The organism is Streptomyces sp. NPDC056738, assembly GCF_042790435.1.
Lineage (GTDB): Bacteria > Actinomycetota > Actinomycetes > Streptomycetales > Streptomycetaceae > Streptomyces.
Genome location: NZ_JBHTZF010000003.1, coordinates 663,816 through 721,486 on the forward strand (window position 1 = coordinate 663,816; position 57,671 = coordinate 721,486).

At 70.4% G+C, this 57,671-nt stretch carries 44 protein-coding genes and 3 tRNA genes (1 of these 47 only partly in view); 11 read left to right on the forward strand and 36 right to left on the reverse strand.

The annotated features are described in order from the left end of the window. The 3 genes from ACFRIC_RS10535 to proB form a co-directional block, all read right to left on the reverse strand. Positions 1-523: the 5' end (the start) of a glutamate-5-semialdehyde dehydrogenase gene (locus ACFRIC_RS10535; protein WP_382782456.1), read on the reverse strand. Its footprint begins 764 nt before the window's first position; 523 of the gene's 1,287 nt are visible here — the first part of the coding sequence; it begins with the start codon at positions 521-523; its stop codon lies off the left edge, out of view. Between the two features lie 61 nt (positions 524-584). Further along, positions 585-1,043, reverse strand: a complete 459-nt coding sequence (locus ACFRIC_RS10540; protein WP_382782776.1) for a hypothetical protein — start codon at positions 1,041-1,043, stop codon at positions 585-587. A 263-nt stretch (positions 1,044-1,306) separates the two neighbouring features. Continuing rightward, on the reverse strand, positions 1,307-2,413 hold the full coding sequence (proB, locus tag ACFRIC_RS10545) for a glutamate 5-kinase (RefSeq protein ID WP_382782459.1): 1,107 nt from the start codon (positions 2,411-2,413) through the stop codon (positions 1,307-1,309). A gap of 256 nt (positions 2,414-2,669) precedes the next feature. Here proB and ACFRIC_RS10550 point away from each other — a divergent pair, with 256 nt between their 5' ends. Next, positions 2,670-4,070 (forward strand): polysaccharide pyruvyl transferase family protein, encoded by a 1,401-nt coding sequence (locus tag ACFRIC_RS10550; RefSeq protein WP_382782462.1) that lies wholly within the window; start codon positions 2,670-2,672, stop codon positions 4,068-4,070. 176 nt (positions 4,071-4,246) lie between these two features. On the opposite strand, the gene ACFRIC_RS10555 is transcribed toward ACFRIC_RS10550, so the two are convergent. From ACFRIC_RS10555 to ACFRIC_RS10605, 11 genes are all read right to left on the reverse strand, one after another. After that, positions 4,247-5,464: a glycosyltransferase family 2 protein gene (locus tag ACFRIC_RS10555; protein ID WP_382782465.1), complete on the reverse strand. Its 1,218-nt coding sequence runs from the start codon at positions 5,462-5,464 to the stop codon at positions 4,247-4,249. 223 nt (positions 5,465-5,687) lie between these two features. Next, positions 5,688-7,793: a hypothetical protein gene (locus ACFRIC_RS10560; RefSeq protein ID WP_382782468.1), complete on the reverse strand. Its 2,106-nt coding sequence runs from the start codon at positions 7,791-7,793 to the stop codon at positions 5,688-5,690. A 170-nt stretch (positions 7,794-7,963) separates the two neighbouring features. Beyond that, a complete protein-coding gene (locus tag ACFRIC_RS10565) occupies positions 7,964-9,463 on the reverse strand; it encodes a D-ribitol-5-phosphate cytidylyltransferase (RefSeq protein WP_382782470.1) in 1,500 nt (499 codons plus the stop codon). 379 nt (positions 9,464-9,842) lie between these two features. Next, on the reverse strand, positions 9,843-11,393 hold the full coding sequence (locus ACFRIC_RS10570; RefSeq protein ID WP_382782473.1) for an alkaline phosphatase D family protein: 1,551 nt from the start codon (positions 11,391-11,393) through the stop codon (positions 9,843-9,845). A gap of 196 nt (positions 11,394-11,589) precedes the next feature. Then, a complete protein-coding gene (locus ACFRIC_RS10575; protein ID WP_382782476.1) occupies positions 11,590-13,101 on the reverse strand; it encodes an integrin alpha in 1,512 nt (503 codons plus the stop codon). Positions 13,102-13,322: 221 nt separating this feature from the next. After that, positions 13,323-14,759: a GTPase ObgE gene (gene obgE / locus ACFRIC_RS10580; RefSeq protein ID WP_382782479.1), complete on the reverse strand. Its 1,437-nt coding sequence runs from the start codon at positions 14,757-14,759 to the stop codon at positions 13,323-13,325. 226 nt (positions 14,760-14,985) lie between these two features. Next, the gene (gene rpmA, locus ACFRIC_RS10585; protein ID WP_037618784.1) at positions 14,986-15,240 is read right to left on the reverse strand and encodes a 50S ribosomal protein L27; all 255 of its coding nucleotides are present in this window, start codon (positions 15,238-15,240) and stop codon (positions 14,986-14,988) included. 16 nt (positions 15,241-15,256) lie between these two features. Beyond that, a complete protein-coding gene (gene rplU, locus ACFRIC_RS10590) occupies positions 15,257-15,577 on the reverse strand; it encodes a 50S ribosomal protein L21 (protein WP_030601628.1) in 321 nt (106 codons plus the stop codon). A gap of 256 nt (positions 15,578-15,833) precedes the next feature. Further along, positions 15,834-19,913 carry a ribonuclease E/G gene (locus ACFRIC_RS10595; RefSeq protein ID WP_382782484.1) on the reverse strand — a complete coding sequence of 1,360 codons (4,080 nt, stop codon included), beginning with the start codon at positions 19,911-19,913 and terminating at the stop codon, positions 15,834-15,836. 262 nt (positions 19,914-20,175) lie between these two features. Continuing rightward, positions 20,176-20,964, reverse strand: a complete 789-nt coding sequence (locus ACFRIC_RS10600; protein ID WP_382782487.1) for a TIGR03936 family radical SAM-associated protein — start codon at positions 20,962-20,964, stop codon at positions 20,176-20,178. Between the two features lie 48 nt (positions 20,965-21,012). Further along, on the reverse strand, positions 21,013-22,290 hold the full coding sequence (locus tag ACFRIC_RS10605; protein ID WP_382782490.1) for a hypothetical protein: 1,278 nt from the start codon (positions 22,288-22,290) through the stop codon (positions 21,013-21,015). A 341-nt stretch (positions 22,291-22,631) separates the two neighbouring features. Here ACFRIC_RS10605 and ACFRIC_RS10610 point away from each other — a divergent pair, with 341 nt between their 5' ends. After that, positions 22,632-23,393, forward strand: coding sequence for a hypothetical protein (locus ACFRIC_RS10610; RefSeq protein WP_382782493.1), 762 nt, complete (start codon positions 22,632-22,634; stop codon positions 23,391-23,393). Positions 23,394-23,563: 170 nt separating this feature from the next. Here ACFRIC_RS10610 and ACFRIC_RS10615 read toward each other — a convergent pair. Beyond that, positions 23,564-23,704 (reverse strand) — tRNA-Cys (locus ACFRIC_RS10615). Next, positions 23,690-25,174, reverse strand: coding sequence for an APC family permease (locus ACFRIC_RS10620; RefSeq protein WP_382782496.1), 1,485 nt, complete (start codon positions 25,172-25,174; stop codon positions 23,690-23,692). Before ACFRIC_RS10620 ends, ACFRIC_RS10615 begins: the two co-directional genes overlap by 15 nt. 103 nt (positions 25,175-25,277) lie before the next feature. Here ACFRIC_RS10620 and ACFRIC_RS10625 point away from each other — a divergent pair, with 103 nt between their 5' ends. Beyond that, on the forward strand, positions 25,278-25,451 hold the full coding sequence (locus ACFRIC_RS10625; protein ID WP_382782498.1) for a hypothetical protein: 174 nt from the start codon (positions 25,278-25,280) through the stop codon (positions 25,449-25,451). Between the two features lie 298 nt (positions 25,452-25,749). On the opposite strand, the gene ACFRIC_RS10630 is transcribed toward ACFRIC_RS10625, so the two are convergent. Next, positions 25,750-26,109 (reverse strand): DUF1330 domain-containing protein, encoded by a 360-nt coding sequence (locus ACFRIC_RS10630; RefSeq protein ID WP_382782501.1) that lies wholly within the window; start codon positions 26,107-26,109, stop codon positions 25,750-25,752. Between the two features lie 258 nt (positions 26,110-26,367). Here ACFRIC_RS10630 and ACFRIC_RS10635 point away from each other — a divergent pair, with 258 nt between their 5' ends. From ACFRIC_RS10635 to ACFRIC_RS10655, 5 genes are all read left to right on the forward strand, one after another. Next, complete coding sequence (locus ACFRIC_RS10635) at positions 26,368-26,838, forward strand: VOC family protein (protein WP_382782504.1); 471 nt, start codon at positions 26,368-26,370, stop codon at positions 26,836-26,838. 144 nt (positions 26,839-26,982) lie between these two features. Then, positions 26,983-27,357: a VOC family protein gene (locus tag ACFRIC_RS10640; protein ID WP_382782508.1), complete on the forward strand. Its 375-nt coding sequence runs from the start codon at positions 26,983-26,985 to the stop codon at positions 27,355-27,357. A 178-nt stretch (positions 27,358-27,535) separates the two neighbouring features. Beyond that, entirely contained in the window at positions 27,536-29,842 is a 2,307-nt protein-coding gene (locus tag ACFRIC_RS10645) for an MMPL family transporter (RefSeq protein ID WP_382782511.1), read from the forward strand. Positions 29,843-30,025: 183 nt separating this feature from the next. Next, entirely contained in the window at positions 30,026-31,207 is a 1,182-nt protein-coding gene (locus tag ACFRIC_RS10650; protein ID WP_382782514.1) for a sensor histidine kinase, read from the forward strand. Positions 31,208-31,308: 101 nt separating this feature from the next. Continuing rightward, positions 31,309-31,992 carry a response regulator gene (locus ACFRIC_RS10655; RefSeq protein WP_382782517.1) on the forward strand — a complete coding sequence of 228 codons (684 nt, stop codon included), beginning with the start codon at positions 31,309-31,311 and terminating at the stop codon, positions 31,990-31,992. A 34-nt stretch (positions 31,993-32,026) separates the two neighbouring features. On the opposite strand, the gene ACFRIC_RS10660 is transcribed toward ACFRIC_RS10655, so the two are convergent. After that, the gene (locus ACFRIC_RS10660; protein ID WP_382782520.1) at positions 32,027-32,530 is read right to left on the reverse strand and encodes a hypothetical protein; all 504 of its coding nucleotides are present in this window, start codon (positions 32,528-32,530) and stop codon (positions 32,027-32,029) included. An 80-nt stretch (positions 32,531-32,610) separates the two neighbouring features. Here ACFRIC_RS10660 and ACFRIC_RS10665 point away from each other — a divergent pair, with 80 nt between their 5' ends. Next, a complete protein-coding gene (locus ACFRIC_RS10665; RefSeq protein WP_382782523.1) occupies positions 32,611-32,898 on the forward strand; it encodes a hypothetical protein in 288 nt (95 codons plus the stop codon). A gap of 77 nt (positions 32,899-32,975) precedes the next feature. Here the strand turns inward: ACFRIC_RS10665 and ACFRIC_RS10670 are convergent, their stop codons facing one another. The 12 genes from ACFRIC_RS10670 to ACFRIC_RS10725 all read right to left on the reverse strand — a co-directional run bounded on the left by ACFRIC_RS10670 (position 32,976) and on the right by ACFRIC_RS10725 (position 50,206). Beyond that, the gene (locus ACFRIC_RS10670) at positions 32,976-33,716 is read right to left on the reverse strand and encodes a hypothetical protein (RefSeq protein ID WP_382782526.1); all 741 of its coding nucleotides are present in this window, start codon (positions 33,714-33,716) and stop codon (positions 32,976-32,978) included. Positions 33,717-33,896: 180 nt separating this feature from the next. Then, entirely contained in the window at positions 33,897-35,867 is a 1,971-nt protein-coding gene (locus ACFRIC_RS10675) for a TIGR03960 family B12-binding radical SAM protein (RefSeq protein WP_382782529.1), read from the reverse strand. A 144-nt stretch (positions 35,868-36,011) separates the two neighbouring features. Continuing rightward, the gene (locus ACFRIC_RS10680; protein ID WP_382782532.1) at positions 36,012-37,523 is read right to left on the reverse strand and encodes a CHAD domain-containing protein; all 1,512 of its coding nucleotides are present in this window, start codon (positions 37,521-37,523) and stop codon (positions 36,012-36,014) included. 304 nt (positions 37,524-37,827) lie between these two features. Beyond that, positions 37,828-39,024, reverse strand: a complete 1,197-nt coding sequence (gene rodA / locus ACFRIC_RS10685) for a rod shape-determining protein RodA (protein WP_382782535.1) — start codon at positions 39,022-39,024, stop codon at positions 37,828-37,830. Positions 39,025-39,058: 34 nt separating this feature from the next. Next, a complete protein-coding gene (gene mrdA / locus ACFRIC_RS10690) occupies positions 39,059-41,317 on the reverse strand; it encodes a penicillin-binding protein 2 (protein ID WP_382782538.1) in 2,259 nt (752 codons plus the stop codon). A gap of 137 nt (positions 41,318-41,454) precedes the next feature. Beyond that, the gene (mreD, locus tag ACFRIC_RS10695) at positions 41,455-42,126 is read right to left on the reverse strand and encodes a rod shape-determining protein MreD (protein ID WP_382782540.1); all 672 of its coding nucleotides are present in this window, start codon (positions 42,124-42,126) and stop codon (positions 41,455-41,457) included. Between the two features lie 19 nt (positions 42,127-42,145). Then, a complete protein-coding gene (gene mreC, locus ACFRIC_RS10700; protein ID WP_382782543.1) occupies positions 42,146-43,084 on the reverse strand; it encodes a rod shape-determining protein MreC in 939 nt (312 codons plus the stop codon). A gap of 219 nt (positions 43,085-43,303) precedes the next feature. Next, a complete protein-coding gene (locus tag ACFRIC_RS10705; protein WP_037618813.1) occupies positions 43,304-44,323 on the reverse strand; it encodes a rod shape-determining protein in 1,020 nt (339 codons plus the stop codon). A gap of 441 nt (positions 44,324-44,764) precedes the next feature. Continuing rightward, a complete protein-coding gene (gene ndk, locus ACFRIC_RS10710; RefSeq protein WP_045557536.1) occupies positions 44,765-45,178 on the reverse strand; it encodes a nucleoside-diphosphate kinase in 414 nt (137 codons plus the stop codon). A gap of 222 nt (positions 45,179-45,400) precedes the next feature. After that, a complete protein-coding gene (locus ACFRIC_RS10715; protein WP_382782547.1) occupies positions 45,401-45,760 on the reverse strand; it encodes a DUF4233 domain-containing protein in 360 nt (119 codons plus the stop codon). 5 nt (positions 45,761-45,765) lie between these two features. Next, complete coding sequence (locus ACFRIC_RS10720; protein ID WP_382782550.1) at positions 45,766-47,304, reverse strand: bifunctional folylpolyglutamate synthase/dihydrofolate synthase; 1,539 nt, start codon at positions 47,302-47,304, stop codon at positions 45,766-45,768. 277 nt (positions 47,305-47,581) lie between these two features. Beyond that, the gene (locus ACFRIC_RS10725) at positions 47,582-50,206 is read right to left on the reverse strand and encodes a valine--tRNA ligase (RefSeq protein WP_382782553.1); all 2,625 of its coding nucleotides are present in this window, start codon (positions 50,204-50,206) and stop codon (positions 47,582-47,584) included. Positions 50,207-50,343: 137 nt separating this feature from the next. Between ACFRIC_RS10725 and ACFRIC_RS10730 the strand changes: the two genes are divergently transcribed. Continuing rightward, the gene (locus ACFRIC_RS10730; RefSeq protein WP_382782556.1) at positions 50,344-51,309 is read left to right on the forward strand and encodes a hypothetical protein; all 966 of its coding nucleotides are present in this window, start codon (positions 50,344-50,346) and stop codon (positions 51,307-51,309) included. A 192-nt stretch (positions 51,310-51,501) separates the two neighbouring features. On the opposite strand, the gene clpX is transcribed toward ACFRIC_RS10730, so the two are convergent. The 5 genes from clpX to ACFRIC_RS10755 all read right to left on the reverse strand — a co-directional run bounded on the left by clpX (position 51,502) and on the right by ACFRIC_RS10755 (position 56,481). Further along, positions 51,502-52,788, reverse strand: coding sequence for an ATP-dependent Clp protease ATP-binding subunit ClpX (gene clpX, locus ACFRIC_RS10735; protein ID WP_151471405.1), 1,287 nt, complete (start codon positions 52,786-52,788; stop codon positions 51,502-51,504). A gap of 160 nt (positions 52,789-52,948) precedes the next feature. Then, on the reverse strand, positions 52,949-53,629 hold the full coding sequence (locus tag ACFRIC_RS10740) for an ATP-dependent Clp protease proteolytic subunit (protein WP_382782559.1): 681 nt from the start codon (positions 53,627-53,629) through the stop codon (positions 52,949-52,951). A gap of 118 nt (positions 53,630-53,747) precedes the next feature. Next, positions 53,748-54,353 (reverse strand): ATP-dependent Clp protease proteolytic subunit, encoded by a 606-nt coding sequence (locus tag ACFRIC_RS10745; protein ID WP_037618823.1) that lies wholly within the window; start codon positions 54,351-54,353, stop codon positions 53,748-53,750. 477 nt (positions 54,354-54,830) lie between these two features. Beyond that, entirely contained in the window at positions 54,831-56,204 is a 1,374-nt protein-coding gene (gene tig / locus ACFRIC_RS10750) for a trigger factor (RefSeq protein ID WP_382782562.1), read from the reverse strand. Between the two features lie 200 nt (positions 56,205-56,404). Beyond that, a tRNA-Pro gene (locus ACFRIC_RS10755) sits at positions 56,405-56,481 on the reverse strand. A 151-nt stretch (positions 56,482-56,632) separates the two neighbouring features. Here ACFRIC_RS10755 and ACFRIC_RS10760 point away from each other — a divergent pair. Further along, positions 56,633-56,706: transfer RNA gene (locus ACFRIC_RS10760), tRNA-Gly, on the forward strand. 214 nt (positions 56,707-56,920) lie between these two features. On the opposite strand, the gene ACFRIC_RS10765 is transcribed toward ACFRIC_RS10760, so the two are convergent. Then, the gene (locus ACFRIC_RS10765; protein WP_103551386.1) at positions 56,921-57,115 is read right to left on the reverse strand and encodes a hypothetical protein; all 195 of its coding nucleotides are present in this window, start codon (positions 57,113-57,115) and stop codon (positions 56,921-56,923) included. Positions 57,116-57,671: the final 556 nt, after the last annotated feature.

Genomic DNA, 57,671 nt, shown 5'->3' on the forward strand with positions numbered 1-57,671 from the left:
CCACGGCGTCGCGCAGGACCCGTACGAGGGCCGTGTTCGACTCGTAGGCGGAGGACGAGCCGCGCAGCAGGACCGCGTTGCCGGACTTCAGGCACAGGGCGGCCGCGTCGACGGTCACGTTCGGGCGGGCCTCGTAGATGATGCCGACCACGCCGAGGGGGACGCGGACCTGGCGCAGGTCGATGCCGTTCGGGAGGGTCGAGCCGCGGACGACCTCGCCCACCGGGTCGGGCAGCGCCACGACGTCGCGGACGTCGGAGGCGATCGCGCGCACCCGCTCGGGGGTCAGCGTGAGCCGGTCGATGATGCTCTCGCTGGTCCCGGCCTCGCGGGCCTTGGCGATGTCCTTGGCGTTGGCGGCGACGATCTCGCTCGTACGGACTTCCAGCGCGTCCGCGATCGCGAGCAGCGCGTCGTCCTTCTCGGCCCGCGGCAGAGGCGCCAGGTCGGCGGCGGCGGACTTCGCGCGATAGGCGGCCTGGGCCACCGGGGACATGGAGTCGTACGGCGAGAGCGTGGTCATGGAGGAAGGGTAGTGCGCCCGGTGGGCCGGTCCGGCGGTCGTCCCACTCGGCGAGACGGCCTCAAAAGGGATGAACCCCGACAGGGGTCGCGGGCAGCGGTCCGTATCCCTCGGCGATCCGCTGGTGGTAGGTCTCGCGGTCGATGACCTCCAGGCCGACGATCTCCCAGGGCGGGAGTTTGGCGGTCTGGCGGTGCTCGCCCCACAGGCGCAGCGCGACGGCCGCCGCGTCGTGCAGGTCGCGGGCCTCCTCCCAGTAGCGGATCTCCGCGTGGTCGCCCGCGTACCGGCTGGTCAGGAGGAAGGGGTGGTCGTGGGCGAGCTGTTCCAGACCGCGCCGCACCTCGCCCAGCGGGGCCTCGCCGCCCGACACGCTCAGCGTGACGTGCCAGAGCCGGGGCTGGTCGGCGGGCTGCTCGCCGCCGTAGGTGTCGCCGGCGGCGACGCTGGTCAGGGCCCGCTCCTCGCCCACCGCGCGGGAGGCGGGACCACCGCGGGACGCCGCCACCCCAGGGCGCACTCGTCTCACGAACGGCCTCCTTCACCCGATGGTCGTACCGAATCCCGGACTCTCCCTGCCACAAAGTTGAGCAGGTGAGAAGCCGCCGTGTGGCGGTTTTACGGAACGTCCACCGCTGGGGGCGGGGGATTCGGCCATTTACGGATGTAGTGGACAGGCGTTCCGGCGGGGGCCCCTGGGACACCGGTACGGGCGCCGGGCGGACGGGGCCGCCGCGGCATCCGCCGGCCGGGACGCGCGTCTCACGAGCGCCCGGTCCGGGCCTACGGGTTCAGCAGGACGAGGTCGTCGCGGTGCACGACCTCGCGCTCGTAGGCGGGGCCCAGCTCGCGCGCCAGCTCCCGGGTGGAGCGGCCGATGAGCTGGGGGATCTCCTTGGCGTCGAAGTTCACCAGTCCCCGGGCGACGGCCCGGCCCGTGCCGTCGCGCAGCTCGACCGGGTCGCCCGCGGTGAACTCGCCCTCGACGCCCGCGATGCCCGCGGGCAGCAGCGAGGTGCGCCGCTCGACGACCGCGCGGACGGCGCCGTCGTCCAGGACGAGCGCGCCCTGCGGCGTGGAGGCGTGCTGGAGCCACAGCAGCCGGTCGGCCGACCGCTTGCCGGTGGCGTGGAAGAAGGTGCCGGTGTCCCGGCCCGCGAAGGCGTCGGCCGCGTGGACGGCGCTGGTGAGCACCACCGGGATGCCGGCCGCGGCGGCGATCCTGGCGGCCTCGACCTTGGTGACCATGCCGCCGGTGCCGACGCCCGCCTTGCCGGCGCTGCCGATCTCGACGTGGGCGAGGTCCCCGGGCTCGCGCACCTGGGCGATCCGCGAGGTGCCGGGCTTGCCGGGGTCCCCGTCGTAGACGCCGTCCACGTCGGAGAGCAGGATCAGGAGGTCGGCGCGTACGAGGTGGGCGACGAGGGCGGCGAGGCGGTCGTTGTCGCCGAAGCGGATCTCGTCCGTGGCCACCGTGTCGTTCTCGTTGACGACCGGAAGGGCACCCATCGCGAGGAGCTTGTCCAGGGTGCGCGAGGCGTTGCGGTGGTGGGCGCGCCTGCTGGTGTCGTCGGAGGTGAGGAGCACCTGTCCGACGCGGATGCCGTAGCGGGCGAAGGACGCGGTGTAGCGGGCCATCAGAAGGCCCTGGCCGACACTGGCGGCCGCCTGCTGGCGGGCGAGGTCCTTGGGGCGGCGGCGCAGTCCGAGCGGCGCGAGGCCCGCGGCGATGGCGCCGGAGGAGACGAGGACGATCTCCTTCTCGCCTCCGTCCCGCGCCTTGGCGAGGACGTCCACCAGGGCGTCGACCCGGTCCGCGTCGAGGCCGCCGGAGGCGGTGGTGAGGGAGGAGGAGCCCACCTTGACGATGATCCTGTGAGCCTGCGCCACAGCGTCCCTGTCGGCGTGCGTCTCGGTCTGCCTTGCCGCTGCCACCTGCGGTGTGTCCCCTCGCGTCGGTCCCGGTGCCCCGCCCCGCAATCTACGCGAAGAGGGTGCCCTCCGGCCCGTCGGTCCAGCAGGCGGACGGCGCCGCGTAGTTGCGTGATCACCAGCCGCGCATGCACGAAAGGTTGTACGGGTTCCTCATGGTAATTAAAGGCAACGCAAAGTTAAGTTGAACGCCGTGCCATCTACCGTTCCCCCCGTGAAGCGCATACTCCTGAGATCGGGCAAGAGCCCCTACGACGTCGTCCCCGTGGAACAGGCTCTCCATCAGGACGTGTTCGCCACCAACTCGGGCAACCTCATCTTCAGCGACGCCACGCACAAGATCCTCGAGACCCCACGTACCGAGGTCGTGTCCAACGGCATCCGCACCGACGTGGCCGCCGCGGGCCGCATCAACGACGAGTTCGACGCGTTCGTCGTCCCGCTGGCCAACGCGTTCCGGCCCTCCTTCGAGTCACAGCTCAGACGACTGACGCGCCTCATCGGCAAGTTGAGGATCCCGGTGATCGTCCCGGGCATCGGCGCGCAGACCGGGCTGAGTTACAACCCGGCGCGGCTCAAGCCGATCGAGCCCGCCGTGCGGGAGTTCGTCTCCGCGGTGCTGGAGCGCAGCGCGTCCATCGGGGTGCGCGGCGAGTTCACCGAGAAGTACCTGCGGGACATGGGCTTCAAGGACGTCGAGGTCATCGGCTGTCCGTCCCTGTTCATGTACGGCGAGCGGCTCGACGTGCGCAAGCGCGCCGACGCGCTCGGGCCCGAGTCCCGGATCGCGGTCAACGGTTCGCACAGCGCGATGCGCACACAGGGCCTCGACCCGATCGTCCGCAAGGCCCACGCCCGGTATCCGCATCTGCGGTTCATCGGCCAGAACCTCAGCGACGCGCGGCAGTTGCACTGGCGCGACCTGTCGGACCCGAACGGCGCCGTGACCGCGATGCCCACGCATCCGGACCACCCGATGTTCCGCGAGGACAAGGTCCGCGTCTACGTCGACCCCGTCACCTGGATCGACGATCTGCGTGACTTCGACTTCTCGTTCGGCTCCCGCATCCACGGGAACATCGCCGCGCTGCTCGCCGGCACGCCCGCGACGGTGCTGTGCGGCGACTCCCGCACGCTGGAGCTGTGCCGCTACTTCGAGATCCCGCACCGGCCGATCGGCAAGCAGGCCGCGGGCCTCGATCCGGCCGAGCTGTACGCGGAGGCCGACTTCGGCCCGTTCACGCGCGGGCACCGGGAACGCTTCGAGCGTTTCACCGGGTTCCTCACCCGCAACGGCCTGGAGAACACCTTCACGCACGGCGACGGCGGCGCGGCCCACGAGGAGCGCATCCGCTCCCTGGCCTTCCCGCCCGGCATCCGGCCCTGGAACGACGCCGACATCGCCTCGCTCACCACGCGCTTCGGCTTCCTCCAGAGCCGGATCACCGAACTGTCCACGGAGAACGTCCAGTTGAAGCGCGAGCTGGGCCGCAAGCCCAGGGTGGTGAAGCTCACCCAGGGGCCGGTGGGGACGTCCGGACGCTCGGTCTACCGGCTGGCGCGGCGTGCGGTGGGCCGACCCCTGCGCAAGGCGCTTCAGGCGGGCCGCCAGTAAGGCGGCCGAGCCGTCACCGGCAGCCTGGCCCGGACGGTCGGCGCGGGACGGGCACTCCCTGGGGGCGGTTTCCCACGCCCCCGGAAGCCGCCTCCTGACGGCTCCCGGCGCGGTTCCCGACCGCTCCTGGCGGCGGTTTCCTGACGGACGCCGCCAGGAGCCCCCCGGGGCGCTTGTCAGCGCCGGGGGCCGAGGATCCGCCGGGCCAGTCGGCGCAGGCGCCGGAGGGGCACGGGACGGGGCTTGAAGCCCTCGATGGTGACCGTCTCGCGGGTGGTCGGGACGTAGTAGCTGTCCGGGAGGCCCGCGGCGGCGTCACGGAAGTGCGGGTAGGCGAGGTAGACCTTGCGGCCGCGCGACTCCAGCACTATCCCCGGGGCCTTCTTCGACTTGACGAACTCCACCACGTCCAGGAGGAGATCACCCCGGCCGCGGGCCACCAGGTGCAGCCGCAGCCGCTCGTGGACCTTGAGGCGGCGGGCGACGCCCTCGTGCCAGTAGGCGTCCATCAGCGGCTTGGCCAGTTCGAGCTTGTGGCCGCGCACCTTCTCGCTCTGCTTCAGTAATCCCGGGCCGAACTGCGGGAGCAGGGTGATCAGGAACGGCCGGACCATCAGATCGTCGCGGCGCGGCCCGGCCGGCACGTGCTCCGCGATGAGGTTCATCAGGGCGCGGGCGGAGTCGAAGCGCAGGCTGTAACCGCCGCTCTTGGTCACGTGCTTGCCGTCGTCGCGGCCGACCAGGTGGTAGCAGTCGTAGTCGGCGATCACGGAGATGCCGTCGGCGCGGAGGTATGCCTCCATCGTGAACAGCGCGTCCTCGCCGGTCTTCAGGGACTCGTCGAAGACCATCCCGTGCCGCGTGAGCAGGTCGCGGCGGAAGAGCTTCTGCGCGCTGAGGGTGAACTTGACGTTCGAGGAGAAGACGTCGGTACGGGGCAGGGTCTTGCCCCACATCGACTTCGGGGCCGATCTGTTGACCCCGACGATCTTGCCCAGCACGACGTCCGTGCCCTGGGCGTCGGCCATGGAGACCATGCGTTCCAGGGCCTCGGGGCCGAAGTAGTCGTCGGCGTCGAGGAAGAAGACGTAGCGTCCCCGCGCCTTGCCGAGACCGACGTTGCGCGGGCCGCTGGGGCCGCCCGAGTTGGCCTGCCGGATCACGGTCACGGACAGGGCCGAACGCTCGGCGAACCGTTCCAGGTACTCCCCCGTGCCGTCCGTGGATCCGTCGTCGACGGCCACGATCTCGATGCGCTCCGGGCCGAGCGTCTGCTCCTCCACGGATTCCAGGCATTTGACCAGGTACGGCATTGCTTCGTACGCCCCGATGACGATGGTCACGTCGGGTTGCGTCACGTTTCCCCCTTGTTTCAGGAAATGCCGCAAGCACATTTCCCTCTTATCACCTCAATCGCTACCTAGAAGACGACTGGAAGTACGGTCCGGTTGCCCGGAACGACTCATTTAGTGACCCAGGTCACAGGAAACGGCGGGTGGCTGGACCATGAAGGCTGGCGGAACGACGTAAGAGGAGCGATGAAAGGCGTAAGAAACGGGCATGGCCCCGGGGAGAAACTCCCCGGGGCCATGCCCGTCGCGTGTGTCGCGGACCGGATCAGCCGGTGACAGCGGCTCCGTCCGTCTCGTCGGCCACCCGCTGGGCGGGGACCACGTCGGCGAGGTCGACGTCCACGACATCGGCCGCCGTCACGCTCTGCTGGCCGAGGTTGCGCCGCTCGGCCTCGAGCGCCAGCGCCCGCACCGCGGCGTTGAACTGGTCGATGGAGGCCGGCTCGTCCGGGCCCAGCAGGTAGCGCTTGAGCTCCTTGCGGTCCTCGGCCTGCGCGTCCGCGGCCGGGTCGGCCACGGCCGCGAGCAGCTCGTCCAGTCCGGCCGCCGAGTTGGTCAGGATCACGGCGGCCCGTACCGCGGTGTTCTGGCGCTTGAACTCCTCGACGCCGAGCTCCGCGGAGTCGGTGACGGCGTACGGCTTGCCGCTCGCGATGAAGTCGGAGACGACACTGGAGATGTCCGAGACCATCGCGTCGGAGACGTTGAAGCAGTCGTACAGGCGCGGCTCGGCGCCCGTGATGACGCGGTGCTCGGCGGAGCCGAAGGAACGCCAGTAGGCGTCGTTCCACTCGGCCCGCAGCCGGGCGATCTCGGCGTGCCGGGCCGCGTCGACCATGCCGTCGCGGGTGGCCTCGGCCTCGTCGCCCTTCTCGCCGCCGGTGCCGGACAGCTCGGCGATGCGGGCCTCGATGCGGGTCAGGTCGGCCTTGGCCTGCGCCTGGGCGGCCGCGTCGACGGCGAAGCGGGCGTCGCCCGCGCGCTCCGCGCCGGCCTTCTCGACCAGGGCGGTGATCCGCTTGTGCGCGGCGCCGGCCTCGGCGCTGACGGTGCCCGTGAAGGGGTGCGGCTTGTACAGGACGCGGACCGGCGGGTCGGCCGTGACCAGCTTCCTCACGATGTTCTCACCGGCGAGCACGATCGAGGTGTTGCCGGGGTTGCCGTCCCAGCCTTCCCAGGTCGGCGCGTACAGGACCGTCGGGACACGGCCCTCGGGGACGCCCTGCCAGGTCTGGATCGGGGCGAGCTGCGGTCGGCCGACCTCGACGATGTCGTCGTCGCGGACGCCGACGTCGGCTATGGCGTAACGGTCGCGGCCCGCGCGGCCCGCGGTCCACACCTCGTCGTAGGCCTTGCTGAACGGGTTGACGCTGGCGAGCTTGTCGCTGTCGCCGTGGCCGATGAAGACGTGCTGGATGGTGGGCACGCGCAGCATGTGGATGTTCTTGCCGACGTTCGCCGCGTAGAGCGCGACGCGCACGGTCGACAGGTCCATGTTCATCAGGTGCACCCCTCCGGGCACGCAGATGACCGGCACCGTGGTGGGCGCCATGCGCTCCAGGATCGCCCGCTCGCGGAGGATGATCAGCGGCCGGCTGTCGAGCTGCTCCATCGTCTCCAGCCACATGTTGACCTGGTACGCGGAGTCCTTGGAACCCGAGAAGTAGAGCACCGTCTCCGGGCGGTAGTCGGCCAGCCAGCCGTCGACGGCCGCCAGGACCTTGTCGGCGTTCGGCGGGATCCTGCGACCGCGCACGAACGGGACCAGCGCCGCCACGTAACCGAAGGCCAGCAGCACGCTCACGGCTACGCCCGCGAAGCCGTACACGTTGTCGTCGGTCGCCCCGGTGACCAGGAGGCCGGCGACGGCCACGAGGTCGAGGTGGAGCATCTTCTCCGTGGACCGGTGCAGCAGTCCGCGCGGCGGCGCGTCCGGGATGCGCACGCGCGCGCTCAGGTCGACGTTGCGCGTGGCGACGGGCATCTTGCGGCGCAGCCGTATCAGCGTGATCAGCGCGCCGTGCGGTGCCTGGAAGCCGTAGAAGGCCAGGAAGCACGCGATGGCCGCGTAGAACACCATGCTGTTCGACAGGTCGAGCCGCGCCAGGAGCAGGACGAGCAGCAACTGCCGGATCAGGAACCGGATGGACAGACCGGCTCGCACCTTGCTGAGGCGGTTGACCAGATAGCTGCCGCGCCGGTGCAGATAGTGGTCCGCCAGATACGTCACGGCGGCCGCGGCCGCGAAGGCGCCGACGCTCGGCAGGAGCGCGGCGAGCATCAGAGCGGGGAAGCCCAGCATCATGAGGGCCGCCGCCGCCAGCTCGGCCGCGCTGCCCACCCGGGCAACGCGAATAGCGGTGGAAATCACGGAGAAACCTGCTCTTGAGGGGTGAGTGCCGGTTTTGATACCAAAATTACTTTTGATACCGAAAAGGAACCAAAAAGCGAAAAGAGAACTCTACGGACTCAGGCCCTTGTGAATGCGCGGCAAACACGCGGACACAAAGGCCTGAATTCCGAAAGACTATTCGTTTTTGATTATGCCACGCCGTCCTGGCGGTCCAGGACCGCGGCCAGGGCCGCCTCGAAGCCGGAGGCGCGGCCCGCGCCCGCCGTCGGGTCCTGCTGGCGCACGTCGATGACGTGACCGGTGAGTTCGGAGAGCAGGACGTCCAGCGAGGTGTGCGCGACGGCCTCGGAGGAGAGCAGCGAACCCGCGGGCTCCTGGCCGAAGGCCTTCGTGCGCATGGGGGTCGCGGTGCGCTCGGGGTTGATGCAGTTGACGCGGATCCCGTCGCCGGCCCACTCGTCGGACAGCGCCTGGGTGAGGTTCACCATCGCAGCCTTGGTCGAGGAGTACAGGCTGTACTCGGCGCGGCCGCGGGTGTAGCTGCTGGAGGTGTAGAGCAGGAGCTGGCCCTTGCTCTCGGCCAGGTACTTGTACGAGGAGCGGGCTATCTGCACCGGCGCGAGGTAGTTGACCTTCAGCGCTTCCTCGATGGTCGCGTTGTCCGTCTCGGCCAGCTTGCCGATGCGCAGCACGCCCGCGGTGTTGATGACGTAGTCGATGCGCCCGGTCTCCGCGTAGGCCGTGGAGAGCGCGTCGTCGACCTCCTCGGGGTTCTCGACGTGCGTGCCGGTGGTGGAGCGGCCGAGCGCGTACGTCTTGGCGCCGTAGCCCGCGGCCAGCTCGGCTATGTCCTTGCCGATGCCGTACGAGCCGCCGAAGACGACGAGGGTCTTGCCGGTGAGCAGCTCACGGTAGGCGGCCTCGTCGGCCTGCTCCGGCGCGGTGGTCGAGGCGAGCTGGAAGAGCTTGTCGGCGATGAAGACGTCGACGGGCTGGGTGACCTTCATGTTGTACTCGTCGCCCGCGACGACGTGGATCGGCACGTCCGGCAGGTACTTGAGCACGACCGAGCAGTCGTCCGTGGCCTGGAAGTTGGGGTCACCGGCCGCGACCTGGTAGGCGCGGCGGATCGTGGACAGCTTGAACGCCTGGGGCGTCTGGCCGCGGCGCAGCCGCGAGCGGTCCGGGATCTCGGTGATGAACTCGCCGTCCTCGCCGTGGGTGCGGGTCACGATGATCGTGTCCGCGGACGGGATGGCGACGTCGACGGCCTGGTAGCGCTCCAGGGCCGTGACGCAGTCGTCTATGACGCGCTCGGACAGCAGCGGGCGCACGGCGTCGTGGAACAGGACGTTGGCGTCCTCGCCCTCGGCCAGACCCTCGCCGAGTGCGGCGATGGCACGCTCGGTCGTCTCGTTCCGCGTCGAACCGCCCTCGATGACGCGGGTCACCTTGGTGAAGCCCGCCTTCGCGACGATCTTCTCGACGTCCGGCACATAGCCCGGGGCCATGAGCACGATGATGTCGTCGATCGAGTCGGCCTGTTCGAAGGTGGTCAGCGTGTGCTCGATGACCGCCTTGCCGGCGATCTTCAGCAGTTGCTTCGGAATCGACAGACCCACGCGCTGACCGGTCCCGCCGGCCAGGATCACTGCGGTCGTACGGGGCTTGGCAATGTGCTCAGACACAGGTGACCTACCTTGGGGCGACAGGGAACCCGGGAATGGTCCCACCTACGGTTACTGCCATGCAAGGTGAGCGCCGTCTACTGCATATGTGCGCGCAACCGGCCATTCACCTTGCACACAGGCTACTTCGGGGACACCTGGTCGAATTGTCCGGATTTGCTGTGAGTAACTCCACACGTCCCACGCGGGATCCTCACGCTCTTCTCAGGCGCCTGAGCGCCCGGTGCCCCCGTACTCGGACGGCTTCCCCGAAAGCGTGCGCCGAACCGGGCGCGAACCGGGCGGATCCCGGCGGCGCGCTCCCGTATGACGGAGGACGCCCTGGGACTCCGGTGAGTCCCAGGGCGTCCTCCGTCGTTCGGGCCGCGCGCCCGGTCCGTCACACGAGCCGTACGCCCGGCTTCCCCGCGTCGACCCGCAGCCGGGCCAGGGTGCCGGAGGCCGCTTCGGGCTTCAGCACGGTCTCCGCGACGCGCACCTGGGCGTCGATGCCGTCCCGCCGGATGTCGAAGAGGTGGTAGCCGCGGTGGGCGTCGACGAGCTTCCAGTGCGGGTTGTCCGCCATGCGCGGGTCCCACTCCTTGTGGAAGGCGGCCTGGTCCTGGTCGCCGCCGCTGGCGATGGACGTACCGACGAACTCGGCGCCCACGACCGCGGATCCGGGGTCGGCGAAGTCCGCCTTGAGGTCGCTGATCATCGTGAGGTGGCGGTCGCCGGTGAGGACGACGGGGTTGCGGATGTCCGCGAACTCCCCCATGAGGGCGTTGCGTTCGGCCTGGTAGCCGTCCCAGGCGTCGTAGTACCAGAGCTTGCCCTCGCCGACCTGGAGGTCGGTCTCGGCCATCATGATCTGCGAGGCGACGAGGTTCCAGCGGGCGGTCGAGTGACGCATCCCGCGCAGCAGCCACTCCTTCTGCGTGGCTCCGAGCATGGTGAGCGCGGGATCCTTCGCGCCTTCCTGGCTCGTGGCCTGGTCGCTGCGGAACTGCCGGGTGTCGAGGACGTTCAGCCGGGCGAGGCGGCCGAAGTCGAGCCGCCGGTACATCCGGATGTGCGGCCCGTCCGGAATCGCGGTGGCCCGGACCGGCATGTGCTCGTAGTACGCCTGGTAGGCGGCGGTCAGCCGGGCCACGAACGCGTCGTGCGTCTGCTTGTCCGGGTCCTGCGGGATCTCGCCGGCGAAGTCGTTGTCGACCTCGTGGTCGTCGAAGGTGACCACCCAGGGGGCGTTCGCGTGCATCGCCGCGAGGTGCGGGTCGCTGCGGTACTGGGCGTACCGGTTGCGGTACTGGACGAGGGTGTACGGCTCCCCGGTGCCCTCGTGGCGGCGTACGGCCGTCGCCGACGGCGAGGACTCGTAGATGTAGTCGCCGACGAACAGGACGACGTCGGGGTCCTGGTCGAGCATGTCGGCGTACGGGGTGAAGTAGCCGTTCTGCCAGTTCTGGCAGGAGGCGAGGGCGACGCGCAGCGAGCCGCTCGCGCGGGAGGGGGGCGGCGCGGTGCGGGTGCGGCCCGTCGGGGAGACCTGGCCGTCCGTACGGAAGCGGTACCAGTACGCGCGGTCCGGGCGCAGCCCGCGCACGTCGGCGTGCACGCTGTGGCCGTACTCGGGACGCGCGTACGCGGTGCCGCGGCGCACCGGCTTGCCGAAGCGGGCGTCCTCGGCGACCTCCCACTCGACCGGCACCACGCGGTCGGGCATGCCGCCGCCGTTCAGCGGGTCGGGGGCGAGCCGGGTCCACAGCACGACCCCGTCGGGCAACGGGTCGCCGGAGGCCACGCCAAGGCTGAACACGCCGTCGGGCAGGGGGGTTTCGGCCGCTCGGGCGGTGCCGGGCAGCCAGAGCTGGGCGGAGGCGGCGGCGCCCAGTACGGCGGCGGAGGCGGTGAGAAAGTGGCGACGATCGCGTGAGACTGCTCCGGGCATCGGCGAACTCCCTTGCGTCGGTTGCCTCTTGGACACCGGGAAGCCCACACGGCACAGCGGCCCACCTCTTGAACAGAGCGCATCGTATGCGTGACGAACACACGAGCAACGAACGACCCGCCGCGACAGGGGATTTCGGTGGCCGCCGGGTGCCTCCGGTTGCCTCCGGGGCATCCGGGGCACCCGGCGGGCGGAGTCAGTCGCCGAGGGACCGGCCGAAGCCGGAGCCGGTCGCGGCCAGGCCCAGGGTGGCCCCGCCGAAGGAGGCCGAACCGCTCGCCGTGACGCCGCCGGAGCCGGCGGAGAAGGTCCACACGGCGCCGTTGCCCGCGTTCTCGTCCGGGTCGCCGACGATCAGGCCGTCCTTCTTGTCGCCGTCGCCGTCGACCAGGGCGGTCTCGGCGCCGAAGCGGTCCAGCCGCTCGGCCGTGCCGGGCACACCGGAGGTGCTCTGGGTGAACGACCTGGCGCCGGTGCCCGTCAGCCCCGAGGCGCCGCCCCTGAGCACGAGCACGCCGCCGGCGTCGGTGACGCTGCCGACGTCCTCGCCGGGCAGCCCGGTCGCCACGTCGAGGTAGCCGTCGCCGTCGGTGTCTCCGACGGACAGGCCGGTGCCCATGCCGTCGCCGTTCTCGTCGGTTCCGGGCACACCCGGGGTGTCCTGGCTGATCCACACGGGCTTGCGGGTGGCCGAGGCTCCTCCGGGGCCGCCGTAGACGACGCCCACCGCGCCGCCCTTGGCGGGCGATCCGGCGCCGTCCGACGCTGAGCGGCCGACGATCACCTCGCCGTAGCCGTCCCGGTTCACGTCACCGATCGCGATGTCCTCGCCCGCGACGGCACGGCCCCGGGCGTCCCGCAGGAGGCCCTTGTCGGTGAAGCCGTCCTTGCCGCCGACGAGGAGTCTCGTGGTGCGCGCGCCCGCGTCCCCGGTGGTCACCGCGAGGTCGGCCACCCCGTCCCCGGTCACGTCACCGGCCGCCATCACCGGCTTGTACAGGGACGTCCGCGGGTCGACGGTGAAGTGGTCCTTGCCCGCGTTGCCGCCGCCGCGGTTGAACGGGCCGTGCCACACCGTCCCGTCCTCCTCCGGCTGGACGTCCGGGTCGTCGGAGAGCCACTGCTCGGCACCCGCCGTCACCAGATCCGGGTGCTTGTCGCCGTCCACGTCACCGACGGTGAACTCTCCCCGCCACTCGTAGTACGGGCTCCATGCGATCCGGGTGGGAGTCGCCGACAGTCCTTTGGGGCCACCCCAGTTGACGACCACGGCGTAACCGCTGTCGACGTCCATCACCGACACCGCGACGGACGAGAGCAGATCCGCGTATCCGTCGCCGTCGAGGTCGGCACTCCGCAGACCTGTGCCGTAGCCGGACTCGGGGGTGTCGCCGCCGCCGTGTCCGGGCGCGGTCAGCACCTGCTTGCGCGCGGTGGACAGTCCGCCGGAGGCGCCGTACAGGACGCTGACGGCCCCGGCGCCCTGCAGACCGCTCTCCTTGGTGCCCGGCGCCCCGATCGCCAGGTCGGCGTAGCCGTCGCCGTTGAAGTCGTCGTGCAGCCGCTTGGCGCTCGGCGTGGTGGAGCCGGCCGTCGGCACGGGCACGGCGTTGACGGCGGGCACGGCCAGCGCGCCCGCGGCCAGGGCGACACCGGCGCCGATGAGGAAGGGCCGACGGCGAACGAGGAAGGAACGGCGACGCGGCATGTGGTTCCTGACCTGGGGGGACCTGGGGCGGCGTCCGCATCCGGGGCGGAACGCACTACGGGCGTGGAGAGGAAGATCCTCTCCACGCCCGTTACGACTGACGGCCCGGCCGATTGGTTGTCCTGGCCATGCCCTGGGTTTCCCTCGCGTTCACCCGGGGCGGCCGCGGAGCCGGTCGAGACCCGGAACGGCCCCGCCGCGGCCTCCGAGCCGGTCGAGACCTAGAACGGCTCGAAGTCGTCGTACTCCTTCTCCGACTCGTCCCGCTCCGCCTGGCGGTCCCGGCGGCGCTGGGCGGCGGGGCGCGGGGCCTCGAAGCGGTGGTCCTCACCGCGGCGGCCCAGCATCTCGGCGCCGGCCATGACGGTGGGCTCCCAGTCGAAGACGACCGCGTTCTCCTCGGGGCCGATCGCGACGCCGTCGCCGGAGCGGGCGCCCGCCTTCATCAGCTTCTCCTCGACACCGAGGCGCGCGAGCCGGTCGGCGAGGTAGCCGACGGCCTCGTCGTTGTTGAAGTCGGTCTGGCGCACCCAGCGCTCGGGCTTCTCGCCGCGCACGCGGTAGAGGCCGTCCTCCTCCTGCACCACGGTGAAGCCGGCGTCGTCGACCGCCTTCGGGCGGATGACGATCCGGGTCGCCTCCTCCTTGGGCTTCGCGGCCCGGGACTGCGCGACCAGCTCGGCGAGCGCGAAGGACAGCTCCTTCAGGCCCATGTGGGCGACCGCGGACACCTCGAAGACGCGGTAGCCGCGCGACTCCAGGTCGGGGCGGACCATCTCCGCGAGGTCCTTGCCGTCCGGCACGTCGATCTTGTTGAGGACGACCATGCGCGGACGGTTGTCCAGACCGCCGTACTGCTTGAGCTCCTCCTCGATGATGTCGAGGTCGGAGATCGGGTCGCGCTCGGACTCCAGGGTGGCGGTGTCCAGGACGTGCACGAGCACGCTGCACCGCTCCACGTGGCGCAGGAACTCCAGGCCGAGGCCCTTGCCCTGGCTCGCACCGGGGATGAGGCCGGGCACGTCGGCGATGGTGTAGACGGTCTCGCCCGCGGTCACCACGCCCAGGTTCGGGACGAGGGTCGTGAAGGGGTAGTCCGCGATCTTCGGCTTGGCGGCGGACAGGACCGAGATGAGCGAGGACTTGCCGGCGCTCGGGTAGCCGACGAGAGCCACGTCGGCGACGGTCTTCAGCTCCAGGACGATGTCCTGCATGCCTCCGGGCACGCCGAGCAGCGCGAAGCCCGGCGCCTTGCGGCGGGCCGAGGCCAGCGCCGCGTTGCCGAGGCCGCCGCGGCCGCCCTCGGCGGCGACGTACGAGGTGCCCTGGCCGACGAGGTCCGCGAGGACGTTGCCCGCCTTGTCGAGCACGACCGTGCCGTCCGGCACGGGCAGGACCAGGTCCTGGCCGTCCTTGCCGGAGCGGTTGCCGCCCTCGCCGGGCTTGCCGCTGGTGGCCTTGCGGTGCGGTGAGTGGTGATAGTCGAGCAGCGTGGTGACGGACTGGTCGACGACCAGGATCACGTCACCGCCACGGCCACCGTTGCCGCCGTCCGGGCCGCCGAGCGGCTTGAACTTCTCCCGGTGTACGGAGGCACAGCCGTGACCTCCGCTACCCGCGGCGACGTGCAGCTCGACGCGGTCCACGAAGGTGGTCATGTGGGGTGCCTCCAGCACTTCGGTTACATCGGTTACTTCAGTGCGTACGTACTTCGGATACTTCAGTACGTACGGGAATGTCTCTTGCGTAACACGCGAAAGGCGGACCCGCTTCCCGTGGGGGAAGTGAGGTCCGCCTCGCGAAGAACTTCGGTTCTACGGAGCCTGGGCCCCGAGGCCTTCGATCCGGTCCGCGTGGAACCGGATCAGCCTCGACGGGAGTGGATCAGGCGACCGGAACGATGTTCACGACCTTGCGGCCGCGGTGCGTGCCGAACTCGACCGCACCGGCGGCCAGCGCGAACAGCGTGTCGTCCTTGCCACGGCCGACGCTGACGCCGGGGTGGAAGTGGGTGCCACGCTGGCGGACCAGGATCTCACCGGCGTTGACGGTCTGACCGCCGAAGCGCTTCACACCGAGCCGCTGAGCGTTGGAGTCGCGACCGTTCCGAGTGGACGATGCGCCCTTCTTGTGTGCCATGTCTCAGTCCCTACCCTTACTTCGCAGCCGCGGGGATCTCAGTGACCTTGATCGCCGTGTACTGCTGGCGGTGGCCCTGACGACGGCGGTAGCCGGTCTTGTTCTTGTAGCGAAGGATGTCGATCTTGACGCCCTTGTGGTGGTCCACGACCTCGGCCTGGACCTTGATGCCGGCAAGGACCCAGGGGTCGCTCGTCACGGCTTCGCCGTCGACAACGAGCAGGGTCGAGAGCTCGACCGTGTCGCCAACCTTGGCGGTGGAAATCTTGTCAACCTCAACGATGTCGCCGACAGCAACCTTGTGCTGGCGACCACCGCTGCGCACGATGGCGTACACGCGGATCTCTCTTTCGCTCGGAACGGAACCCCGCAGTCCAGCCGACCGGGAATGAACACGGAAGGCCTCTCCCGGTCACCGGGGTGTCCGAGAGGAAGAGGTTTACGGGGTGCGGCGCGTCAGGGGACACGCCGACGGTCAAGGTTACGGGGCCACGACCGAAAGGGTCAAACCAGGCCGGGCCCCGCGAGTGTGCCACCGGTCACGCGCGATCCCCGGCCCGCGTGTCGAGCGGGCCGGGGATCGTGCGGGAGCCTCAGCTCTCGTCGGTGGAGGCCGTGACGGTGGAGAGCGTCTGCTCGGCCGCCGCGGTCTTCTTCGCCGTGGACTTGGCGGCCGTCTTCTTCGTGGTCGCCTTCTTGGCCGTGGTCTTCTTCGCGGCCGTCTTCTTGGCGGCGACGGTCTTCTTGGTGGCGGCCTTCTTCGCCGTCACCTTCTTGGCCGTCTTGCGGGCCGCGGCCTTCTTGGCGGCCGGCGCCTCGGCGTCGGCCTCGGCGGCCTCCGGCCCGGCGGACTCGGACTCGGCGACCGGCTCCGCGGCGGCCGACGGGACGACCACGACGGCCGCCTCCTCGGACGCGGTGGGCGCGGTGGCCTTGCGCACGGCACGACGGCGCGGACGGGCCGGCGCGGCGCTCGCGGCGGGGGCCTCGGCCACCGGCTCGGGCGCCGTCTCCGTCTCGTCGGCACTCTGCGCGGGGGCCTCGGCGACGGGCGCGGCGACCGGCTCCGTGACCGTCACGACGGCCTCCTCGGCCGACTTGGGCGAACCGGCCGGCGCCGACACCTTGCGGGTCGCACGACGGCGCGTACGGCCCTGGGGAGCGGCCTCGGCCTCCGCCACGGGGGCCTCGACGGTCTCGACGGTCTCGGCCGGAGCCTCGGCGACCGGCTGCTCGGCGGCGGGCGCCTCGACGACCGGGTCCTCCGCCGCGAACGGCTCGGCCTCGGCGGCCTCACGGGACCGCGCGGCGGCACGCTCGGCCCGCTCCTCGCGCCTCGTGCGGGGAGCGCGCTCCTCGGTGCGCGGCGCACCGGCCGGAGCGGACGCGCGGCGGGAGGCACGGCGACGCGAACGGCCACGGGTGACCGCGGCCTCCGCCTCGGCGGCGCTGCCGTAGAACTCCTCGTCCGGCTGGAACTCGGTGTCGGCCACGGCGACCGGCGCGGCGACCTCGGCGGCCACCTCGGCCTCCGTCTCGGCCTCGGGCTCCTCGGCCGTCTCGTGGGTGAGCTCGTGGTCGTGGTCGTGCTCGTGGGTCTGCTCGGCACCGCCGCGGCCGCGCTTCTTGCGCTTGCCGCCACCGCCGATGGACGTCGGCTGCTCCATGTGCACGATGACACCGCGGCCGTTGCAGTGGACACAGGTCTCGGAGAAGGACTCCAGCAGACCCTGGCCGACCCGCTTGCGGGTCATCTGCACGAGGCCCAGCGAGGTCACCTCGGCCACCTGGTGCTTCGTACGGTCGCGGCCCAGGCATTCGAGCAGGCGCCGCAGCACCAGGTCGCGGTTGGACTCCAGGACCATGTCGATGAAGTCGATGACGACGATGCCGCCCAGGTCGCGCAGCCGGAGCTGACGCACGATCTCCTCGGCCGCCTCCAGGTTGTTCCTGGTGACGGTCTCCTCGAGGTTGCCGCCCTGGCCGGTGAACTTTCCGGTGTTGACGTCGACCACGATCATGGCCTCGGTCTTGTCGATCACCAGCGAGCCGCCGCTGGGCAGCCAGACCTTGCGGTCCAGCGCCTTCATGAGCTGCTCGTCGATCCGGTACGTCGCGAAGACGTCGACCTCGGAGGTCCACTTCGACAGCCGGTCGGTCAGGTCGGGCGCCACGTGCGAGACGTAGCCGTGGATGGTCTCCCACGCCTCGTCGCCGCTGACGATGACCTTGGAGAAGTCCTCGTTGAAGATGTCGCGGACGACACGGACGGTCATGTCCGGCTCGCCGTAGAGCAGGGTCGGGGCGTTGCCGCTCTTCGCCTTCTTCTGGATGTCCTCCCACTGCGCCTGCAGACGCTCGACGTCACGGCGCAGCTCGTCCTCGCTCGCGCCCTCGGCGGCGGTGCGCACGATGACGCCCGCGTCCTCGGGGACGATCTTCTTGAGGATGGTCTTCAGACGCGCGCGCTCGGTGTCGGGCAGTTTGCGGCTGATGCCGGTCATCGAGCCCTCGGGCACGTACACCAGGTAGCGGCCCGGGAGGGAGACCTGGCTGGTCAGACGGGCACCCTTGTGGCCGATCGGGTCCTTGGTGACCTGCACGAGGACCGACTGGCCGGACTTGAGGGCGGACTCGATGCGGCGCGGCCCGTTGGCCATGCCGAGCGCCTCGAAGTTGACCTCACCGGCGTAGAGCACCGCGTTGCGGCCCTTGCCGATGTCGATGAAGGCTGCCTCCATCGACGGCAGCACGTTCTGGACCTTGCCCAGGTAGACGTTGCCGACGTACGAGGTCGCCTGCTCCTTGTTGACGTAGTGCTCGACGAGCACGTTGTCCTCGAGGACGCCGATCTGGGTGCGCTCGCCGCTCTGGCGGACGACCATCACGCGCTCGACGGCCTCGCGGCGGGCCAGGAACTCGGCCTCGGTGATGATCGGGACGCGGCGGCGGCCCTGCTCGCGGCCCTCGCGGCGGCGCTGCTTCTTCGCCTCCAGGCGCGTCGAGCCCTTGATGGACTGCACCTCGTCCGAGGGCGCCTCCTCGCGCCTGCCGCGCGGCTCGCGGACCTTGACGACGGTGCGCTCGGGGTCGTTCTCGCCGGGCTGCTCGGCCTCGCCGCCGGAGTCACCGGCGCGACGGCGACGGCGACGACGGCGACGGCTGCTGCTGGAGCCGCCCGACTCCTCGCGCTCCTCCGCCTCCTCGGCGTCCTCCTCGGCCTGCTCCGCGGCGTCCTCGGCGTCCTGCGCGGCCTGCTCGGCGGCGATGTCGTCCTCGCCGGCCTCGCTGTCCGCGTCCGACTCGGCGGACTCGCCGCGGCGACGGCGACGGCCACCGCGACGACGACGGCGGCGGGAGCCCGCGGACTCCTCCTCGCCCTCGTCACCCTCGACGGCGTCCTCCACGTCCTCGGCGTCCTCGGCGGATTCCGCGTCCTCGGCGGACTCGGCCTCCTCGACGGACGCCTGCGGCTCCTCGGTCACGGCCTGCGGCTCGTCCTCGAAGCCACGGCGGCGACGGCGCCTGCGGCCGGCCGGCTGCTCCTGCGCGGTCTCGACGGGCTCGGGGGCCTCAGCGGCCTCGGCCGCCTCCGCGGCGGCCGCGGCGGCGGCGCGCTCGGGCGTCTGGAACATCGGCTCGGTGAAGACCGGCGCCTGGAACACGGCGACGGCGGGACGGGCGGGGCGCCCCGAGGACTCCTCGGTGTCCTTCTGGGCGGGCGCGGAGAAACCGACGGCGGCCTTGCGGGTGGCGCGGCGACGGGCGCGGCGCGGGCCGCCCTCCTCCGTCTGCGCGGCCTCGGCCTGCCGGGCTTCCGGTGCCTCGGTCTGCGCGGCCTCGGCCTCGACGGCCTCCGTCCGCGCCGGCTCCTCGGGCTTGCTCTCGCTGCTCACGGGCGCCTCCACACGCTCGTCGGCGGTGTCGCCCTCGGGCGCACCGGCGGGCGCGGTGGCCCTGCGGGTGGCGCGACGGCGGGTCGTGCGACGCGGGGCGGCTTCCTCGGCGACGGGCTCGGCGGCGGGTGCCTCGGGCTCGGCCTCGGCGGGTACGGCCACCGGCTCCGCGGCACTCGTGGCGACCTCGGCGGTCTCGGCCGCGGCGGGCGCACCGGCGGGTGCGGAGGCGCGGCGGGTGGCGCGGCGGCGCGTACGGCCGGCGGGCGCGCTCTCCTCGGCCGCGGCCGGGGTCTCCTCGACGGGCCGGCTCTCGGGCTCGGCGACGGCGGCGGGCTCGACGGTCTCGGCCTGCGCGGGCTCGGCCTGCGCGGTCTGGGCCGCGGCGGGCGCACCGGCGGGTGCGGAGGCACGGCGGGTGGCGCGACGGCGGGTCGTGCGACGCGGAGCGGCGTCCTCGGTCCCGGCGGGGGCCTCGACGGGGGCTTCCGGGGTCTCCTCGACCGCGGCCGCCTCGGCGGCCTCCTCGGTCTCGTCCGTCTCCTCGGCCTCGACATCGGCGGAGGTCACGGACCCGGCGGGGGTCTCCCCCGCCACGAGGTCGGCGGACGCCACGGCCGGTATGGCCGGCGCGGTGGTCTCGGCCGCAGCCTCGGAGGCGGCGACCGGCGGACCGGCGGGGCGCGACGCTGCGCGGCGGCGGCGCCGCGGCGGCAGGGTGTCGCTGGGGGTGTTGTTGTTTTCGGAACCCTCGGTGGGTTCGGTCGGCTCGAGCATGCGGGTGGATCTCCCGTCAGGCTCCCGGGCGCCGCGCCTGGTCCGGCGAATGCCGGTGACGTCCGCGGCTCGCGCGTTGCGCGGTGCCGCCGTCCGGGGCGCGGGCGCCGCACGGGAGCTCTCTGTGTCCTGTCTCGCCGGTTCCGTACGCCATGTGTGCGTACGGCCTGGCGAAAGTCTTAAGGTCGGTGCGCCGCCCGACCCAGGTGGCTCCCGGATACGAGGGCTGCGCTACGACAACGGTCCTTACGCGGGACCTTCCTTACGCCGACGCCTTCGCGGCGGCAGCTTCGGCGGCCCCTGTGCGATCGGCTGGGGCGGCTGCGACTGCCTCGCGGTCGGGCGCGAGCGGGTCGGTCACCGTGCCGGTCTCTTCATCGAACAGCCCCTGCGCCAGCCTGGTCACCGCAGCGGCGACCGGCGGCGCCAGGTCGGCCACGGCGCGAAGACCGGACAGGACGTCGTCGGGTCGAACGGCAGGCGTCACGTGCCGAACAACCAGCCGCAGTATCGCACAGGGCTGGTCGGTCGGCCTATCAGCCTGTGGACTGTGCGTCTCGAGGGTCGTCCCCAGGCTCGCCACGGCACTGCGGGCGTCGAACGTCCGCATGCCGTTCTTGGTCCTGCGGCTGACCTCCACGGTCTCGGCCGCGTTGAAGGCCTCCACCGCGCGCTCCGCTTCCGCCGGGTCCACGCCGTCGAGGCGCATCTCCCACACGGAGGCGGTGAGCCGGTCGGCGAGACCCGAGACGCGGGCCTCGACCGCCTCGGTGATGTCGAGCCCCTGGGGCATCGACTCGTCGAGGAGCTCGCGCAGCTTCTCGGGGTCGCGCCGGTCCGTGAGCGCGATCTCCAGATACTCCGCCTCGCTGCCCGTGCCGGTGGGTGCGGCATTGGCGTACGACACCTTCGGATGCGGCGTGAACCCTGCCGAGTACGCCATGGGTACGGCGGCACGGCGCAGGGCACGCTCGAAGGCGCGCTGGAAGTCACGGTGGCTGGTGAACCGGAGGCGGCCGCGCTTGGTGTAGCGCAGTCGGATGCGCTGCACCGCGGGTGCGGGCGGCGGGCCTTCGGGCTGTCGCTTGCCCAGTGTCGCTCAGTCCTTCATGAGTGCGGTCGTACTGCTACCAAGAGTACGTGTCTCACCGCCCGCCGGTTCCCGCCGGGCGACCGGCTGTGGTTCCGGGGGCGTCCCGAAGAGCATCCGCCGGAAGTCGGCGCGGGCCTGCCGGGCGCTGTCCCGGGCGGATTCCAGCGCCTGCCGCGCCGTCCGCCGGATCCCGCGCGCCACCTCGGCGGCGGGCCTCAGCACCAGATCGCGCACGGCGTGCCCGACCGGTGTCAGCACGGTCCGGTACACCCAGCGGACCGGCTCCACGAAGGTCCAGCGGAAAAGTCGCGCGAGGAACCGTCCGACGGCGCGCGAGACGTACCCGGCGATCCGCCACGCGTGCCCGAGGGCCTCTCCGACCTCCCGGGCCACGACGGCGAGGGCCCGCCCCACGGGGACCAGGACCCAGCGCCACAGGGCGAGAGCGGGAAGGACGAGCAGGACGCGGGCGGTCCAGTACAGCGCGGCGCCGATGCACAGGAGGACCGTCCGTACGATCCGCACGAACCCCTCGGCGAGGAAGGCGATCGCCCTGCCGACGGGGGTGAGGACCCAGGTGTACAGCCACAGGGCGGGGACCACCAGCAGGTACCGCACCAGCCAGGCGACCACGGCGTACACCCCGTACGCGACGGCCGCGAGGACCATGCCGACGCCCTTGAGCAACCGGGCGACGGCCCGTCCGACCGGCGTGAGCAGCCGCGCGTACACCCAGCCGCACACGGCCTCGACAGCGCCGAGGACCCGATCGAGTGCGGTCAGGACGCCCCCGACGGACCACATGAACGCGGCCAGGGCCGCCCTGAACACCAGGGCGAGCAGGGCACCGGTCCTCCGGGCCGTCCAGGCGAGGGCGTGCCCGACCGGCGTCAGGACCGCGCGGTACAGCCAGACCGCCGGTACGACCAGCAGCACGTGCCCGAGCCGGGCCAGTGCTCCGCCGACGGGGCGGAGGACGTGACGCCACAGCGCCACCCAGGGCCACACGAACAGCGCCCGCGCCACCCATCCGAGGGCCAGCCCGAGAGCGCGCCCCAGCGGCCGGAGCAGCGTGTCCCGAAGAAACCTTCCGGCGACGACGAGCGCGTCCCACACCATCCGTACCGGCACGACGAGGACGAGCACGACGATCCGCACCGGGAGGCGGATCGCGACGACGAGACACCCCTCGGCCTGCGTGCCGGGCCGGCCGACGGCCTGCTCACCGTGCCGGGCGGCGGACGGCGGGCCGGGCTGCGCGGCGGACGGTTTTTCCAGATCCATACCTGCCTAGACGCAGCGGTCACCACAATGGATGCGACAAGTCCGCACCTCCGTGGCGCGCCCCGGCCGCGCCGCCTTCCGGCGGCTACCTCTCGCTCTCTCCCGACGGCGCCGGACCGCCGGGAGCCGAGCCCGGTTCACGGCACCCGATCGGCCGCAGTAAGTCCAACCCCGAACTACCGGGCGACAGTTGAGCAAGATCCATCAGGTGGCCCCTAATTGGGCTGATCTGATGATGTGTAGGGCGCGTTTCCATGGAATGCGCCGGTCCCACCGGCGTCCACGGTCAAGCTCGCGATCGGCTTCAGGGAAATCCACCGATCGGCGAGGAGCACCCCCTTATGAATCCTGAGTCCCGGACCGCGCACCTGCTGGGCCCTCCGGCCCGCCGCCGGTTCAAGAAGGCGGGTGTGGTCGCCTCGCTGGCGCTGGTGATGGCGTCGGGAGTGGTCGGCCCCGCGACACCGGCGGACCTGACCGCGTCCGACCGTACGGCCGCGGCCCCGGACGGCGGATGCAGACCGCGCGACCTGGACGACCGGGCCCCGGCGAGCGGACACCCCGAGAACGGGAGGGGGTGCCGAGGCCCCCGGGGCCCGAGAGGCGCGCCCGGCCCCGCCGGTCCCCAGGGTCCACGCGGAGAGACCGGGGCCACCGGAGCCACCGGCCCCCGGGGCGAGGCCGGCCCGACGGGTCCGACCGGCCCCTGCGTCGGGATCGACGCCGCGCAGGAGGCGGAGGACTTCGAGATCCGCCTCGCGCTGACCGGCGGACGGACGTACGCGGGCATCCGCGACCAGCGGACCGGCGAGAAGCAGACCTTCCTGTGGACCGACCTCACCGCCCGTCCCGACTATCCCGCGGGCGGCGCGGCCGGCCTGCCCTGCGACGTCGCCGTCAACGCGCACAACCGGTCCACCACGGTGAGGCGCGTCAAGTTCGACGTCATCACCACCACCGGCCAGATCTGGGAAGCGGCCTGCGTCGCGTTCACCACCACGCACCCCGCGACGCTGAACTGCGCCGACCGCTCGGGCCGCCCCAAGGCCTGGATCCTGGTCTCCCGCCAGCCGGTGCCCGACGCCCTCAACGGCGGCGTATGACCGGCCCGCGGAGGCGTGCCCGAGGACTCCGAGGGTCCCCGGAACGTCCGGCCCGCACGACGAAGCCGCCCACCCGGAGGTCCCGGGGCGGGCGGCTCGGTCCGAGCGTTCAGAGATCGGAGTCGGTGGCGGCGACGTAGCGTCCTGGGCCGCTGGACGACACCGGCCGGGGCCGGCGGCGGGATTCGAACCCGCGTCGCTCTCTTTGCAGGAGAAGTAGCCGCAACCTGCGCACCTGAACGACGTCAACAGTAACGTCGGCCGACGGTCCGGGCATACGAATATGGCGGGCGGCGCTACGCCACGTCGGCGCTCGAGGACGAGCGGTCCGGCATTCCGGGCTCGGTGTCCAGCGCCTCGCGGTTGAACATCAGCAGGCCGGCGAAGAACAGCCCGCCCACCACGATCAGGCCCACGACGATCAGCGAGGGAACCAGCGCCTCGGACGGCGAGATCAGCATGACCAGGGACGCCACCGTCCAGACCAGGGCGCAGATCGCGACCGGCAGCTCGAACCGCCCCAGGTCGAAGGCACCCTTGTTGCGGTCCAGCCGGCGGCGCACCGAGAGATACAGGACGATCGTGGCGCCGTAGACGAGCGCCGGAATGATCGTGCTCGCGGTGATGAGCTGGATCAGCGCGTCACCCGGCAGCGCGACCATCAGGGCGACCCCGACGACCAGGATCAGGACGGTCGCGGGGATCGGCGTACGGGTGCGCGGGTTGACGCGGCGCATCACCTGGTGGGCGGGGAACCGCCCGTCACGCGCCATCGCGAAGACGATCCGCGAGCACGAGGCCATCACCACCGTCCCGGCGCCGAAGAACGCGACCGCGATCGCCGCCAGCAGCACCTTCTCCATCCCCGGCCCCAACCGGTCACGCATGATCACCGCGACCGGTGACTCACTCGCGGTGACCCCCGGGATGTCCTCGATCGCCACCGTGAGACAGATCAGGAACGCCATCCCGAGCACACCGGCGGCGACGACCGACGCCACGATCGCGCGCGGGACGCTGCGGAAGGGATCCTTCGCCTCCTCGGCGAGGTTCGCGGCGGAGTCGAAGCCCACGAGCGTGGCGAGGCCCATGATCATCGCGATCATCAGCCCGCCGCCGAGATCGAAGTAGTGGGGGGCGTGCTCGGTGACGCCGCGTGAGGTGAGGTTGCCGAGGGAGCCTCGGCCGGTGACCGCGACGACGATGGCGAGTACGAGCGCCACGACCACGACCAAGGTCAGCTCCAGCCCGACCGCGGCCGAGTTGATCAGGCTGACGATGCGGGTGGACGCCACCACGATCACGGTCTGGATCAGCAGGATCACCAGCGTGATCACACGAGCGGTGCCCTCGTCCGGGTCCATGCCGACGAGCGGCATGAGCGCCTGGCTCGCGAGCGCGTTGGCGATCGCCGCCACCGCGATCGCCAGATAGCAGAAGGTCAGCCAGCCGAATCCCCACCCGACCCTGGGGTTGGCCAGCCGCGAGGCCCACTGGTACGACGAGCCGCTGAGCGCGATGCGCCCGGCGAGCTGCGCCACCACCAGCGCGACCAGCACCTGTCCCACCGTCGCCACGACCCACAGCCAGATCCCGACCGGGCCCGCGTGCTGGAGCACGTCGTCGTAGGTGGACAAGATGCCGACCGCCACCGAGATGAACGCGAACGAGATCGCGAACACCTGAAAGGATCCGAGCGTCCGCTTCAGCTCCGGCCGATAACCCCCGAGGACAGCGGAGTCCTCGGTTTCCTCCGAACTCGGCGAAGCTGCTTCCACCACGTCGGTACCCGCCTTCGGTGCGCGGCGGGGGCGTACCCGCCGGATCGGTGTTTCCGCTCGGTCACCGGGGAACCCGGTGGTGAGATGCCGCGGAGGTGCTGCCATGAGTGCCGGAGAACGGGCCAGGGCGAAGGCCGAACAGGTCGTGGGAAAGACCGTGCGGAAGGCGGCCCACGCGATGCACAAGGAGACCCTCGCGGCGAAAGGCGCCGCTCTGGAGACACGGGGCAGGCTGCGCGGTACGAAGGAGCGGGCCAAGGACTCCTTCAAGCCGTGACAGGACCCGGCACGGACCCGGCGTGGAAGTGGCCCTCACTCCAACTCCCTGTCCATGAGGCCCGGGGTGGCCAGTCGGAGAATCTACGGTCCGAGCGTCGCCCTCCGACGAAGCGACATGACGAGTTCAGCCATTAGGCCCCCGAACCGGCCCAGGTCAGGGGCCGTACGAGCCGGTCGACCGAACCGGTCGAGTGAACCGGTCGAGCGAACTGGTCGAGCGGCCCCTGCCGTCGGTTCGGGGCGTGGTCGAGGACGCCCGCGCGGCGGCGGATCAGGGACGTCGGCGCGGCGGCGGATCAGGCGGGCTTCCCGTCCCTGGACGTCTCCGCCTGGAGCTTCTCCGCGCGTTCACGCGGGTCGTACCCGGGGCCGACGCCCTCGACCAGGACGAGGTCCCCGTCGATGTGGTCGGCGCGCAGCCTGAGGATCTCCTGATATCCGGGGGACTCGTACCAGGCGCGGGCCTCGGCCAGGCCGGGGAACTCGATCAGGACCATGGTCCCCGGCCAGTCGCCCTCCACGACCGCCGTCGGCGGACCGTGGATCAGGAAGCGGCCGTGGAACGGGTCGAGGGTGCCCTGGATCCTCCTGAGGTACTCGAGGATGTCCGGGTGATGACGGCGGTCGCGCAGATGCGCGAACCCGTAGGCGGGCATGTCCGGCTCCTTCATTCGTTGCGGCGGGACGGTCGTCCAGGCAGGACAGTCGTCCAGGCAGGACGGTCGATCCCGGTAGGACAGTCGTCCCGGTAGGGGATTCGTTGTCGCGCGTTCCGGTACGACGCCGCAAACGTAGCCAGGGCGGTCCGGCGCCGCGATTACCTCGGAGGTAGGCACCGCCGCCACCGATGAGTTCCGTCGGCCGGCCCGGTCTACCAAGACGTACGCCATCGAGCCACCGACTGGAGAGCCACCATGACGACTCCCGCACACCCCGGCCGCATGCTGTTCCTCAACATCCCCGTGACCGACCTCGAGCGCAGCAAGGCGTTCTTCGCCAAGCTCGGGTTCGCCTTCAACCCGAAGTTCACCGACGACACCGCCGCCTGCATGCTGGTCGGCGAGGACGCCTTCGTCATGCTGCTCACCCGCGAGAAGTTCGCGGAGTTCGCGAAGCTGCCGATGGCCGATCCCACGACGCACACGCTGGCGCTGTACTGCTTCAGCGCCGCGTCCCGCGACGAGGTCGACGCGGTCAGTGCCGCCGCGCTCGCGGCGGGCGGCACCGAGGTGGACGGGGCCGAGGACTACGGCTTCATGTACTCACGCAGCTTCTACGACCTCGACGGCCACGGCTGGCAGGTCATGTGGATGGATCCGGCGGCGGCCGAACAGGGCCCCGAGGCGTTCGCGGCCTCCGCGCAGGAAGCCGACACCCCGGCCTGACCCACCGCGCTCCCCACGTACGCCGTCGTCGTGACGCCCGGCCGTCGGCCCAGGAGCCCCCCCCACCGCACGGGGGCCTCTCGGGCCGGCGGCCGGGTGGCCTGGCGCGCCGACCCGTAACACGACCGTCCCTACAGGAGTGCCATGTCCACCATCCAGCCTGTGATCATCACTGCCGACCAGGACGTGCTGGTCGCCTTCTATACGAAGCTGTTCGGCGCCGAGCAGATCTTCCGGGTACCGGAAGAGGGCCCGGCCTTCTACCTCGGCCTGCGTATCGGCGACACCGACCTCGGGCTGGTGACCAAGGAGAGCGCGGAGACCGACGCGGGAGCGGCACCGCGGATCCTGCTCAGCATCGGTGTCGACGACGTCGACGAGACGCTCGGCCGGGTGACGGCACTGGGCGGCTCGGTCAGCGGCGGTCCCAACGACATGCCGTGGGGGCAGCGCGTCGCCCACATCAAGGACCCCGACGGCAACCCGGTGAACCTCACCCAGCCGATCCCGGCCGGCTGACGCCGCCCGTGCCGCGCCTCGCCACCAGGGTCGAAGGTCCTTCTCCGGCAGCGGTCCGGCGGACCGGAGTAGTGCGCCTGCAGTAGGCCGGATTGTCGGCAGCCGCACGACGACGGAACGCCGCTGGTCTTGGAGTCTTGTGGAAGATTCCCGAGACCAGATGTGGAGATCCCCTGTCATGGCGTCCTTCCTCTACCGGCTGGGCCAGACGGCCTTCCGGAAGCGCCGCTGGGTCCTGTTGCTGTGGGTGGCCGTCGTGGCCGTCGTCGGCTTCAAGGGCCTGACGGCCACCGCCGGCTCCGACGACTCGTCATCGATGCCGGGAATCGAGTCCCAGAAGGCCTTCGACCTCATCGACCAGCGCTTCCCCGGCAGCGCGGCCGACGGGGCGAGCGAGCGCATCGTCTTCGTCGCGCCGGACGGACAGAAGGTCACGGCCGCCGACAACCGCGAGGCCATCGAGAAGACGGTCACCGATGCCGCCGCCGGTGACCAGGTCGCGAGCGCGGTGAACCCGTTCCAGGCGAACGCGGTCAGCAAGGACGGCAGCACGGCCTACGCCACGGTCACCTACAAGGTGACGGCCAAGGACATCACGGACGGCAGCAAGAGCGAGCTCCAGCAGGCGCTGAGTGACGCGCGGCAGGCCGGCCTCACCGTCGAGACCGGCGGCAACGCCCTGGCCGCGCAGACCGAGGCCGGCGGTGTGGGCGAGGCGGCGGGTGTGCTGGTGGCCGCGCTCGTCCTGCTGGTGACCTTCGGATCCATGGCGGCGGCCGGACTGCCCCTGCTGACGGCCGTCATCGGCGTGGCCACCAGCATGCTCGCCATCACGGCCCTGAGCAGTGCCTTCGGTCTGTCGTCCTCGACGGGAACCCTGGCCACCATGCTGGGCCTCGCGGTCGGCATCGACTACGCGATGTTCATCGTCTCCCGGTACAGGGAGGAGCGAGGCAGGGGCCACACGCCGCGGGAGGCGGCCGGCCGGGCCGTCGGCACCGCGGGCTCCGCCGTCGTCTTCGCCGGGCTCACCGTCGTCGTCGCCCTCGCGGGACTGTCGATCGTCGGCGTCCCCATGCTGACCAAGATGGGGCTCGCGGCCGCCGGAGCGGTCCTGCTGTCCGTGGTCATCGCGCTGACCCTGGTTCCCGCGCTGCTCGGGTTCTGGCCGAACGCGGTCCTGCCCCGACGCCTGCGCCGCCTGAACCGCAAGGCCGGCCGCGCCGGCGAGGTCGCCGACACCGGCCGGGTCGGCAACGGCGGCAGGGCCGGCAACTCCGGCAGCGCCGACGCGACGCTCCTCGCGACCGCCGCCCGTCCGGCGGCCGGGGCCAGTGAATCGAAGTGGGCCCGCTTCGTGCTGCGCCGCCCGCTGCCGGTCCTCCTGTTGTCCGTCGTCGGACTCGGAGCACTCGCCCTGCCGGTGACCGATCTGCAGTTGGGCACCTCCGGCGACGAGGCCAAGTCCACCGCCACCACCGAGCGGCGTGCCTACGACGCCCTCGCGGACGGTTTCGGCCCCGGCTTCAACGGCCCGCTGACCATCGTGGTCGACGCCCAGGGCGCCCCCGACGCGGCGGGAGCCGTCGACACCGTCGCGAAGAAGATCGCCTCGACGGACGGCGTGGTCTCCGTGTCCAAGCCGCGCTTCAACGAAGCCGGGGACACCGCGATCATCTCCGCCACACCGTCCACCTCGCCCACCAGCGAGGCGACCAAGAACCTCGTCCACACCATCCGCGGCGAGCGCCCGGGGCTGGAATCGGCGACGGACGCGACGTTCCAGGTCACCGGGACGACGGCGGCCAACATCGACGTCGCGCAGAAGATGCAGAGCGCGCTGATCCCCTACCTGGCCGTCGTGGTCGGGCTGGCCTTCCTGCTCCTGCTGATCGTCTTCCGATCGGTGCTGGTCCCCGTCAAGGCGGCCGTCGGGTTCCTGCTGTCCGTCCTGGCCTCGCTGGGCGCGGTCGTCGCGGTGTTCCAGTGGGGCTGGGCCGCCGACCTCCTCGGCGTGGACTCGACCGGCCCGATCATGAGCATGATGCCGATCTTCCTCGTCGGCATCGTCTTCGGCCTGGCCATGGACTACCAGGTCTTCCTCGTGTCCCGCATGCGAGAGGCCTACGTCCACGGACAGACCCCGGGCCGGGCCATGGTCACCGGGTTCGGTCACAGCGCACGCGTCGTCGTCGCGGCGGCGCTGATCATGATGAGCGTGTTCTCCGGCTTCATCACCGCCGGGGAGTCCATGATCAAGATGATCGGCTTCGGGCTCGCCATCGCCGTCCTCTTCGACGCCTTCGTCATCCGCATGGCCTTCGTACCGGCCGTCCTGGCCCTCCTAGGCCACCGCGCCTGGTGGCTGCCCCGATGGCTCGACCGCATGCTCCCGCGCGTGGACATCGAAGGGGAGGCGCTCACCCGGCACGACACCCCCTCGGCACAGCCCGACGAGAAGCCACGGGAAACCGCCGGAGTCTGAGCACACCCCGGTGAAGGCCGCCCGACGACACCAGGCGGAGCACACCCCGGTGAGGGCCGCCGCATGTCACCAAGCGGAGCACACCCCGGTGAGGGCCGCCCGATGTCATCAGGCGGCCCTCACCGGCCTTCACCGGCGGATGCCCCACCATGGACCCGACAGCCACCGCAACCGGAGACCGCGATGCCCAGCGCCGCCCGCCGCTTTGCCCTCAACCACCCGCACGTCATGGACGCGGTACTGCTGACCTGCGTACTCGCCTGCGTGGTCTCGGCGAGCTTCTTCGGCACGTGGGACGTACGGGAACCGATCCCCTGGTGGCCGGGGCTGATCCTGGGCGTCATCGCCACCGCCGCCCTGCTGTGGCGCCGGACCCGCCCTCGTACGGTCGTCGTCGTCACCGGCGTCTGCGCCATCGCCGCGGTGAGTGTCGGCTACCTCACCACCATGCTTCTGCTGGCCCCCGTCATGGTGGCGCTGTTCTGGCTCGCGCTTCTTGACGAGCGCCGCACCGCCCACCTCTACGGCCTCGGCGTGGTCGTGGTCATGGTCCCCATCGCGATCGTGCAGGCACCCCGCTACGCCAGCTTCATCATCGTGACGCTGAACCCGGCTCTCGCCCTGCTCCTCCCCGTCGCCTGGGGCTCCGCCCTGCGGCTGCGCCGCGCGTTCACCGACTCGCTGCGGGCCCGTGCCGAACACGCGGAACACACCCGCGAGGAGGAAGCGCTGCGCCGGGTGGCGGAGGAGCGGGTACGCATCGCCCGTGAACTCCACGACGTCGTGGCCCACCACCTCACGCTCGCCAACGCCCAGGCGGTCACCGCCGCGCACCTCATCCGCGACGACCCCCGGCAGGCGGAGCAACTGATCACCGGCCTGAGCGGCACGACCGCCACCGCCCTGCGCGAACTGAAGGCGACGGTGGGGCTGTTGCGCCGCCCCGAGGACTCCGACTCACCGCTCCAGCCGGCCCCGAAACTCGAGCAGCTCCCCACCATGGTGGCGGCCCTCGCGACCACGGGGCTGGACGTCGCCGTCACGTCCGAGGGAGAGACCCGGCCGCTCTCCCCCGCCGTGGACCTGACCGCCTATCGGATCATCCAGGAGGCCCTGACCAACGTCTCCAAGCACGCCGGCACCCCCACGGCGCAGGTGACACTGACCTACACGGACGAGGTGCTGAGAATCGAGATCAGCAACGAGCGAGGACACCCGACCCCGACCGCCGCGACGTCCGTGGACTCCGGGTTCGGACTCATCAGCATGCGCGAACGCGCTCTGTCCGCCGGAGGCCGTTTCACCGCGGGCCCCCGCCCCGACGGCGGCTACACAGCCACCGCCGAACTCCCCCTCCACTTCTGATCTCCGCTTCTGACCCTCGTGTCTGATGCCCACCCGCTGATCTCGACCACCGATCTCAACCCCTGATGTCCTCTGATGTCCACCACTGATCCGGGAACCCCATGACCATCCGAGTGCTCCTCGCCGACGATCACGCCCTTCTCAGGGACACCTTCCGCATCCTGATCAACTCCGCCGAGGATCTGGAGGTCGTCGGGGAGGCGTCCGACGGCGCGGAGGCCGTCGCCCTCGCCGGGACCCTCCGCCCCGACATCGTGATCATGGACATCCGCATGCCCGGCACCGACGGCCTGACCGCCACGACGGCCATCTGCGCCGACCCCGCCCTCTCGGACGTCCGCACCCTCATCCTGACCACGTTCGAGACCGACGAGTACGTCGCCCGCGCGCTGCGCGCCGGAGCCAGCGGGTTCCTCGGCAAGGACGTCACAGCCGACGCCCTCCTCGGCGCCATCCGTACGGTCGCGGACGGCGACGCCCTCCTGTCCCCCGCCGCCACCAAGATGCTCGTCAGCCGCTTTCTGGTCACACCCGAACCGGCCTCCGACACGGAACTGCCGGACCAGATCAGCTCCCTCACCGCACGCGAACGCGAAGTCATGATCATGGCCGCCCGCGGCATGTCCAACACGGACATCGCCGACACCCTCTGCCTCAGCCCGTTGACCGTCCGCACCCACGTCCAGCGCGCCATGACCAAGCTCCACGCCCGCGACCGGGCCCAACTGGTCGTCGCCGCCTACCAGTCAGGCCTCGTCCAGTCCGGCCCACCCACCACGCCGTGACTCCGCCCCCTCACCACCGGGAGGCCTCACCGGCTCAGATCGCGTCCACCTGCCAGGCGATCACGCCGGTCGATCCCTTGGCCCCGTCGACATCGATGTGCACCCGCTTCCCCGCCGTGATCCGCTGCTGGACCACCGACTGATCACACGGCACCTGGGTCTCCGCGCCGGCGCTCGCCGGTACGAAGGCCAGCCGGGCACTGCCACCACCGAAACAGACCAGGCTGAGCCTGTACGTCCGGCCCTCACTCAGGCTGGGCTCGGTATGGATCCCGTCCCCCACCCGCTCGACCCCGGCCTCGACCATCGCCCCGCTGTGCACGGCGGCGAGGGCCGCCTGGGCCTGCTCGGTGAGCTCCTTCTCGGACGCCTCGTCCGTCGTACGAGACGCGCGTGACGCGCGTGACGCGGAGGACGACGGCGGGGCGTTGACGCCTTCCCCTTCACCACCGCCGGAGCCGCCGCACGAAGCGACAAGGAACACCGACGCCGCCACGCCGCAAACGGCAAGGGAGAACCGGGAGTTGGAATAAGTCATGCCGAAGTCTCCCAGCCCTGCCATCCAGTCTCAGACGTCGGTGTGCCATGCTCCCCCCTCCGGAACCGGAGGGCCGAATCGTGAGTTCGTACATGGCCGCGTTGCTCGGCTCGATGGCGGTGCTTGTCGCCTGCGGGGCGGTCGCCACGCTTGGCCGGGGCTGGCTGCCACCGTGGCTGCGCGGCCGGATCGTCCGCCCGGCTCTCTTCGGTTGGGCGCAGCTCGCCATGACGACCGCACTCGCCGCCCAGTTGGTCGGAGGCCTGCTGATCACATCGCAGGACGTCCGCTTCACGGTGACGATGTCCGGAGCCATGGTGATGCTGCTCGCCACGGGGTTGATCGGGTTGGCTCAGCTTCGCCGTTGAGCCGTCGAACGGTTGAGCCGCTGACCGCTGATCCGCCGGGGGATGCGACAGCCGCCACCGGTGGCCGGTCCGACGGCTCAGTAGTGACAGAGCAGGTCGAGCACGACGGCGTCACCGTCGAGGCCGTCGAGATAGCGGTTGGCCCGTTCCCAGTAGCCGTCCGTGTCCGCGTCCGTCCACGAGCCGTCGAGCCCGACCAGGGCGAAGCCGGGCACGGCGCACCGGACCGACCCGAGCCGGGCTTCCTCGTGTTCCTGCGCGAAGTAGGCGACCGGGTCGTTGACCAGGAACGACATGTCGAAGTGCGGGTCGCCCGCGACGGCCCTCTGGGCCACCTCCTGCACCAGCGGCTGGGCCAGGTGCTCCCTCCTGGCGTCCGACGGGGAGTAGCTCTCGGGATCCGCCTCGTGGCGATCGAGGAAGTCGGTGAGCGGGCGGGCCGCCGGGTGTATCGCGGTCAGCTCGGTCCAGGCGGTGAGCAGGGCGTCATGAGCGCGCCCCGCCCGTTCCCGCATACCGTCGAAGTCGAGCAGCCCCCGGGGCCCTCCGTAGCATTCCAGCGGCCCAAGGCGATCGAGCTTGGCCTTCCGGCGCGGCACGGTCGAGGCGGTGACGAGGCGGCGGTCCCCGTCGTGCCGAGGCAGTACGAGATAGGCGTTGCCCGGGGCGGAGTGGATGGCCCACCAGTCCCAGTGGCCGACCGGATTCCAGTCCTGGGTGAGGTTGGCGTCGTAGGGCGCCAGGGCGGCGGCCACAGCCTGCGGGATCTTGCGGGGCGCGGTCGGCGGCAGACACACGGTGGCGTAGAACTTGGTCATGCCCGGGAGCGTAAGCCCCCGGATTTCCCCCGCTCATCCGACCCTCACCTCATCGGATCACCGCCTCGACGCGCCGGCCACCCGCCGGGGCATCGGCAGCGTCCAGCCCACGAACTCACCTGCATCCGGACGCCGACGAGCCCCCCTCGTCGATGAGAAGGGGGGCTCGCGAGACTCACGTCAGTGAGAGTGACCCGTGGCCGCCGGTGTCGGACCTGCGTTCTTGACCGTCAGCGGCAGCAGCTTCTGGCCGGTGGGGCCGATCTGGATGTGGGTGTCCATCTGCGGGCACACCCCGCAGTCGAAGCACGGGGTCCAGCGGCAGTCCTCGACCTCTGTCTCGTCCAGGGAGTCCTGCCAGTCCTCCCAGAGCCAGTCCTTGTCGAGGCCCGAGTCCAGGTGGTCCCAGGGCAGGACCTCCTCGTAGGTGCGCTCGCGGGTGGTGTACCAGTCGACGTCGACGCCGAAGGGGGCGAGGGCCTTGTCGGCGCAGGCCATCCAGCGGTCGTACGAGAAGTGCTCGCGCCAGCCGTCGAAGCGGCCGCCGTCCTCGTAGACCGCGCGGATGACGGAGCCGATGCGGCGGTCGCCGCGCGAGAGCAGGCCCTCGACGATGCCGGGCTTGCCGTCGTGGTAGCGGAAGCCGATCGAGCGGCCGTACTTCTTGTCGCCGCGGATCTTGTCGCGGAGCTTCTCCAGGCGGGCGTCCGTGTCCGCGGCGGAGAGCTGCGGGGCCCACTGGAAGGGGGTGTGCGGCTTGGGGACGAACCCGCCGATGGACACCGTGCAGCGGATGTCGTTCTGGCCGGAGACCTTGCGGCCCTCGGCGATCACGTTCATCGCCATGTCGGCGATCTGCATGACGTCCTCGTCCGTCTCCGTCGGCAGGCCGCACATGAAGTACAGCTTCACCTGGCGCCAGCCGTTGCCGTAGGCGGTGGAGACGGTCCGGATCAGGTCCTCTTCCGAGACCATCTTGTTGATGACCTTGCGCATGCGCTCGGAGCCGCCCTCGGGGGCGAAGGTCAGGCCCGAACGCCGGCCGTTGCGGGTCAGCTCGTTGGCGAGGTCGACGTTGAAGGCGTCCACGCGGGTCGACGGGAGGGAGAGGCCGATCTTGTCTTCCTCGTACCGGTCGGCCAGGCCCTTGGCGATGTCGCCGATCTCCGAGTGGTCCGCCGAGGAGAGCGACAGCAGGCCCACCTCCTCGAAGCCCGTCGCCTTCAGGCCCTTCTCGACCATCTCACCGATGCCCGTGATGGAACGCTCGCGCACCGGACGGGTGATCATGCCCGCCTGGCAGAAGCGGCAGCCGCGGGTGCAGCCGCGGAAGATCTCCACGGACATGCGCTCGTGGACCGTCTCGGCCAGGGGCACGAGGGGCTGCTTCGGGTAGGGCCACTCGTCCAGGTCCATCACCGTGTGCTTGGACACGCGCCACGGGACGCCGGACTTGTTCGGGACCACGCGGCCGATCCGGCCGTCGGGGAGGTACTCGACGTCGTAGAAGGCGGGGATGTAGACGCTGCCCGTCTTCGCGAGGCGGAACAGCACCTCCTCGCGGCCTCCGGGGCGGCCCTCGGCCTTCCAGGCGCGGATGATCTCCGTCATGTCGAGCACGGCCTGCTCGCCGTCACCGATGATCGCCGCGTCGATGAAGTCGGCGATCGGCTCGGGGTTGAAGGCAGCGTGTCCGCCCGCGAGGACGATCGGGTCGTCGAGCGTGCGGTTCTTCGACTCCAGGGGGATGCCGGCCAGGTCCAGGGCCGTGAGCATGTTCGTGTAGCCCAGCTCCGTGGAGAAGGACAGGCCGAACACGTCGAAGGCCTTCACGGGGCGGTGGCTGTCCACGGTGAACTGCGGGACCCGGTGCTCGCGCATCAGCTCCTCGAGGTCCGGCCAGACGCTGTACGTGCGCTCGGCGAGGACGCCTTCGCGCTCGTTCAGCACCTCGTACAGGATCATGACGCCCTGGTTGGGCAGGCCGACCTCGTAGGCGTCGGGGTACATCAGGGCCCAGCGGACGTCACACGACTCCCAGGGCTTGACCGTGGAGTTGAGCTCTCCGCCGACGTACTGGATCGGCTTCTGCACATGCGGGAGCAGAGCTTCGAGCTGTGGGAAGACCGACACGGCGGTTTCGGCAGGCATCTCGCGAACCTTCGTGAGCTGATGGGGGTGACCATCTAGCGTAACGCGGCCGGAGGGGCCCGCCGCACCGCCGGACGGACACCGGACCCCGCGGCCGGACGAAAGCCCGAGGTCAGAGCCGTCTCATGGCTCCGGCAACCCCCCTCAGACCGCCGTCTGCGCCTCGATCGTCTCCCAGGCCCCCGGCAGGGCTGCCTCGGCGGCCGCCGCCCGCTGCTCCTCGCGGCCGTACAGCACCCCGTACGTGAACGAGCTCTCCCCCGCCGCGTGGGCCAGGCCCGCCAGTTCCCGCAGGGCCTCCCGGGTCATCACGCTGTCCTGGTGGTCGCCGAGGAGGCTCTGGAGCGACTTCATCGACTTGACCAGGCCGGCGGCGGGCCCGCCGAGGGCCGGGGCCGCGGCCTCGGCGGCGTAGCGGGTGCGCTTGGCCTTCTTCCGGGCCTCGTGCATGGCGTGGTCGCGGTCGGCGCCCGGCGGCCGGTCCAGGGCCTGCTCGACGAGTTCGGAGACCTTTCCGAAGTCCTTGCGGACGGCCTTGGCGATCACCTTCGCCGGGTCGCCGGCGGCCGCCTTGAGCAGCGGCGGGTCGGTCACGAGCGCGTCGAGCGCGGTCAGCAGCGCCAGGTACCGCTTTCCGTCCAGGACGGCGATCAGGCGGCGCCGGGAGCCGCCGTGGCGGGCGTGGGCCCAGGTGCGCAGCCGGGTGCGGACGGGTCCGGAGAGCAGGGTGCGGGGCAGTTGGGCGAGGGATTCGGTGAGCCGCTCGGTGAGGACCTCCTGGTCGCGGTCGACGCCGAGCTCGCCGGCCAGCCATTTCAGCTCGTCGCCGATCGGGTCGGTGACGGCGCGGTCGAGGATCTTCCCGTACGAGCGGAAGGTGCTGCGCATCCGGCGGGTGGCGACGCGCATGCTGTGCACGGAGTCGGGGAGGTCGCGGCGGACGGCGGGGTCGAGTTCGACGATGGCGTCGTACTGGGCGCGGAGGTAGGCGAGGACGTGGTCGCCGGCGGTGGCCGGGTCCTTGCGGGCGGCGGGCTTCTTGGCGCGTTTGCCGGTCGTGTCGAGCGCCCTGGCGAGTTTGGAGGAGGCGGCGGAGCGGCTGAGGCCGGCCTTGCGGAGCTTCTTCTCGACCTTGTCGAGGAACGCGGGGTCGCCGTCGTCGGCGAGTTCCACCTCGAGCTCGGTCCACGCGGCGCTGCCCTTGCCGCCGCCGAGCCGGTCCGCGCGGACGCGGTCGAGGCTGACCTCGGCGAGCAGGGCGCCGGAGTCGTCGACGAGGTGGCGGATGTCACGGGCGGAGCGCAGGCGTACGAGGGGGACGAGTTCGGCGTCGCGTACGCGGGAGCGGACGAGTCCGGCGATGGCGCGGGGCACGGTGTCGGAGAGGGGGGCCTGGATCTCGTCGCGCACGCCCTCGGAGACGGGGAGTTTCAGGTGCCAGCCGGCGTCGTCCCCGCCGGTGCGGCGGCGCAGGGTGAGGGAGTCGGCGGCGAGGCGCTGGTCGGGCGTGTCGTAGTAGGTGGCGTCGAGTTCGGCGACACCTTTGTCGAGGACGCCCGCGACACCGGGGACGCCGGTCAGGTCGGGCATGTCGGTGCCGCCCTCGGCGGCCGGACCTTCGTACTTACGCTCGATCTCGCGCTTCGTGTCCGCCATGAACCGAATCTAGACGCGTTTGCGGGCCGTGGGCAGTACCCAATCGGCCCTGGCTTGGCCGGAGCGCGCTTTTCACCGTTGGCCCGGGTGTCACCTCGTGTTCTCCGAGGCGCCACCCGGCGTCCGGCCGGCGGACCCGCCGCCGGCCCCGCCGCGTCGCTCCGCCGGGCCTGCCGGCCAAGCCCCGGCCTCGCTGCGCCGGGCCGGTCGGCGCGAGACCCCCCGCGTCACTCCGCCGGGCCTGCCGGCCAAGCCCCGGCCTCGCTCCGCCGGGGCCGGGCAGACGGGAACGGTCAGACCGGCCCTAGGCCGACATCGGGCGCTGCACCCTGATCGACTGCAGGAGGCCGATCGCGACCCAGACCGCGAACATGGAAGATCCTCCATAGGACACGAACGGCAGGGGCAGACCGGCGACCGGCATGATCCCGAGGGTCATGCCGATGTTCTCGAAGGACTGGAACGCGAACCAGGCGATGATCCCGGCGGCGACGATCGTGCCGTAGAGCTCGGTCGTCTCGCGGGCGATGCGGCAGGCGCGCCACAGGATGATGCCGAGGAGCAGCAGGATCAGGCCCGCGCCCACGAAGCCCAGTTCCTCGCCCGCGACGGTGAAGACGAAGTCCGTCTGCTGTTCGGGGACGAACTGGCCGGTCGTCTGCGAGCCGTGGCCGAGGCCGGTGCCGAAGAGGCCGCCGGAACCGATGGCGATACGGGCCTGGTTGGTGTTGTAGCCGACGCCCGCCGGGTCGAGGTCGGGGTTGGCGAAGGCCGCGAAGCGGTTGATCTGGTATTCGTCGAGGACGTGCAGCCGCCAGGCGGCGACCGCGCCGAGGGCGCCCGCGCCGATGAGGCCGAACACCCAGCGGTTGGAGGCGCCGGAGGAGAGCAGCACGCCGAGCACGATGACGACGGCGACCATGATCGTGCCGAGGTCGGGCATGAGCAGCACGATCAGCATCGGGACGGCGGCGAGACCCAGCGCCTGGACCACGGTGCGGTGGTCGGGGTACTGCTTGTCGCCCGCGTCGACCCGTGTGGCCAGCAACATGGCCATGCCCAGGATGATCGTGATCTTGATGAACTCGGCGGGCTGGAGCGACAGTCCGCCGGCGACGAGCCAGTTGCGCTGGCCGTTGATGGTCGCGCCGAGCGGGGTCAGCACCAGCAGGATCATGAAGACCGAGATGCCGTACAGGATCGGCACGGCCGTGCGCAGGGTGCGGTGGCCGAGCCAGATCGTGCCGATCATCAGGCCGAAGCCGATGCCGGTGTTCATCATGTGGCGGAGCAGGAAGTAGTACGGGTCGCCCTGGTTGATCTCGGTGCGGTTGCGGGTCGCCGAGTAGACGAGGGCCGAGCCGATCGCCGAGAGCGCGACGGCCGACAGCAGTATCGGCCAGTCGAGCCTTCGGGCGATCGAGTCGCGGGCGAGCAGGCGGGTCCAGCCCGCGCGCTCGGGTCCGTACCGGGAGACGGAGAAGTTGTTGGCTCCGGTCATGTCAGGATCCTCAGTGCCTTGGTCGCCGCCCTCGTCATGTCGGGATCCTCTTCCCCCGCCCCTTCGGCGGGCGGGCCGTTCGCCTTCGGGTGACACGGTTGCCGCCGGTGGGCGAGGCCGTGGTGCCGGCGGGCAGGTTCGGGTCGGGGGTGGCGTCCTTGGGTGCCTGGCTGGCCTGCTGGTCCTTGGCCGGGTCCTTGGAGATGCGGCCGGACTCGATCGTGCCGTCGGTCTGGACCTTCGGCAGACCCTTCTGCGGGGTCGGCAGGAGGCCGTTCTTCTTGTTGATGGTGCCGTCGGCGGAGACGCCGTAGAGCGCGTTGTAGATCTTGCGGACGGCCTCACCGGACGCTCCCGAACCCGTACCGGCCTGGGAGATCGTCATGATGATCGAGTAGTCCTTGGAGTACGTGGCGAGCCAGGACGTCGTCTGCTTGCCGTAGACCTCCGCGGTACCGGTCTTGGCGTGCAGCGGGATCTTGTCCTGCGGCCAGCCGCCGAACTTCCAGGCCGCGGTACCGCGGGTGACGACGCCCGCGAAGGCCTCGTTCATGCCCTTGAGCGTCGCCTTGCTGACCGGCAGCTTGCCGTTGACCTTCGGCTTGATCTCCTGGACGGTCCTGCCGTCGGCGCTGACGATCGCCTTGCCGATGGTCGGCTCGTACAGAGTGCCGCCGTTGGAGACCGCGGAGTAGATGGCGGCTTCCTGGATGGGGGTGACGAGGGTGTCACCCTGGCCGATGGAGTAGTTGATCGAGTCGCCCTCGCGCATCTTGTTGCCCTCGAGGCAGTTCTCGTACTCGATCCGCTGGACGTAGGTGCCGTTCTTCTTGCCCGTCTTGCACCAGGCGTCCTTGTTGGCCTTCCAGTAGTTCAGCTTCCAGTCGCGGTCCGGGACGCGGCCGGTGACCTCGTTGGGGAGGTCGATGCCGGTCGTCTGACCCAGTCCGAACTGGTGGGCGGTCTTGTAGAAGTAGTCCTTGGGCTTCTTCTTCGGGTTGATGCCGCCGTCCTTCTTCCACTCGTTGTCGGCGAGTCCGTAGAAGACGGTGTCGCAGGAGACCTCCAGCGCCCGGCCCAGGGAGATCGGGCCGAAGCTCTCTCCCTCGAAGTTCTTGAAGACCTGGCTGCCGACGGAGTACGAGCTGGTGCACGGGTAGTGCCCGTCGAAGGCGTATCCGGCCTGGACCGCGGCGGCGGTGGAGACCACCTTGAACGTCGAACCGGGCGCCGACTGACCCTGTATGGCGCGGTTCAGGAGCGGGTAGTTGGACTTCTTGCCGGTGAGGGCGGTGTAGTCCTTGCCGGAGATGCCGCCGACCCAGGCGTTCGGGTCGTACGTCGGGGCGGACGCCATCGCGACGACGCGGCCGGTCTTGGCCTCCATGACGACGACGGCGCCGGAGTCGGCCTTGTAGTTCTCGCCGGTGATCTTGTCGAACTGGGTCCGGGCGACCTTCATCGCGTAGTCCAGCTCGTACTCGGCGACGCGCTGGACGCGGGCGTCGATGCTGGTGACGAGGTTGGCGCCGGGTTCGGCCTTGTCGCTCTTGGCCTTGCCGATGACGCGGCCGAGGTTGTCGACCTCGTAGCGGGTGACGCCGGCCTTGCCGCGCAGGGCCTTGTCGTACTGGCGCTCCAGGCCGGAGCGGCCGACCTGGTCGGAGCGCAGGTAGGGCGAGTCGGTGTCCTTGGCCTTGGTGATCTCGTCGTCGGTGACGGGCGAGAGGTAGCCGAGGACCTGCGCGGTGTTGGCCTTGCCGGGGGCCGCGTAACGGCGCACGGCCTCCGGCTCGGCGGTGATGCCGGGGAAGTCCTCGGAGCGCTCGCGGATCTGCAGGGCCTGGCGCGGGGTGGCCTTGTCGGTGATCGGGATCGGCTGGTAGGGCGAGCCGTTCCAGCACGGCTGCGGCGTCTTGGCGTCGCAGAGGCGGACCTTCTGGATGACGTCCTGGGGCTTGAGGCCGAGCACGCCGGCGAGCTTGGTGAGGACGGCCTTGCCGTCGTCCGCCATCTTCATCAGGTCCGTGCGCGAGGCGGAGACCACGAGGCGGGTCTCGTTGTCGGCGATCGGCACACCGCGCGCGTCGAGGATCGAGCCGCGCACGGCGGGCTGGACGACCTGCTGGACGTGGTTGCCGGAGGCTTCCTTGGCGTACTCGTTGCCGTTGCGGATCTGGAGGAACCAGAGGCGTCCGCCGAGGGTGCCGAGAAGGGAGAGTACGAGAATCTGGATGACGACGAGCCGGATCTGGACCCGTGGGGTCCGGCCGGTCTCCGGGATGTTGGTCACTGCTGCCTCCCCCTCTCAGTGTGTGTACGAGTCATACGAGTACACGGCGAACCTGTGCGTGGTGACACCGCGGCCGGTCAAGTCCCGTGACGTCCGGGACGCTTGGGCCGGCGGGCGGACGGGCCGCGTCGCTGTCGTCACAGCCGCTTGACCCCCTTGATGCGTCCGGCGCGGGCGACTCGCGCCTTGGCCGCCTTCACGCGCAGTCCGCCGCGCTGGCTGCCGATGCGCAGGCCGGTGCCGGAGGACAGCCAGCCCGAGGAGACGTCGGCCGCCTTGGAGGCCGAACCGCCGTCGGCGAGCGGATCGTTCTCGGCCCGCCGGGCCAGCCACATCAGCACCGGCACGACGAAGGGCGCGAGCAGCAGGTCGTAGAGCGCGGCCGTGATGAGCAGGCTGCTGAGCCCGACATGGCGGGCGGCGGTGTCGCCGACGAGGGCGCCGACGCCCGCGTAGAGCACGGTGGAGCCGATCGCGGCGGCGACGACCACGACCATCGGGCCGGTGGCCGATTTGAGTCTGCCGTTCTCGGGCTTGGCGAGGCCGGCGAGATAGCCGACGACGCAGAGCACGAGGGCGTAGCGTCCGGCGGCGTGGTCGGCGGGCGGGGCGAGGTCGGAGAGCAGACCCGCGCCGAAGCCGATGAGCGCGCCGCCGACATGCCCGTAGACCAGGGCGAGCGCGAGCACGGTCAGCAGCACCAGGTCGGGGACGGCGCCCGGGAGATGGAGTCGGGCGAGAACGCTCACCTGGATCACCAGGGCGACGACCACCAGGGTGACGGAGAGCAGCATCCTGTTGAAACGCATGGGATTCGGCTCCTCCTGCTTACTGCTGCTGGCCGAGGTCGGTGGCGCTGGCCGAGGGCGTGACCGTCACGGTCACGGTCGGCGTGGGCGTCGGTCTGGGTTTCGGGGGCAGCACGGTGTCGCGCGGGTCGCTCTTGGGTGCCGCGACGACCACGCCGACGATGTCGAGCTTGGTGAACGACACGAACGGCGTCACGTAGATCGTGCGGGTGAGGTCGCCGCCGGAGGGGTCGACCCGGGAGACGACGCCGACGGGGACGCCCGGCACGAACGGCTTGTCGGACTGCGATCCGAAGGTGACCAGCCGGTCGCCCTTCTTGATCTTCGCCTTGGCGTTGAGGAGCTCGACGCGCAGCGGGCGGTCGCCCTGCCCGGAGGCGAAGCCGAGTTCGTCGGTGGACTCCATGCGGGTGCCGACGGTGAAGTCGGGGTCGTTGGCGAGGAGCACCGTCGCGGTGTCGGGGCCGACGGTGGTGACCCGGCCGACCAGTCCGTCGCCGTTCAGGACGGTCATGTCGCGCTGGATGCCGTCGTTGGCGCCGACGTCGATGGTGACGGTCCAGGAGAAGCCCTGGGCCGCCCCTATGGCGATCACTTCGGCGCCCTTGATGCCGTACTGGCCCTCGCCCGCCACCTTGATCATCTTGTCGAGCTGCTTCAGGCGGCTGCGGTTGCGGTCGTCGCTACCGAGCTTCGCCTTCAACGCCGCGTTGTCGTGCTCCAGTTGGGCGATGCGGCTGTGCCGGTCACCCGAGTCGCGGACCGCGGAGATCGCGTTGCCGACGGGGTCGACCGCGGACGACACTCCGTTCTCGATCGGGCCGAAGACCGTCGCGGCGGCCTGGCGGGCGCCGTCGACCGGTGAGTCCTGCCCGCCGCGGATGTCCACCGTGATCAGTGCGAACGCGATGGCGATCAGCAGCACCAGGAGCAGCCGGCTCTCTCGTGTGTCCCTCACGTGCGGCGGCCGTGCCTTCCTCGTCGTATTGGGTCAACAGGGGCGCGCCCTGGGCGAAAAGGATGCCCACGGTGCGATGAGGCTGGGGTGGGGGTGGTGAGACGGGGTGGCTGTTATGGGGGAGGTTTTGACTCTTATGTCGCAGGAGTTTATGCCTCCATACCAACGATCCGCCGCACGAGAAGGGGTGATCTCGTACGGCGGAATCGAAGTGTTACGTCATCTGCGGGGCTGGGCGTCCAGAACCTGCTGGAGCGCCTCGAACTCCTCGACACACTTGCCCGACCCGAGCGCCACGCTGTCGAGCGGGTCCTCGGCGATGTGGATCGGCATGCCGGTCTCGCGGCGCAGCCGCTCGTCCAGGCCGCGCAGCAGGGCCCCGCCGCCGGTGAGGACGATGCCCCGGTCCATCACGTCACCGGAGAGCTCGGGCGGACACTTGTCGAGCGTCGTCTTCACGGCGTCGACGATCGCGTTGACCGGCTCTTCGACGGCCTTGCGGACCTCCGCGGCGGAGATGACGACCGTCTTGGGCAGACCGGAGACCAGGTCCCGGCCGCGGATTTCGGTGTGCTCGTCAGTGTCGAGGTCGTACGCGGATCCGATCGTGATCTTGATCTGCTCGGCCGTCCGCTCACCCAGAAGGAGGCTGTACTCCTTCTTGATGTACTGGATGATCGCGTTGTCCAGCTCGTCACCCGCGACGCGGATGGACTGGGCGGTGACGATGCCGCCGAGCGAGATGACCGCGACCTCCGTGGTGCCGCCGCCGATGTCCACCACCATGTTGCCCGTGGCCTCGTGGACCGGCAGGCCGGCGCCGATGGCCGCGGCCATGGGCTCCTCGATGATGTGCACCTGTCGGGCGCCGGCCTGGGACGACGCCTCGATGACGGCACGGCGCTCGACGCCCGTGATGCCCGAGGGCACACAGACGACGACACGGGGGCGGGCGAGATAACGCCGCTTGTGGATCTTCAGGATGAAGTAGCGGAGCATGCGCTCGGTGATCTCGAAGTCGGCGATGACGCCGTCCTTCAGCGGGCGCACGGCAACGATGTTGCCCGGCGTCCGCCCGATCATCTTCTTGGCTTCCGCGCCCACCGCGAGGATCCCGCCGGTGTTGGTGTTGATCGCGACGACGGACGGCTCGTTGAGTACGATCCCTCGACCCCTGACGTACACCAGCGTGTTGGCGGTCCCGAGGTCGACAGCCATGTCACGGCCGATGAACGACATTGAGTTCCCCATCAGGATTCGTCTGGCCTTCCCAAAGCGAACGTTGACGGCTTTTTAGGGACGGCGCGAGGTTGGTGCAGCGACGTGAACGCTTCCATCGTAGACGCGCCTGCACGAACACTGCGCGAGGGTCTTGGCCATTGTCGGCAGATGGCGGAGCGACTCGCTTGTGGAGACGGGCCATCGGGGTCACGCGTTCCCCCGATCAGCGCGCATATGCCACGGGACGGCCTGATTTTTCAGGGCCGTCCCAGGTCAGACTGCCGCAGCCGTGCTGACACAGTCTCAGAAAATTCTTTGAAAATGTACGACTCCACGCGCTCCGGAGATCGTCCGGGCGGCCTCGGCGAGGCCGCCCGCCGCCTCGGGCGCGACCGTCCGTACGCCGGACGGTGACCGTCCGTGCGCGCGGACGCGGGCGCGGAGCCTTCGTCCGTACGCTCAGGCGCGGCCGGGGAAGAAGATCTTCACCTCGCGCTCGGCGGACTCCTCGGAGTCGGAGGCGTGGATCAGGTTCTCGCGCACGATCACGCCGTAGTCACCGCGGATGGAACCGGGGGCGGCGGCGATCGGGTCGGTCGGGCCGGCCAGGGCGCGCACACCCTCGATGACCCGCTCGCCCTCGACGATCAGGGCCACGACCGGACCGGAGGCCATGAACGCCACCAGCGGCTCGTAGAAGGGCTTGCCCTTGTGCTCGCCGTAGTGCTGCTCCAGCGTGTCCTGGTCCAGCGTCCGCAGCTCCAGCGCGGTGATCTGCCAGCCGGCCTTGCGCTCGATGCGGCTGATGATCTCGCCGGTCAGGCCGCGACGTACGGCGTCGGGCTTGAGAAGGACGAGGGTGCGCTGGCTCACGGGAAAGCTCCTTCGGGTCACACGGGTGCGGATGACCGAGGCTACAGGGCGTGTCCGGGTCGCTGTCACACAGCGTCAGGTGATACGGGCCCACGCCCGAGTCCGCTCCCGGACCCGCCCCGGGCCGGAACGGCCGGCCCCAGGGCGGGTTGCCACTCGGCTCGGCCGGGTTACTGCCACGCGGCCGGCCCTGGGCCGGGTCGCCGCTCGGCTCGGCCGGACCTAGGCCGGGTTGCCGCTCGGCTCGGCCTGGGCCTGCGCGGCGAACCGGGCCTTGGCCTCGTCGATCTTCCGGCCGTAGTGGACCGAGGCCCACCACAGGGCGGCGAAGGCCACGCCCAGGATGTACATGGACGGCACGAAGAACCCGCCGGCGATCAGCAGGATCTGCAGCGCCCAGCCGAGCTGGACACCGCCGGGCCGCGTGATCATGCCGCACAGCAGCACGCTGAGCGCCATGAGGATCCCGCAGACCGTCCAGACCGTGGCCGTGGACAGATCGGGGTCCTTCATGGCGACGAGACCGGCGAAGCCGATGACCAAGAACTCGCTGATCAGCGTGGAAGCACAGAGCGTACGCACGAGAGTCAGCCCCTCCCCAGGAGCAGTCGGGCCTCGCCGACCGTGATGACGGAACCGGTGACCAGGACGCCGCCGCCCGCGTACTCGCCCTCTTCCTCGGCGAGCGTGATGGCGGCCTCCAGGGCGTCGTCGAGCCGCGGTTCGACCTGCACCCGGTCCTCGCCGAAGACCTCGACGGCGATCCCGGCGAGTTCGTCCGCGTCCATCGCGCGATGGCTGGAGTTCTGGGTGACGACGACCTCCGCGAAGATCGGCTCGAAGGCTTCGAGCACCCCGCGCACGTTCTTGTCGCCGCTCGCGCCGACGAGGCCGATGAGCCGGCTGAAGTCGAAGACCTCGCTCACGGCCTCGGCGGTGGCGCGGGCGCCCGCGGGGTTGTGCGCGGCGTCGAGCACCACGGTGGGCGAGCGGCGCACGATCTCCAGGCGGCCGGGCGAGGTGACCGAGGCGAACGCCTTGCGCACGGTGTCGATGTCGAGCCGCTGGGCGTGGGCCGAGCCGACGCCGAAGAACGCCTCGACCGCGGCGAGCGCCACGGCGGCGTTGTGCGCCTGGTAGGCGCCGTGCAGCGGCAGGAAGACCTCTTCGTACTCGCCGCCGAGGCCGCGCAGCGTGAGGAGCTGCCCGCCGACCGCGATCTGCCGTGAGACGACACCGAATTCGAGGCCCTCGCGGGCCACCGTCGCGTCGACCTCCACGGCCTTCTTCAGCAGCACCTGGGCCGCGTCGACCGGCTGCTGGGCGAGGATGACGGTGGCGTCCTGCTTGACGATGCCCGCCTTCTCGGTGGCGATCTCGGCGTGCGTCTCACCGAGGCGGTCGGTGTGGTCGAGGTCGATGGGGGTCACCACGGCGACGTCCCCGTCGATCACGTTCGTGGCGTCCCAGCTTCCGCCCATGCCGACCTCGACGACGGCGACGTCCACGGGCGCGTCCGCGAAGGCGGCGTACGCCATGCCGGTGAGCACCTCGAAGAAGGACAGCCGGTACTCCTGCTGCCCGTCGACCATCTCGACGTAGGGCTTGATGTCGTTGTACGTCTCCACGAAGCGCTCGGCGGGCAGCGGCGCCCCGTCCAGGCTGATGCGCTCGGTGATCGACTGCACGTGGGGGCTGGTGTAGCGGCCGGTGCGCAGGTCGAAGGCGCCGAGGAGGGCCTCGATCATGCGGGCGGTGGAGGTCTTGCCGTTGGTGCCCGTGATGTGGATCGAGGGGTACGCGCGCTGCGGCTCCCCGAGGACGTCCATCAGCGCGGCGATCCTGGCGACGGACGGCTCCAGCTTCGTCTCGCCCCAGCGGGTGGCGAGTTCGGCCTCGACCTCGCGCAGCGCCTTGTCGACCTCGGGGTCCGAGGGACGCCCGGGTACGTCGGCCTGCGGGCCGCTGCCGCCCTGGGTGCGCAGGGTGCGGCTGCCGGCCTCGATCACGGCGAGGTCGGGGTCGCGCTCGGTCTCGTTCGCCACGATCTCGTCGAAGAGACCGTGCGGGTCGCGGTCCTGCGACTCGTCGGACGCGCTGCTGTCGTGCGGGGGGAGGTCACTCACGGGGCCAGTCTACGGAGGTGGCGGGGGTGTGGGGGCGTGTGGGGCCGCATGGGGGTTTTCGCCCCCTCCGCCCCTTCCCGTCCCACCCCTGGGGGCTGCCGCCCCAGACCCCCGATCCAGGGAATTCAGCCCCTCCGGCGATTGAGGAGCGGGGTCCGGGGCGGAGCCCCGGGTACGGGACGGGTAGGGGCGGAGGGGGCGAAGAAAGTCTGTCGTGTACGGCGGAAGGCCCCCGGAACTGGATGGTTCCGGGGGCCTTCATCTGCGTCGGGGCGGGCTACGCCTCGGGCAGGCGCTCCAGCTGGGTCTGGATGCGGGCGATGTCCTCGTCCGCCTTGGCGAGCCGCCCGCGGATCTTGTCCACGACGTTGTCCGGCGCCTTGGCGAGGAACGCCTCGTTGCCGAGCTTGGCGTTGGCCTGGGCCTTCTCCTTCTCGGCGGCGGCGAGGTCCTTGGCCAGACGCTTGCGCTCGGCGGCGACGTCGATCGTGCCCGACAGGTCGAGCGCGACCGTGGCACCCGCCACCGGCAGCGTCGCCGTGGCCGAGAAGCCCTCGCCCTCCGGCTGGAGCCGCAGGAGCTGGCGGATGGCCGCCTCGTGCGGGGCCAGCGCGGTCCCGTCGAGGGTCAGCCGGGCCGGGACCCGCTGGCCGGGCTGGAGGCCCTGGTCGGCGCGGAAGCGGCGGACCTCCGTGATGACCTGCTGGAGCTTCTCGATCTCCTGCTCGGCGGCGGTGTCACGGAAGCCGGAGTCGGTCGGCCACTCGGCGACGACGACCGACTCGCCGCCCGTGAGGGTGGTCCAGAGGGTCTCCGTGACGAACGGGACGATCGGGTGGAGGAGGCGGAGGGTGACGTCCAGGACCTCGCCGAGGACCCGGCCGGAGACCTTCGCCGGCTCGCCGCCCGCCATGAACGTCGTCTTGGACAGCTCGACGTACCAGTCGAAGACCTCGTCCCACGCGAAGTGGAACAGCGCGTCCGACAGCTTGGCGAACTGGAAGTCGTCGTACAGGGCGTCGACTTCGGCGACCGTGGCGTTCAGCCGGGACAGGATCCAGCGGTCGGTGGCCGACAGCTCCTCGGCGGCGGGGAGTTCGCCCTCGACCGTCGCGCCGTTCATGAGCGCGAAGCGGGTGGCGTTCCAGATCTTGTTGGCGAAGTTGCGCGAGCCCTGGACCCAGTCCTCGCCGATCGGGACGTCGACGCCCGGGTTGGCGCCGCGCGCGAGGGTGAACCGCAGCGCGTCGGAGCCGTACTTGTCCATCCAGTCCAGCGGGTTGACCGCGTTCCCGAAGGACTTGGACATCTTCTTGCCGAACTGGTCGCGGACCATGCCGTGCAGGGCGATGGTGTGGAACGGCGGGGTGCCGTCCATCGCGTACAGGCCGAACATCATCATCCGGGCGACCCAGAAGAAGAGGATGTCGTAGCCGGTGACCAGGACGGAGTTCGGGTAGAACTTCGCGAGGCTCTCGGTCTGTTCGGGCCAGCCGAGCGTGGAGAACGGCCACAGGCCGGAGGAGAACCAGGTGTCGAGGACGTCGGTGTCCTGGTGCCAGCCCTCGCCCGTGGGGGCCTCGTCGTCCGGGCCGACGCAGACGATCTCGCCGTTCGGGCCGTACCAGACCGGGATGCGGTGGCCCCACCACAACTGCCGCGAGATGCACCAGTCGTGGAGGTTGTCGACCCAGTCGAAGTACCGCTTCTCCATCTCCTGCGGGTGGATCTTGACCCGGCCGTCGCGGACGGCGTCGCCCGCGGCCTTCGCGAGGGGGCCGACCTTGACCCACCACTGCATGGACAGGCGCGGCTCGATGGTGGTCTTGCAGCGCGAGCAGTGGCCGACGGAGTGGCTGTAGGGCCGCTTCTCGGCGACGATCCGGCCTTCGGCGCGCAGGGCGCCGACGATGGCGGAGCGTGCCTCCAGGCGGTCCAGGCCCTGGAAGGGGCCGGGGACCGTGATGACCGCGTGCTCGTCCATGACGGCGATGTTGGGCAGGTTGTGGCGCTGCCCGATCTCGAAGTCGTTCGGGTCGTGAGCGGGCGTCACCTTGACGGCGCCGGTGCCGAACTCGGGGTCGACGTGCTCGTCCGCGACGACCGGGATGGAGCGGTCGGTCAGCGGCAGCTTGATGAGCTTGCCGACGAGGTGCTTGTACCGCTCGTCCTCCGGGTGGACCGCGACGGCGGTGTCACCGAGCATCGTCTCGGCACGGGTGGTGGCGACGACGATCGCGTCGTCCCCGTCCCCGTACTTCATGGAGACCAGCTCGCCGTCGTCGTCCTGGTACTCGACCTCGATGTCGGAGATCGCGGTCAGACAGCGCGGGCACCAGTTGATGATGCGCTCGGCGCGGTAGATCAGCTCGTCGTCGTAGAGCTTCTTGAAGATGGTCTGGACGGACTGGGACAGGCCCTCGTCCATCGTGAAGCGCTCGCGCGACCAGGCGACACCGTCACCGAGACGGCGCATCTGGCCGGAGATCTGCCCGCCGGACTCGGCCTTCCACTGCCAGACACGCTCGACGAACGCCTCCCGGCCGAGGTCGTGCCGCGACTTGCCCTCCTTGCCCAGCTCCCGCTCGACGACGTTCTGCGTGGCGATGCCGGCGTGGTCCATGCCGGGCTGCCACAGCGTCTCGAAGCCCTGCATGCGCTTGCGGCGCGTGAGGGCGTCGATGAGGGTGTGCTCGAAGGCGTGCCCGAGGTGCAGGCTGCCGGTGACGTTCGGCGGCGGGATGACCACCGTGAACGGAGGCTTGTCGCTCTTCGCGTCCGCCTCGAAGTAGCCGCGCTCTACCCAGCGCTCGTACAGCGGCCCCTCTACATCGGCCGGCGCGTACTGGGTCGGCAGTTCGGTGTTGGGCTCTGATGGCTGCTGCTGAGCGTTCTCGGTCACGGGATCAGTTTAGAGGCGTCACGCCCCGGTCCCGAAACGGGATTACTTCGTAACGGTGCACCCCCTGCGGACTTGACCGTCCGACCTGTGCGTCAGGATGTCAGGAACACATAAGGCATCTGGAGGGGAACCCAGAAATGAGCTACAACCAGCCGGGCCCGTACGGCGGGCAGCCCCAGCAGCCCGGACCCTACGGTCAGCCGGGCGGCCAGCCGGGCCCCTACGGCCAGCAGCCGCCCGCCCCTCAGCCCGGCTACGGCTACCCCCAGCAGGCTCCCCCCGCGCAGCCCGGCTACGGCTATCCCCAGCAGGCGCCGGGCGTGCCGCCGCAGACTCCCCCGTACGGCCAGCCGCCCGCCTACGGGCAGCAGCCTCCGTACGGCACGGTCCCGATGCCGCCCGAGCCGTCCGGCGGCAAGAAGAAGACGGCCCTGATCATCGGCGGCGTGGCCGTGGTCGCGGCCATCGCGGTGGGCGCGTACCTCGTCCTCGGCGGCAGCAGCGGCTCCGACGTGGCGGACGACGGCCCGCACAAGCTGACGACGCCCGCGTCGGTCCTCGGTGGCGAGTACAAGAAGTCCACCGACGGCAGCGACAGCAGCGGCGGCATGACCAAGGACGACCTCAAGGACGCCGAGGGCTGGGGTGTGAAGAGCCCCAAGGACGTCAACGCGGCCTACCAGTCGGGCGACAAGAGCAACCCGCTGGCGATGAAGCAGATCTCGTTCGGCGGTGTCTGGGGAACCATCGACGACCCCGAGAAGGCCGTCGACAACATGTTCGCCGACATGAAGACGAACCAGGAGAAGGAAGGCACCAAGGACGGCGAGCTCGTCGGCAGCCCGAAGGCGTACACGCCGAGCGCGCTCGACGGTGCCGTCCTCAAGTGCCAGGAGATCAAGGTCAAGAACGACTCCTCCAGCACGGGTGCCGCCGGGCCGAAGGAGTTCACGATGCCGGTGTGCATCTGGGGCGACCACAGCACGCTCGGGTTCGTGATGCCGATCGACTTCGCGAGCATGATGGCCGGCAAGGGCAGCACGCCCGAGTCCGCGGCCGAGATCGCCGCGAAGCTCCGCAAGGACGTCCGTCAGAAGATCTGACGCCGTCCGCGGAACAGGTTCGACGTGCGGGGCCCGGCCGGTCGGCCGGGCCCCGCACGGGCGTTCGCCCCGCTCCGGCCGGGGCGCCCGTACGCACGGGAGCACGCGGGACCGGAAGACAACGCGAGCGTGAAAAGAGGGGCGCCCGGCGAACTGATCGCCGGGCGCCCCTTCGTTCCTGGGTGCTGGTGCCTACGCCGTCTTCTGTTCGCCCGGGCCGCCGCGGCGGGCGTCCCTCGGGATCAGGGTCGGGTTGACGTTGCGCAGGACCACGTCGGCGGTGATGACGACGCGGGCCACGTCCTTGCGGGACGGGACTTCGTACATCACGGCCTGGAGGACTTCCTCCATGATGGCGCGCAGGCCTCGGGCTCCGGTCTGGCGCAGGATGGCCTGGTCGGCGATGGCCTCCAGCGCCTCACGCTCGAAGTCCAGCTCCACACCGTCGAGTTCGAAGAGGCGCTGGTACTGCTTCACCAGCGCGTTGCGCGGCTCGACCAGGATCTGCAGGAGGGCCTCGCGGTCCAGGTTGTGGACCGAGGTGATGACCGGGAGACGGCCGATGAACTCGGGGATCATGCCGAACTTGACCAGGTCCTCCGGCATGACGGCCTCGAACTGGTCCTTGGACTCCAGCTCGCGCTTCGAGCGGATCGTCGCGCCGAAGCCGATGCCCTTCGCGCCGGCCCTGGACTCGATGAGCTTCTCCAGGCCCGCGAAGGCACCGCCCACGATGAACAGGACGTTCGTCGTGTCGATCTGGATGAACTCCTGGTGCGGGTGCTTGCGTCCGCCCTGCGGCGGCACCGAGGCCGTCGTGCCCTCGAGGATCTTGAGCAGGGCCTGCTGCACGCCCTCACCGGAGACGTCGCGCGTGATCGACGGGTTTTCGCTCTTACGGGCGACCTTGTCGATCTCGTCGATGTAGATGATCCCCGTCTCGGCCTTCTTGACGTCGTAGTCGGCGGCCTGGATGAGCTTCAGCAGGATGTTCTCGACGTCCTCGCCGACGTATCCCGCCTCCGTCAGCGCCGTCGCGTCGGCGATGGCGAACGGGACGTTCAGCATGCGCGCGAGCGTCTGGGCGAGGAGCGTCTTGCCGGAGCCCGTGGGGCCCAGCAGAAGGATGTTGGACTTCGCCAACTCGATGGCGTCCTCGCGGTTCTGGCCCGTGCTGTTCTCACCGGCCTGGACGCGCTTGTAGTGGTTGTAGACCGCGACGGAGAGGGCCTTCTTGGCCGACTCCTGGCCGACCACGTAGCCCTCGAGGAACTCGTAGATCTCGCGGGGCTTGGGGAGTTCCTCCCAGCGCACCTCGCTCGTCTCCGCGAGTTCTTCCTCGATGATCTCGTTGCAGAGGTCGATGCACTCGTCGCAGATGTACACACCGGGGCCTGCGATGAGCTTCTTGACCTGCTTCTGGCTCTTGCCGCAGAACGAGCACTTGAGCAGATCGCCGCCGTCACCGATGCGTGCCACGGTGTGCTTCCCCTTCGCCTGGGAGCCGCCTGGGTCCAGCGGCTCCTGGTGCTGCCTTATGTCCGACGGTACCTTGCCGAGCCCCTCGTTCGGGCCCCCCTTGGCGCGGTTCACTTTGTCGTGAACCGTGCCAAGGAGCGGCAGACGATACAGCGATACGTCACACCACCGCGGAGTTGTTCATCTTCCGGGTGGAAATGATCTGGTCGATCAGGCCGTAGGCCAACGCGTCCTCGGCCGTGAGGATCTTGTCGCGCTCGATGTCCTCGCGGATCTTCTCGATCGGCGTGGTCGAGTGCTTGGCCAGCATGTCCTCGAGCTGACCGCGCATCCGCAGGATCTCGTTCGCGGCGATCTCGAGGTCCGAGACCTGCCCGCGGCCGGTCTCGCTGTAGGGCTGGTGGATCAGCACACGGGCGTTCGGGAGCGCCATGCGCTTGCCCGGCGTACCGGCGGCCAGCAGGATCGCGGCGGCCGAGGCGGCCTGGCCCATGCAGACCGTCTGGATGTCCGGCTTGACGAACTGCATGGTGTCGTAAATGGCCGTGAGGGCCGTGAACGAGCCACCGGGGCTGTTGATGTAGACCGAGATGTCACGGTCGGGGTCCATCGACTCCAGGCACAGGAGCTGCGCCATGACGTCGTTGGCGGAGGCGTCGTCGATCTGCACGCCGAGGAAGATCACGCGCTCTTCGAACAGCTTCGCGTACGGGTCGTACTCGCGCACGCCCTGCGAGGTGCGCTCGACGAAGCGCGGGATGACGTAGCGGGACTCCGCGCGAGGACCGGTGTACTCGGCCTGCGTGCGGGCGTAGAGGCCGCTGCCGGTGAAGTCGTTCACTGTGTCTCCTGGAAAGCCTTGAAAAGGGCTGAGCGGTCGGCTGAGGGCGCGCTGGGGGCCTGACCCCACCCGAGGGCGGGAAGAGGCCCCGCGCCGCCCTCGGGGGCGCTGGAGGGGCTTACGACGCCCCGGTGCCGCCGCCGCCCGGCATCCCGGCAGCGGTGGGCACGATGTCGTCGATGAGGCCGTACTCCTTGGCCTCGATCGGGTCGAACCAGCGGTCGCGGTCCGAGTCGCGCGTGACCTGCTCCACGGTCTGACCGGTGTGGAAGGCGGTCAGCTCAGCCATCCGCTTCTTGGTGTGCAGCAGCCGCTCGGCGTGGATCTTGATGTCCGACGCGGAGCCCGCGAGACCCGCGGAGGGCTGGTGGATCAGGATCTCGGCGTTCGGCAGCGCGAAGCGCTTGCCGGGGGTGCCGGCGCTGAGGAGGAACTGGCCCATCGAAGCCGCCATGCCCATGGCGATCGTCACCACGTCGTTCTTGATGAACTGCATGGTGTCGTAGATCGCCATGCCGGCCGTGATCGATCCGCCGGGGCTGTTGATGTAGAGGTAGATGTCCTTGTCCGGGTCGGCGGCAAGGAGCAGCAGCTGCGCCGTGATCTTGTTGGCGATGTCGTCGTCGACCGCCTGGCCGAGGAAGATGATCCGCTCGCCGAGCAGTCGGTTGTAGACCTGGTCGCCGAGGCCACCACCGATGGGGTCGCCGGCAGCTGTGGGCATCAGATTCGTCACGTATCCACCTGCTCGTCTTGCGACGGCGCCGGGCCGTCTCACGTCTTCTGCAGGGCCTGGGACCCCGGGTTCCGCGCCGCCTCCCGACGGCGTCCGGAGACTCCCCTGCCCTCGTATTCATGGACCCTAACGCGCGGGTCCCTCCGGGGAATCCCGCAGAGGGAACTGTTCGCTGTGAGCGCATGCGCTGCGCGGGCTTCACCAGGGCTCCGGGCGCCCCTCGTCCACCGGCTCGGGGCGTTGCCAGTCCCCCGGAAGGCCGCACCCGCCGTGAGCCCCGGGGGCGGATCGCGGCTGCGGGGGCCGTGGGGGTTGCTCGCGCAGTTCCTCGCGCCCCTGGGTCGGCCCGTGGGGCCCTCGGCGAGACGTCCCCCGGGGTTCCTGGCTTCCCGGGTAAGCGGACGGGCCCCCGGGGACGTGAAGTCCCCGGGGGCCCGTCAGGGCTTGCTGCTGAGGCTGAGGCGATCAGGCCTCGGTGGTCTCCTCGGACTCCGTGGTGGCCTCGACGGTCTCGGCCGTCTCGTCCTCCTCGTCGTCCAGGTCGACGATCTCGCCGTTGGTGTCCTTGACCGTGGAGGCCTCGACGACGACCGCGAGGGCCTTGCCGCGGGCGACCTCGCCGACGAGCATCGGGACCTGGCCACCCTCGACGACCGCCTGGGCGAACTGGTCGGGGGACATGCCGGAGGAGGCCGCGCGACGCATGAGGTGCTCGGTGAGCTCCTCCTGGTTGACGTTCAGCTTCTCCTTGTTGACGAGCTCGTCGAGGACGAACTGCGTCTTGATGCCCTTGACCGCGGCTTCCTTGGTCTCGGCGTCGAACTCTTCCTCGGTCTTGCCCTGGATCTCCAGGTACTTCGCGAGGTCGAGGCCCATCTGGCCGAGCTGGTGGTGCTCGAGGTTGTGCTTACGGGTGTTGATCTCGTCCTCGAGCAGCTTCTCGGGGACGGGCACCTCGACGAGCTCCAGCAGCTTCTCCAGGACGCGCTCCTGGGCCTGCGTGGCCTGGTCGTACTGCTTCATGTTCTCGAGGCGCTTGCGGCTGTCCGCCTTGAGCTCGTCGAGGGTGTCGAACTCGGAGGCGAGCTGCGCGAACTCGTCGTCCAGCTCGGGCAGTTCACGGGCGGCGACCTGGGTGACCTTGACGGTGACCTCGGCCTCCTTGCCCGCGGCGGAGCCGCCCTTGAGCTCGGAGGTGAAGGTGGCCTCGCCACCGGCCTCCAGGCCCTTCACGGCCTCGTCGATGCCCTCGAGCAGCTCGCCGGAGCCGATGGTGTACGAGACACCGCTCGCGACACCGTCCTCCAGGACCTCTCCGTCGACCTTGGCCTCGAGGTCCAGGGTGACGACGTCCTCGTCCTGGGCGGCGCGCTCGACCGGGGAGGTCGAGGCGAAGCGCTCACGCAGGTCCGAGACGGCCTTCTCGACGTCCTCGTCGCTGACCTCGATGGCGTCGACCTCGACCTCGATGCCGGAGTAGTCCGGGATCTCGATGGTCGGGCGGACGTCGACCTCCGCGGTGAAGTTCAGCGTCTCGCCGTCCTTCAGCTCGGTGATGTCGACCTCGGGCTGGCCGAGAACGTTCAGCTCAGCCTCGTTGACCGCTTCGGTGTAGAACTTCGGGAGCGCGTCGTTGACGGCCTCTTCGAGCACGGCGCCGCGACCGAACCGCTGGTCGATGACGCGCGCCGGGATCTTGCCCTTCCGGAACCCCTTCACCGTGACCTGCTGGTTGATCTTCTTGTACGCCGCGTCGAGGCTGTCCTTGAGCTCCTCGAAGGGCACCTCGACAGTGAGCCGAACCCGGGTCGGGTTCAGGGTCTCCACGGCGCTCTTCACGGTTCGGTCTCCTTGTGGCTGACTTCTTGGGGGGTTCTGCTGCGTGCTGTTGCCGGCCGGGCAGGGCCCTGGGCGGATTCAGCGGCCCTTGAGAGACGTAACACTGCAGACATACGGGCACGCAGCTTGCATAGTAACCGCAGGCGGTACACGCCCCAAAAGGTGATCTTGTCCGGGCGGATCCTGAGCGGCCCTGCCGGTGGTCGGGGTGGCGGGATTTGAACCCACGGCCTTCCGCTCCCAAAGCGGACGCGCTACCAAGCTGCGCCACACCCCGTCGGTGCGACACGTAGGGTACATGCCCGCAGGCAGTGCGACCGCAGCATTTCGCGAGCACCGACGCGGACGGGAACGGGGTGTGCGTTGCGGGCCGTCGACCCGCTACGATGCTTTCTGTGCCGCGGTCGCTGACCTGCGGCGCATGCTGTGCGGGCGTAGCTCAATGGTAGAGCACTAGTCTTCCAAACTAGCTACGCGGGTTCGATTCCCGTCGCCCGCTCCATATGACGTAGAGCCAGGCCGGAGGATGGATTCCCCGCCTGGCTCTCGTCGTTTCCGGGGGCTTCCGCTCTGCCGGAGTTCCGGGTCCGGTCCGTCGGAGTTTCGGGCGGACGGATGTTCGCGGACGGCGCGCGCGGTCGCCGGCGCGCGCCCGGCGTGGGCCGCGCGGCGCCTCGTCCGTGATCCGGCGGAGGACGCTTTTCGCCGCGTCCCGTTCAGAAACTGATCGAGTTGATGGTCTGCGCTATCGAGTCGAGAAACCGGTTGATGGAGGGAGCCATACCGGTCGACGCGAGGAAGAAGCCGAAGAGGACCGCGACGATGGCGGGCCCCGGCTTGATGGATCCCCCTCGGATCAACACCACGAGGATGATCGCCAACAGCAGCACCACTGACAGCGAAATGGCCACAACTGATCACACCCTACGGTCGGTCCGCTCCCGGCCCGGGAGTGCAGCCCCGCACACCCCCGCCAGAACCATCGTGCCACCAACGGGCCACTCGTATGCGACAGGTGACGCATCGTTGGCCCGGGCCCGGCTCCGGAGTGGGCCCGCGCCCCACCCGAACCACGCCGCACCGCACGGCCCGAGCCGCCCGGGAGCACGCCGGGGAGACTGCCCCGTGACGCAATTCGAAGGCGCCCTGCACAGCGAATTCTCAGCAACGGTTGCCATGTCCACACATCCTGTTCGCAGGTAATTCGAATTGTTGTCACCGGCACACCGCGAACACGACGCACGGGCCACCAAAGACGCTCGAACCGGACATATGACCGGAGTCGCCCGCGGGCGTTATGCACCGCTAAGTCGGTACGAATCAGGACAGAACACTCTTCGCCGGTAAGCGAATCGATATACGGAACCACTTGCGGATCGGCAGGCACACATCTCCGAATCCGGGGTACGCGCGAGGGATAAGCAGGAATGACATCGGGCGTTTTACGAGAACGCACAGACGACGCTA

Bases quoted from the DNA above. Each gene is read 5' to 3' on its own strand.
- ACFRIC_RS10605 (WP_382782490.1), bottom strand. From the start codon at position 22,290: ATGGATCTGGAAAAACCGTCCGCCGCGCAGCCCGGCCCGCCGTCCGCC.
- ACFRIC_RS10630 (WP_382782501.1), bottom strand. From the start codon at position 26,109: ATGCCCGCCTACGGGTTCGCGCATCTGCGCGACCGCCGTCATCACCCG.
- rpmA (WP_037618784.1), bottom strand. From the start codon at position 15,240: ATGGCACACAAGAAGGGCGCATCGTCCACTCGGAACGGTCGCGACTCC.
- ACFRIC_RS10675 (WP_382782529.1), bottom strand. From the start codon at position 35,867: ATGCCTGCCGAAACCGCCGTGTCGGTCTTCCCACAGCTCGAAGCTCTG.
- ACFRIC_RS10670 (WP_382782526.1), bottom strand. From the start codon at position 33,716: ATGACCAAGTTCTACGCCACCGTGTGTCTGCCGCCGACCGCGCCCCGC.
- ACFRIC_RS10680 (WP_382782532.1), bottom strand. From the start codon at position 37,523: ATGGCGGACACGAAGCGCGAGATCGAGCGTAAGTACGAAGGTCCGGCC.
- ACFRIC_RS10625 (WP_382782498.1), top strand. From the start codon at position 25,278: ATGAGTGCCGGAGAACGGGCCAGGGCGAAGGCCGAACAGGTCGTGGGA.
- rodA (WP_382782535.1), bottom strand. From the start codon at position 39,024: ATGACCGGAGCCAACAACTTCTCCGTCTCCCGGTACGGACCCGAGCGC.
- ACFRIC_RS10635 (WP_382782504.1), top strand. From the start codon at position 26,368: ATGACGACTCCCGCACACCCCGGCCGCATGCTGTTCCTCAACATCCCC.
- ACFRIC_RS10660 (WP_382782520.1), bottom strand. From the start codon at position 32,530: ATGACTTATTCCAACTCCCGGTTCTCCCTTGCCGTTTGCGGCGTGGCG.
- ACFRIC_RS10640 (WP_382782508.1), top strand. From the start codon at position 26,983: ATGTCCACCATCCAGCCTGTGATCATCACTGCCGACCAGGACGTGCTG.
- ACFRIC_RS10650 (WP_382782514.1), top strand. From the start codon at position 30,026: ATGCCCAGCGCCGCCCGCCGCTTTGCCCTCAACCACCCGCACGTCATG.
- mreD (WP_382782540.1), bottom strand. From the start codon at position 42,126: ATGCGTTTCAACAGGATGCTGCTCTCCGTCACCCTGGTGGTCGTCGCC.
- ACFRIC_RS10570 (WP_382782473.1), bottom strand. From the start codon at position 11,393: ATGCCCGGAGCAGTCTCACGCGATCGTCGCCACTTTCTCACCGCCTCC.
- ACFRIC_RS10705 (WP_037618813.1), bottom strand. From the start codon at position 44,323: ATGTCGTTCATCGGCCGTGACATGGCTGTCGACCTCGGGACCGCCAAC.
- ACFRIC_RS10745 (WP_037618823.1), bottom strand. From the start codon at position 54,353: ATGCCCACAGCTGCCGGCGACCCCATCGGTGGTGGCCTCGGCGACCAG.
- obgE (WP_382782479.1), bottom strand. From the start codon at position 14,759: ATGACCACCTTCGTGGACCGCGTCGAGCTGCACGTCGCCGCGGGTAGC.
- ACFRIC_RS10655 (WP_382782517.1), top strand. From the start codon at position 31,309: ATGACCATCCGAGTGCTCCTCGCCGACGATCACGCCCTTCTCAGGGAC.
- ACFRIC_RS10610 (WP_382782493.1), top strand. From the start codon at position 22,632: ATGAATCCTGAGTCCCGGACCGCGCACCTGCTGGGCCCTCCGGCCCGC.
- ACFRIC_RS10730 (WP_382782556.1), top strand. From the start codon at position 50,344: ATGAGCTACAACCAGCCGGGCCCGTACGGCGGGCAGCCCCAGCAGCCC.
- ACFRIC_RS10595 (WP_382782484.1), bottom strand. From the start codon at position 19,913: ATGCTCGAGCCGACCGAACCCACCGAGGGTTCCGAAAACAACAACACC.
- ACFRIC_RS10555 (WP_382782465.1), bottom strand. From the start codon at position 5,464: ATGTGCTTGCGGCATTTCCTGAAACAAGGGGGAAACGTGACGCAACCC.
- ACFRIC_RS10575 (WP_382782476.1), bottom strand. From the start codon at position 13,101: ATGCCGCGTCGCCGTTCCTTCCTCGTTCGCCGTCGGCCCTTCCTCATC.
- ACFRIC_RS10645 (WP_382782511.1), top strand. From the start codon at position 27,536: ATGGCGTCCTTCCTCTACCGGCTGGGCCAGACGGCCTTCCGGAAGCGC.